This window comes from Flavobacterium sp., from assembly GCF_036759525.1.
GTDB lineage: Bacteria > Bacteroidota > Bacteroidia > Flavobacteriales > Flavobacteriaceae > Flavobacterium.
In genome coordinates this window covers 57,672-115,342 of the sequence record NZ_DAIOUN010000005.1, presented here as the reverse complement: position 1 = coordinate 115,342, position 57,671 = coordinate 57,672, and the positions used below count along the sequence as shown (strand labels likewise).

The 57,671-nt window shown below is 34.4% G+C and carries 49 protein-coding genes (2 of these 49 cut by a window edge); 30 read left to right on the top strand and 19 right to left on the bottom strand.

Translation table 11 applies throughout. From position 1 onward, the window contains the following. Positions 1-548, bottom strand: the start of a protein-coding gene (locus tag V7M80_RS05980; RefSeq protein WP_333694724.1) for an O-acetylhomoserine aminocarboxypropyltransferase/cysteine synthase family protein. It extends 745 nt beyond the left edge of the window; the window shows 548 of its 1,293 coding nt (coding positions 1-548); it begins with the start codon at positions 546-548; the stop codon falls past the left edge of the window. A gap of 595 nt (positions 549-1,143) precedes the next feature. Then, entirely contained in the window at positions 1,144-2,700 is a 1,557-nt protein-coding gene (locus tag V7M80_RS05975; RefSeq protein ID WP_333694722.1) for a T9SS-dependent choice-of-anchor J family protein, read from the bottom strand. Between the two features lie 275 nt (positions 2,701-2,975). Between V7M80_RS05975 and metK the strand changes: the two genes are divergently transcribed. Next, positions 2,976-4,226, top strand: coding sequence for a methionine adenosyltransferase (gene metK, locus V7M80_RS05970; protein ID WP_333694720.1), 1,251 nt, complete (start codon positions 2,976-2,978; stop codon positions 4,224-4,226). 73 nt (positions 4,227-4,299) lie between these two features. On the opposite strand, the gene V7M80_RS05965 is transcribed toward metK, so the two are convergent. After that, a complete protein-coding gene (locus V7M80_RS05965; protein WP_333694718.1) occupies positions 4,300-7,050 on the bottom strand; it encodes a carboxypeptidase-like regulatory domain-containing protein in 2,751 nt (916 codons plus the stop codon). Between the two features lie 26 nt (positions 7,051-7,076). After that, on the bottom strand, positions 7,077-7,982 hold the full coding sequence (locus tag V7M80_RS05960; protein ID WP_333694716.1) for a GLPGLI family protein: 906 nt from the start codon (positions 7,980-7,982) through the stop codon (positions 7,077-7,079). 130 nt (positions 7,983-8,112) lie between these two features. Here V7M80_RS05960 and V7M80_RS05955 point away from each other — a divergent pair, with 130 nt between their 5' ends. Next, positions 8,113-8,904 (top strand): hypothetical protein, encoded by a 792-nt coding sequence (locus tag V7M80_RS05955; RefSeq protein ID WP_333694714.1) that lies wholly within the window; start codon positions 8,113-8,115, stop codon positions 8,902-8,904. Further along, positions 8,904-9,518, top strand: coding sequence for a deoxynucleoside kinase (locus tag V7M80_RS05950; protein ID WP_333694712.1), 615 nt, complete (start codon positions 8,904-8,906; stop codon positions 9,516-9,518). The genes V7M80_RS05955 and V7M80_RS05950 overlap by 1 nt, the downstream gene beginning before the upstream one ends. Positions 9,519-9,559: 41 nt before the next feature. On the opposite strand, the gene V7M80_RS05945 is transcribed toward V7M80_RS05950, so the two are convergent. From V7M80_RS05945 to V7M80_RS05910, 8 genes are all read right to left on the bottom strand, one after another. Then, complete coding sequence (locus V7M80_RS05945; protein ID WP_333694710.1) at positions 9,560-12,040, bottom strand: beta-mannosidase; 2,481 nt, start codon at positions 12,038-12,040, stop codon at positions 9,560-9,562. Positions 12,041-12,094: 54 nt separating this feature from the next. Further along, a complete protein-coding gene (locus tag V7M80_RS05940) occupies positions 12,095-12,766 on the bottom strand; it encodes a copper homeostasis protein CutC (protein ID WP_333694708.1) in 672 nt (223 codons plus the stop codon). Then, positions 12,766-13,758, bottom strand: coding sequence for an isoaspartyl peptidase/L-asparaginase (locus tag V7M80_RS05935; RefSeq protein WP_333694707.1), 993 nt, complete (start codon positions 13,756-13,758; stop codon positions 12,766-12,768). The genes V7M80_RS05940 and V7M80_RS05935 overlap by 1 nt, the downstream gene beginning before the upstream one ends. A 1-nt stretch (position 13,759) precedes the next feature. Further along, complete coding sequence (locus V7M80_RS05930; protein ID WP_333694705.1) at positions 13,760-16,051, bottom strand: glycoside hydrolase family 20 protein; 2,292 nt, start codon at positions 16,049-16,051, stop codon at positions 13,760-13,762. An 84-nt stretch (positions 16,052-16,135) separates the two neighbouring features. Then, positions 16,136-18,607, bottom strand: a complete 2,472-nt coding sequence (locus tag V7M80_RS05925) for a sodium-translocating pyrophosphatase (protein WP_333694704.1) — start codon at positions 18,605-18,607, stop codon at positions 16,136-16,138. Positions 18,608-18,718: 111 nt separating this feature from the next. Beyond that, the gene (locus V7M80_RS05920; RefSeq protein ID WP_333694703.1) at positions 18,719-19,249 is read right to left on the bottom strand and encodes an inorganic diphosphatase; all 531 of its coding nucleotides are present in this window, start codon (positions 19,247-19,249) and stop codon (positions 18,719-18,721) included. 137 nt (positions 19,250-19,386) lie between these two features. Further along, a complete protein-coding gene (locus tag V7M80_RS05915; RefSeq protein ID WP_442902343.1) occupies positions 19,387-21,891 on the bottom strand; it encodes a DUF5686 family protein in 2,505 nt (834 codons plus the stop codon). 46 nt (positions 21,892-21,937) lie between these two features. Then, positions 21,938-22,915 carry a pyruvate dehydrogenase complex E1 component subunit beta gene (locus V7M80_RS05910; RefSeq protein ID WP_333694702.1) on the bottom strand — a complete coding sequence of 326 codons (978 nt, stop codon included), beginning with the start codon at positions 22,913-22,915 and terminating at the stop codon, positions 21,938-21,940. A 262-nt stretch (positions 22,916-23,177) separates the two neighbouring features. Between V7M80_RS05910 and V7M80_RS05905 the strand changes: the two genes are divergently transcribed. The 7 genes from V7M80_RS05905 (at position 23,178) to V7M80_RS05875 (ending at position 29,055) form a co-directional block, all read left to right on the top strand. Continuing rightward, positions 23,178-23,924, top strand: a complete 747-nt coding sequence (locus V7M80_RS05905; RefSeq protein WP_333694700.1) for an electron transfer flavoprotein subunit beta/FixA family protein — start codon at positions 23,178-23,180, stop codon at positions 23,922-23,924. Positions 23,925-23,997: 73 nt separating this feature from the next. Further along, complete coding sequence (locus V7M80_RS05900) at positions 23,998-24,966, top strand: electron transfer flavoprotein subunit alpha/FixB family protein (RefSeq protein WP_333694699.1); 969 nt, start codon at positions 23,998-24,000, stop codon at positions 24,964-24,966. Between the two features lie 127 nt (positions 24,967-25,093). Then, the gene (locus V7M80_RS05895; RefSeq protein WP_333694698.1) at positions 25,094-25,714 is read left to right on the top strand and encodes a bifunctional nuclease family protein; all 621 of its coding nucleotides are present in this window, start codon (positions 25,094-25,096) and stop codon (positions 25,712-25,714) included. Between the two features lie 27 nt (positions 25,715-25,741). Then, complete coding sequence (locus V7M80_RS05890; protein ID WP_333694697.1) at positions 25,742-27,400, top strand: NupC/NupG family nucleoside CNT transporter; 1,659 nt, start codon at positions 25,742-25,744, stop codon at positions 27,398-27,400. A 2-nt stretch (positions 27,401-27,402) separates the two neighbouring features. Further along, positions 27,403-27,750: a hypothetical protein gene (locus V7M80_RS05885; protein WP_333694696.1), complete on the top strand. Its 348-nt coding sequence runs from the start codon at positions 27,403-27,405 to the stop codon at positions 27,748-27,750. Between the two features lie 35 nt (positions 27,751-27,785). Further along, entirely contained in the window at positions 27,786-28,610 is an 825-nt protein-coding gene (locus V7M80_RS05880; protein WP_333694695.1) for a thymidylate synthase, read from the top strand. 10 nt (positions 28,611-28,620) lie between these two features. Continuing rightward, positions 28,621-29,055 (top strand): energy transducer TonB, encoded by a 435-nt coding sequence (locus tag V7M80_RS05875; protein ID WP_333694694.1) that lies wholly within the window; start codon positions 28,621-28,623, stop codon positions 29,053-29,055. 63 nt (positions 29,056-29,118) lie between these two features. Here V7M80_RS05875 and V7M80_RS05870 read toward each other — a convergent pair whose 3' ends face one another. Then, the gene (locus tag V7M80_RS05870) at positions 29,119-29,415 is read right to left on the bottom strand and encodes an isoamylase early set domain-containing protein (RefSeq protein WP_333694693.1); all 297 of its coding nucleotides are present in this window, start codon (positions 29,413-29,415) and stop codon (positions 29,119-29,121) included. Positions 29,416-29,659: 244 nt separating this feature from the next. On the opposite strand from V7M80_RS05870, the gene V7M80_RS05865 reads away from it, so the two are divergent. From V7M80_RS05865 to porT, 4 genes are all read left to right on the top strand, one after another. Further along, positions 29,660-30,004 (top strand): 2TM domain-containing protein, encoded by a 345-nt coding sequence (locus V7M80_RS05865; RefSeq protein ID WP_333694692.1) that lies wholly within the window; start codon positions 29,660-29,662, stop codon positions 30,002-30,004. 6 nt (positions 30,005-30,010) lie between these two features. After that, positions 30,011-30,493, top strand: a complete 483-nt coding sequence (locus tag V7M80_RS05860; protein ID WP_333694691.1) for a dihydrofolate reductase — start codon at positions 30,011-30,013, stop codon at positions 30,491-30,493. Positions 30,494-31,060: 567 nt separating this feature from the next. After that, positions 31,061-31,792: a bifunctional demethylmenaquinone methyltransferase/2-methoxy-6-polyprenyl-1,4-benzoquinol methylase UbiE gene (gene ubiE / locus V7M80_RS05855; RefSeq protein ID WP_333694690.1), complete on the top strand. Its 732-nt coding sequence runs from the start codon at positions 31,061-31,063 to the stop codon at positions 31,790-31,792. A 1-nt stretch (position 31,793) separates the two neighbouring features. Then, a complete protein-coding gene (gene porT / locus V7M80_RS05850; RefSeq protein ID WP_333694689.1) occupies positions 31,794-32,495 on the top strand; it encodes a type IX secretion/gliding motility protein PorT/SprT in 702 nt (233 codons plus the stop codon). Here the strand turns inward: porT and V7M80_RS05845 are convergent. Continuing rightward, positions 32,482-33,216, bottom strand: a complete 735-nt coding sequence (locus tag V7M80_RS05845; protein WP_333694688.1) for a TrmH family RNA methyltransferase — start codon at positions 33,214-33,216, stop codon at positions 32,482-32,484. The genes porT and V7M80_RS05845 overlap by 14 nt on opposite strands. 36 nt (positions 33,217-33,252) lie before the next feature. Here V7M80_RS05845 and tamL point away from each other — a divergent pair, with 36 nt between their 5' ends. The 4 genes from tamL (at position 33,253) to V7M80_RS05825 (ending at position 38,559) form a co-directional block, all read left to right on the top strand. Further along, positions 33,253-35,808: a translocation and assembly module lipoprotein TamL gene (tamL, locus tag V7M80_RS05840; RefSeq protein ID WP_333694687.1), complete on the top strand. Its 2,556-nt coding sequence runs from the start codon at positions 33,253-33,255 to the stop codon at positions 35,806-35,808. 102 nt (positions 35,809-35,910) lie between these two features. Continuing rightward, positions 35,911-36,978 (top strand): class II fructose-bisphosphate aldolase, encoded by a 1,068-nt coding sequence (gene fbaA, locus V7M80_RS05835; RefSeq protein ID WP_333694686.1) that lies wholly within the window; start codon positions 35,911-35,913, stop codon positions 36,976-36,978. Positions 36,979-37,057: 79 nt separating this feature from the next. Next, positions 37,058-37,912 (top strand): acetyl-CoA carboxylase, carboxyltransferase subunit beta, encoded by an 855-nt coding sequence (gene accD, locus V7M80_RS05830; RefSeq protein ID WP_333694685.1) that lies wholly within the window; start codon positions 37,058-37,060, stop codon positions 37,910-37,912. Positions 37,913-37,980: 68 nt separating this feature from the next. Beyond that, a complete protein-coding gene (locus V7M80_RS05825; protein ID WP_333694684.1) occupies positions 37,981-38,559 on the top strand; it encodes a cytochrome b/b6 domain-containing protein in 579 nt (192 codons plus the stop codon). Between the two features lie 3 nt (positions 38,560-38,562). Here V7M80_RS05825 and V7M80_RS05820 read toward each other — a convergent pair whose 3' ends face one another. Next, complete coding sequence (locus V7M80_RS05820) at positions 38,563-39,816, bottom strand: ABC transporter permease (RefSeq protein WP_333694683.1); 1,254 nt, start codon at positions 39,814-39,816, stop codon at positions 38,563-38,565. 194 nt (positions 39,817-40,010) lie between these two features. Here V7M80_RS05820 and purH point away from each other — a divergent pair, with 194 nt between their 5' ends. The 6 genes from purH to rodA all read left to right on the top strand — a co-directional run bounded on the left by purH (position 40,011) and on the right by rodA (position 47,102). Next, on the top strand, positions 40,011-41,537 hold the full coding sequence (gene purH, locus V7M80_RS05815; RefSeq protein WP_333694682.1) for a bifunctional phosphoribosylaminoimidazolecarboxamide formyltransferase/IMP cyclohydrolase: 1,527 nt from the start codon (positions 40,011-40,013) through the stop codon (positions 41,535-41,537). A 61-nt stretch (positions 41,538-41,598) separates the two neighbouring features. Further along, positions 41,599-42,627, top strand: a complete 1,029-nt coding sequence (locus V7M80_RS05810; protein WP_333694681.1) for a rod shape-determining protein — start codon at positions 41,599-41,601, stop codon at positions 42,625-42,627. Between the two features lie 48 nt (positions 42,628-42,675). Beyond that, positions 42,676-43,500, top strand: coding sequence for a rod shape-determining protein MreC (mreC, locus tag V7M80_RS05805; RefSeq protein WP_333694680.1), 825 nt, complete (start codon positions 42,676-42,678; stop codon positions 43,498-43,500). Next, the gene (locus V7M80_RS05800) at positions 43,493-43,999 is read left to right on the top strand and encodes a rod shape-determining protein MreD (RefSeq protein WP_333694679.1); all 507 of its coding nucleotides are present in this window, start codon (positions 43,493-43,495) and stop codon (positions 43,997-43,999) included. Before mreC ends, V7M80_RS05800 begins: the two co-directional genes overlap by 8 nt. Beyond that, the gene (mrdA, locus tag V7M80_RS05795) at positions 43,996-45,849 is read left to right on the top strand and encodes a penicillin-binding protein 2 (protein WP_333694678.1); all 1,854 of its coding nucleotides are present in this window, start codon (positions 43,996-43,998) and stop codon (positions 45,847-45,849) included. Before V7M80_RS05800 ends, mrdA begins: the two co-directional genes overlap by 4 nt. Next, positions 45,849-47,102, top strand: coding sequence for a rod shape-determining protein RodA (gene rodA / locus V7M80_RS05790; RefSeq protein ID WP_333694677.1), 1,254 nt, complete (start codon positions 45,849-45,851; stop codon positions 47,100-47,102). Before mrdA ends, rodA begins: the two co-directional genes overlap by 1 nt. Here the strand turns inward: rodA and V7M80_RS05785 are convergent, their stop codons facing one another. Both V7M80_RS05785 and V7M80_RS05780 read right to left on the bottom strand, forming a co-directional pair. Beyond that, positions 47,103-47,942 (bottom strand): endonuclease/exonuclease/phosphatase family protein, encoded by an 840-nt coding sequence (locus V7M80_RS05785; RefSeq protein WP_333694676.1) that lies wholly within the window; start codon positions 47,940-47,942, stop codon positions 47,103-47,105. Continuing rightward, on the bottom strand, positions 47,939-48,709 hold the full coding sequence (locus V7M80_RS05780; RefSeq protein WP_333694675.1) for a DNA/RNA non-specific endonuclease: 771 nt from the start codon (positions 48,707-48,709) through the stop codon (positions 47,939-47,941). Before V7M80_RS05780 ends, V7M80_RS05785 begins: the two co-directional genes overlap by 4 nt. Before the next feature lie 77 nt (positions 48,710-48,786). Here V7M80_RS05780 and V7M80_RS05775 point away from each other — a divergent pair, with 77 nt between their 5' ends. Then, positions 48,787-49,368, top strand: a complete 582-nt coding sequence (locus tag V7M80_RS05775; protein ID WP_333694674.1) for a hypothetical protein — start codon at positions 48,787-48,789, stop codon at positions 49,366-49,368. 55 nt (positions 49,369-49,423) lie between these two features. Here V7M80_RS05775 and V7M80_RS05770 read toward each other — a convergent pair whose 3' ends face one another. Together V7M80_RS05770 and V7M80_RS05765 are read right to left on the bottom strand one after the other, a co-directional pair. Further along, positions 49,424-50,530: an ABC transporter permease gene (locus V7M80_RS05770; protein WP_333694673.1), complete on the bottom strand. Its 1,107-nt coding sequence runs from the start codon at positions 50,528-50,530 to the stop codon at positions 49,424-49,426. 43 nt (positions 50,531-50,573) lie between these two features. Next, complete coding sequence (locus V7M80_RS05765; protein WP_333694672.1) at positions 50,574-52,757, bottom strand: carboxy terminal-processing peptidase; 2,184 nt, start codon at positions 52,755-52,757, stop codon at positions 50,574-50,576. Positions 52,758-52,960: 203 nt separating this feature from the next. Here V7M80_RS05765 and surE point away from each other — a divergent pair, with 203 nt between their 5' ends. The 5 genes in view from surE to V7M80_RS05740 are tightly spaced (at most 41 nt apart) and all read left to right on the top strand, a layout consistent with a single transcriptional unit that may run on beyond the window. After that, the gene (surE, locus tag V7M80_RS05760) at positions 52,961-53,725 is read left to right on the top strand and encodes a 5'/3'-nucleotidase SurE (RefSeq protein ID WP_333694671.1); all 765 of its coding nucleotides are present in this window, start codon (positions 52,961-52,963) and stop codon (positions 53,723-53,725) included. A gap of 4 nt (positions 53,726-53,729) precedes the next feature. After that, complete coding sequence (locus V7M80_RS05755; RefSeq protein WP_333694670.1) at positions 53,730-54,005, top strand: hypothetical protein; 276 nt, start codon at positions 53,730-53,732, stop codon at positions 54,003-54,005. A 1-nt stretch (position 54,006) separates the two neighbouring features. Then, the gene (gene lpxB / locus V7M80_RS05750) at positions 54,007-55,119 is read left to right on the top strand and encodes a lipid-A-disaccharide synthase (protein ID WP_333694669.1); all 1,113 of its coding nucleotides are present in this window, start codon (positions 54,007-54,009) and stop codon (positions 55,117-55,119) included. 41 nt (positions 55,120-55,160) lie between these two features. After that, positions 55,161-55,823 (top strand): C40 family peptidase, encoded by a 663-nt coding sequence (locus V7M80_RS05745; RefSeq protein ID WP_333694668.1) that lies wholly within the window; start codon positions 55,161-55,163, stop codon positions 55,821-55,823. A gap of 40 nt (positions 55,824-55,863) precedes the next feature. Next, positions 55,864-57,671, top strand: partial view of a ComEC/Rec2 family competence protein gene (locus V7M80_RS05740; RefSeq protein ID WP_333694667.1) — the 5' portion only. Its footprint extends 220 nt past the window's final position; only the first 1,808 of its 2,028 coding nucleotides appear in the window; the start codon lies at positions 55,864-55,866; its stop codon lies beyond the right edge, outside the window.

Below are 57,671 nucleotides of genomic sequence, written 5' to 3'. Positions count from 1 at the left end.
TTATCAACAATAAAAGGCACTTTGAAGGCTTTCGCTTCTTTTGAAATGGCTTTTAAATCGAGTACGTCTAATTTTGGATTTCCAAGACTCTCTACAAAATAAGCTCGTGTATTTTCCTGTGAAGCTTTGGTGAAATTTTCAGGATTGGAGGGGTCTACAAACGTGGTGGTAATGCCTAATCTTGGCAAGGTTACACTCAACAGATTATAGGTTCCGCCATACAAACTGTTGGAAGCCACGATGTGATCACCGGCTTTTAATAACGTTAACAAAGTAGTTGAAATTGCTGCTGTTCCTGAAGCGGTTACGACTGCTCCGATTCCCCCTTCGAGTTTGGCTAAGCGTTGTTCTAAAATGTCGTTGGTTGGATTATTTAATCTTGTGTAAATAAAACCAGCTTCGGCTAAACCAAAAAGATTGGCTGCATGTTGCGAATTATTAAATACATACGAAGAAGTTTGATAAATGGGGACGGCTCTTGTTCCAGCATTTTGGGTTACATCGTGTCCTGCGTGTAAGGCGTTGGTGGAGAATTTTTGTGTGCTCATAATTTTGGATTTTTAGATTGTTGGATTATTTGATTTTCAGATTATTCGATTTTTAGATTTTTAGATTTTTAGATAAAAAAAAGTCCTTTTGGATGGCTTACCAAAAGGACTTTAAAACAAGTGTATAACTAGATTAGGTCTTTCGCTTTTGGCAATGAGGGTTTGTGATGCAACAGATGTGCATCATCATACGGTTCATCATTGTATTTTTTTTAGTGTTCATTTTATTAAAGTTGCTGAGTTGTTATATACTGAGTTGGTGAGAGTTTTTATACAAAAAAACCTCTGCTTTTGGGCAGAGGTTCAATTGTATTTATTTTAAAAAATTTAAAATTATGCAATAGGTTTCCTCTGCGGAGATTTCCACATCTTACGACAACACATATTGCAAATTATAAATTTCATTGTTCTGATTTTATTTGGCAAATGTAGAAACATTTTCTAGTTTAAAAAAATAAATAGATAATTTTTCTAAAATATTTTAATTAATAACTCAATAATAGATTTTTAATCTAAAGCAAGTGTGTAAATCAGAAAAATAAATTAAAAAAAATCCGGAACCTAGTCCGGATTAATAAACATTCTAATTTAAACTTTATTTTTTTACAAATTTAGTTGTCCCAGAACCATTATCTGATTGAATTGTTACAAAATAAATACCAGAGTTCAATTCAGAAACTGAAATTTGAGTCTGTAGTTCATTATTCAAATTGATTTCCTTAATCAAGCTTCCTCTTATATCGGATATTGTAATTTTAGAAATAGATGAATTAGCTATAGCATCTATATTCAAAACATCAGTTGCAGGGTTAGGATATACTTTGAAGTTTGAAACCACAAAATCATTAACTGATAAAACTGAATTGATGTTAAAAGTATCTAGTCCTAAAGAAACAGCACCAGCGGCTCCGGGAGTGAAATGATGAAAACCAAAGTAGTATACACCGGTTGTTGTAGGTGAATAACTTACAGTGTATTGTGTCCAAGTTGTATTAGCAACAGCACTGTTAGTCCACAAGATATTAGTTTGAGAGGCTACAACAGGCTCACTACCAACCGTCATCTTTATACTTTGTGGATTAGTAGCTCCAAAATTTCTTAAATAAAAAGTAATTGTGTTAGATGAACCTGCTTCTAAATAAATAGGTCTTGAAAACAACCATCTGTCTGTTGGTGTTCCAACTGTAGTACTACTATTTGAGAAAACCATTTGAGTACCTGCTTGGGGATTACCTGCAGTTGCATTTGTTGACCAAGCCCCTGTCCACCCATCTGAAACATAAAACGTTGGATTGTCAAAACCATAGCTGTAGGAAGGAGCTGCTTGAACTGCCGTAAATAAAGAATAAGGACCAACCCAACCACCAGTTGTAGAACCATTTTTACTTCTTACGAAGTATTGGTATCTTGAATTAGGAGCTAATGAATTAACCGTAGCAGAAGTACCAGTTACTGTGGCTGTTACAGAGGGAGAATGACCAACTGCACCCCAAGAATAATCATATTGAGTAATACCTGAAGCAGCTGTCCAGTTAAATGTTCCTGATGTTAAACCAATATTAGAATTAGTCATTAATCTTGATGGTGCAGGACATGTCCCGCTAACCACATAAACATTATCTATTCCCAAAAGAAACATGTCATTTGAAAAATTTTGAAATGCGATATATACCGTTTGTCCGGCAAAAGATGACAAATCTAAACTTCTGTTTTGCCATGTTGTAGACTCTCCTGTTGTGGTTCCGTTACCTACAGTTAAAAGTGCAGTAGTAAAATTTGCAGGAGCATTTCCTGTTGTCGATACGTATACTCTGTAGGCGTCAGGATAAGTGGCATCATAAGCTCTAGCATGCCAATACAAAGTTGATGGCCCAGAAGGCAATGAAATTGCAGGACTGACCATCCAATCATTTGAAGCACCTGCAGGTGTATACCATGAAGTACTTAAAGCTACATTATTATCAAACTCCGATAACGACTGAACCCATGCAGCATTTACATAGTTTACATTCGTATTAGGAACTCGATTGTCTTGATTGTAAAGTGTCCACTGAGACAATGGTCCATTTACATTTTCAAAACCAGATTGAAAAATCTGAGCATTTGAAAACAAGGAAGCACAAAGAAATCCAAAAAGTAGTGTTTTTTTCATAATTTACTGTTTATTATTTCATGTAAAATTAATTTTTTTTCTTTTACAATCACTTTAAAATCAATAAAAAAAAATGACTTTAACTAATTTTTTTAAAAAAAGAGATTTTGAATTGACATTATTCGAATTTGCTTTCTTAAATTTGCATCCGAAAACTAAGAGGAAAAATTTGAACTGATTGCAACCTCATTAAAAAATGCTAAAGCAGTAATTACTACTCCTTTAGGCAGCATCTGCAATTATTTTTCCTCGCTAAAATTTAAAAATATTTTATTATGGCTTATTTATTTACGTCAGAATCAGTGAGTGAAGGACATCCTGACAAAGTTGCGGATCAAATTTCAGACGCATTAATTGATAACTTTTTAGCATTTGACCCTGAGTCAAAAGTAGCTTGTGAAACGTTAGTTACTACTGGTCAAGTAATTTTAGCTGGAGAAGTAAAATCAAATACGTATTTAGATGTACAAACTATCGCAAGAGATGTAATCAAGAAAATTGGTTATACAAAAAGCGAATATATGTTTGAAGCGAATTCTTGTGGGGTTTTATCTGCCATTCACGAGCAATCTTCAGATATTAATCAAGGTGTTGACAGAGCTAGCAAAGAAGAGCAAGGTGCAGGTGACCAGGGAATGATGTTTGGTTACGCTACAAATGAAACTGCTGAATTCATGCCATTAGCTTTGAAATTATCTCACCAAATTCTTCAAGAATTAGCTGATTTAAGAAGAGAGAATAATGAAATCACTTACTTACGTCCGGATGCGAAATCTCAGGTAACTTTAGAATATTCTGATGATAACAAACCGGTTCGTATTGATGCTATTGTAGTTTCAACACAACATGATGATTTTGCTGACGAACCAACGATGTTAGCCAAAATCAAAAAAGATATTATTGAGATTTTGATTCCAAGAGTGATTGCTAAAAATCCTCAATATGCTCACTTATTCAATGATGCCATTAAATACCATATTAACCCAACAGGAAAATTTGTAATTGGAGGACCTCATGGAGATACTGGTTTAACTGGAAGAAAAATCATCGTTGATACTTATGGAGGAAAAGGAGCTCACGGTGGGGGTGCATTCTCAGGAAAAGATCCATCTAAAGTAGACCGTTCTGCTGCTTATGCAACACGTCATATTGCTAAAAATTTAGTAGCTGCTGGAGTTGCTGATGAAATTTTAGTTCAAGTTTCTTACGCTATTGGAGTTGCTGAACCCACATCAATTAACGTTAACACTTACGGAACGGCAAAAGTAAATTTAACAGACGGAGAAATCAGTAAAGTAGTAGAAAGCATTTTTGATATGCGTCCCTACTTCATTGAACAACGTTTAAAATTAAGAAATCCAATCTACAGTGAAACGGCTGCTTACGGACACATGGGAAGAACTCCAGAAACTGTAACGAAAACATTTACGGCTCCAGGTGGTGAATCTAAAACAGTAACCGTTGAATTATTTACGTGGGAAAAATTAGATTTCGTAGACAAAGTAAAAGCTGCTTTTAAAATTTAATAAAGTTCTTAAACACAAAAAAGGCTTCAAGAAAATTCTTGAAGCCTTTTTTTATTGTGTAAATTATCCAATCTTACAAATTATATTTCAAAGAGAAAATCAAATATCTGGGCTGAACAATATATTGTGACGAACTGAAATTGGTTACCCCAAAGCTATCATCATTTAAAGTTTTGGTATTCAGTAAGTTTGTCACACTAACTCTATATTCAAATTTAGCATCTTTCTTTCTGTAATTCAAACTCGCATTCAAAAACTCGTAGGTGTTTTGTGACGTACCTGAAGAATTTCTAAAATCATTATAAGTATAATCAGAGTTTAATGAAAACCCGTTTAGGAAGAAATAACTCAATTGAACCGAGGGACTATGAGTTGTAAATGTAGTGTTTGGATTTTGATTGATATTCACGTTATAACCCGCTTCTAAATTGGGCCAATCTCTAAATTGGGTTCCAAAACTCACTCTGTAATTTTGATTATAAGACTCTACAGTTTGTACAAAATCTGCATTGGGATTGGTTTGATCGTTAGGATTTACACGTAGTGCGTTACTTTTATTCCATCCCAAGCTAGCAAAAACAGAAGCCTTGTAAAACTTTTTGAAAGACCTTTGATAAGAGGCAAATCCGTTAAAAGACTGATTAGTAAAATCGGCATTTACACGTTGACTAATTTGATTAATACCTTCAAAATAAACCCTATTCACAACAGGATCTGTAGTTCTGGTGAAGCTTAATCCCCCAAAAATAGTTGTGAAATTAAATAAATTATACTTTCTGTATCTAAGACTGTGTGACTCTTGAAGAGCATTTTCCAAAAATCGATTCCCCGCATTTAAAGTATTAAAATTATTAAATGTGTACCCTGAAACAAAAGAGTTGATGTCATTAAAAAAGTTACTCATTCTGTAAGTATAGGTCATAGACTCCGATTTTTTGATATCCCACTGAGCAAAAACGTCGGGTAATATTCTGTAAAAATCGTCGCGTACACGGGTAGACTGTTGATCGTTGAATGTATTGAACTTATGAAAATTAACTCCGGGATTGAAAGTAAACTTCCCTAAAATAAATTTGTAATGTACACCCACATAAGCATCATTAAAACTGTAGCGGACGTCATTATTAAATATTCGGTCGTTTGCCGGATCATCCGGAAGATTAAAAATGGAGCCATTATCCAAAATTTGAAAAATAGAAGAATTGTAACTTTGATAGGAATTGGTGTTTCCAATAGTTAAATTCCATATTTGTCTTGGAGATGCAGAAAAGTAATAATCCACTTTTGCATCTACTTTGTTGGTTTTCACAAAACGGTCTTGATTGATATTGAATCGATTTTGCCCTCCAACAAATCCTAAATCAGGGAATGTATTTTGCTCCAAATCCGGATTAAAGAACGGATCTTCATCTTGGTAATTATGTTGCATCTCTAAAACCCATGTATGCTTTTCACTTTTGGTCCAAAATGCATTTAAACTCTGGTTAAAAACTACAGGATCTTGGCGTTTGAATGAAATAATGTTATTGTTTTGAACAATAGGATCACCATTGGCAAAAGATACCGATTCTGTGGTTAATATATTGTCTTCAGTTTGAGAAGAACGCCTTAAAGAAGCGTCATAATCCAATTGAAAATTGGAATTTGGCTTAAATTTGGAACCTATTTTCGCAATAACCAAATTATTGCGAAGAGCTGAAACATCATTACGCGTTTCTTCCGTTAAAATTTCAGTAGAGTTGGGTTGGAAGATTCCAAAATTGGAGGTAGTATTGGTGAACGTTTTATTGGAAGACACGATTCCAAATCCACTAACATTCCACTTTTTTGAGATCTCTTGAGCCAAATTTAAAGCTCCAAATTTCGTATCTAAGGAAGCCGCTCTGTTATTTCTTGCAGTCGAAATCCCAAGATCATTGGTTGAGATTCCTATATTCGTTCCGCTTCTGTTTATGGTATTTCGAGCACCGCCGGTTAAACGAAAAAAGTCTCTATTAGAAAAAGGAACATCGCCAATATTATTCAAATTTGACAATACATTAATACTGGTTTTGGGACTGTAATAAAAGATTTTAGGATTAATTAAATAGCGTTCATCCGGTCCAACTCCCGCAGTTATATCACCAAACCAAAACTTATTTTTCCCTTTTTTGAGTTTGATATTTAATGCAATATTCTCTTCATTATTTTCAAGCCCCCGCATTTGACTAACTTCATTGAAATTTCTCAGAACCTGTACTTTATCTACCGCATCCGAAGGAATATTTTTTGAACCTAACTTGGTATCGCCTTCAAAAAACTTTTTCCCTTCAACCAAAAGTTGGGTAACTTTTCTTCCCTCTACTTCAATTTCGCCATCTGCATTTACCTCAACTCCGGGAAGTTTTTTAAGTATATCTTCAAGTTTTTGTTCGGTTCCTGTTTTGAAAGAATCGGCATTGTAAATTAGGGTATCGCCTTTTATTGAAACAGGCATTTCTTGTACTATTTCAACTCCTTCCAGTTGAATCCCGCCTTCTTTTAAGGTGATTAATTGTTGAATATTTTCTTCTTTTGTTTTTACATCGAGTTCAAGAGATTGAAATCCAATGTAACTTACTTTAATTTTATAGGTTGAATTTGTCTTTAAATTTAATTGAAATCTCCCTTTATCATTGGTAATCCCATACCCATCTAGAGCTTTGGTTTCCTGATTTATAGCCATAACGTTAGCCATCTCCAGGGGTTTTTTGAGTGTGTCTTGAACTATTCCTTCAAATTTGATGTTTTGTGATTGAACTCCAACCGATACTACTAAAAATAAAATTATATAATATTTTGACATTTTAATTTTTTTAAACATTACGAAAATTAACCCCCAAATCTAAAACTTCTACCGCCCTGACCTTGGTTCATTTCTCGCATTTCTTTGGTCTTTTCCATTACAATTTTATCGTATTCTTGCTGGGTTACAACTTTGCCGTTTTTAGGAGCTTTTATTTCCTTCTTTTCTTTCGTATTTAAAACCAATTTAGAACACAAAATAACCGTTTTACCATCAGAAACTTCCAATATCAATCCGGGTAAACCCCAATAATTTTCCGGACCTTGATTTATTGGAATATCGGGAGCATACCAAGCTGTAATTTCAATTTCTTTGGGCATTTCCCAACCGTCCATAAAATTGGTGGTTTTTGATTCTGTTTTTGGGGCTTCTGCTTGTTCCGTTTCTTTGGTGTCTTTTTTATCTCCCTCTGCTCTTCTTCTAAAATTTCTAAAATCCGATTGACTCACAGGTCTCACAGCTGTTGCTTTAAAACATAAATAATTCCCAATTTGCTTGGTTTCTGTACCTAGTTTCCAATCTAAAACCGGCAGTGAATCTTTTACTAAAAATTCTTTTCCAAAAAACTCCTTATCTACAGCATAATATTTTTCTTTTACATTTTTGTAATGGGTTCCACCTCCACCCATCATTGAACCCATCATTCGCATTCCGCCACCGCCCTGGCCGGGTGTTTCGAGTTTTTCTTCCTCTTTATAAATTGAACTATTTCTATCAAAAGTTAAAATGAATTTTTTCTCAAACATACGTTTCATTCGTTCTTCAAACATTTTTTGCATTTCCGGAGTTATTTCTCTGTTTCCTGCAAAATTAGATTGAAAATCTGCCGTACTGGTTTTAGACTCATAAACAGCCATTCCCTGAAAATCTTGGGCAAATGAATTCAAAACCAAACTTAACAAAGTAAAAAGGGTAAAAAGTAAAGTTTTCATAGAAGCGGAATTAAATATTACAAAACAAATATGACACGAATATTGATGAATTGTTACCAATCTTTTGTTAAAAAATCATTTCTTTTAAGACTTCTTTACAATCTAAAGGTTTAATCGTAAATTAGCCTCTATGAAAAAATACATTTTTGGTTTTGTTTTATTTCTTTTCCTAAGCGGACAGGCTCAACCTATTTCTATCTCGGGATTGATGTTGCAAAAAGAACCTTTGGATGCAACACTATATTTTGATACAGACGCTTTTGGTTACCATTATTTTCAAAAGAATAATGTTTTCATTAAACAAAAAGGAAAAGAAATATACCAATATAAGAATGTTGCTTTAGGAAAAATATCCTATGCCGATATTCAAAACCCACTCAAAATTGTACTTTTTTTTGAAGGTTTCAATACGGCAGTTACTTTGGATAATCAATTAAATGAAACTCAAGTCATTTCTTTTTCAAAAAATAACGCCTCAACTTTGGTTACTGCTACAGGTTTAGCCTCTCAAAATCGATTGTGGGTTTTTAATGTATTATCGATGCAATTGGGATTGATGGATTTAAAAAGAGGTGTACCGATCTATTTTTCTCAACCTTTTCAAAAAAACATCAGACATTATGAATCCAATTACAATTATTTTTATTGGATTGATAATGACAACCGTTTGTATTATTGTGATTTATTTGGAAAAATCACAGATTTGGGTGAAGTTCCAGAATTTTCTCAAATTCAAATTTTAGATACCAACAAAATCTTGTATTCTTTTAATAATCATCTCTATTTCTACTCTTTAAACTCAAAAAATAAAACAGAAATAGAAATTGAGGAAAAAAGCTTTGTGAAATTTAAAATAAGAGACCAATTTTTGTTTATTTTTACCGAGAACGAAATAAGTAAATATCAAATTAATTTACCGTAATGCACATAGCAGTAGCAGGCAATATTGGAGCCGGAAAAACCACTTTAACACGACTATTAGCCAAACATTTTAAATGGGAACCGCATTTTGAAGATGTGGTTGACAATCCGTATTTGGACGATTTTTATCATCAAATGGAGCGTTGGTCATTTAATTTACAGATTTACTTTTTGAATAGTCGATTCAGACAAATTCTACAAATTCGCGAAAGCGGAAAAAAAATTATTCAGGATCGAACCATTTATGAAGATTCTCATATTTTTGCTCCCAACCTTCATGCTATGGGTTTGATGACCAATCGTGATTTTAACAATTATAAATCGTTGTTTGAATTAATGGAAAGCATGGTTCAGGCACCGGATTTGTTGATTTACTTAAGAAGTTCGATTCCCAATTTAGTGAGCCAAATTCACAAAAGAGGGCGTGATTATGAAAATACGATTTCGATTGACTATCTAAGTCGATTGAACGAACGCTACGAAGCTTGGATTCAAAGTTACGACAAAGGAAAATTGCTAATTATTGATGTAGACAATATTAACTTCGTAGATAATCCCGAAGATTTAGGAATGATAATCAACCGAATAGATGCCGAAATAAACGGATTATTTTAGTACTAAAACATAGAAAATTGCCTCAATTTATTGAGGCTTTTTTATTGCATCGTATCAAACAACGATTTTACTTTTATATTTTGTACTGGTTTTGACAATTTGATGAATCGCTTTTCTTTTGGCAATAAATCAAAATAATTATCTTCAAAAAACACTTCAGTTTCTGAATAAATGAAAACATCTTTGGTTAAAACATCTGAAGAAATTTCAATAGTAAACTCATCAATGTTTTGAATTTGAATATTTGGTTTTGATAATTTCATATCTTTTGGTTTTACAAAAAAATAGTTGGATTCTACTTGATTAAATCGAATATGTAAAACACTATTTCTCAAATCAAATTTCTCAAATTCAGTTTTTGGAATTTCATAAACAACCGTACTCGAATTTTCTTCAATAGCAATTTCTTTAAAAGTTTTCCAAAGCAACTTTCCATCAAAAGAAAGTAATTCTAATTCCAATTTTCCTGAATAATTTTCGAAATCATCATTAACTAAATACACTTTATATTTATCATTTTCATTTGCAACCGAAAGCAACAAATTCTCAAAACTTCTTTTGGCTTGATACTGAAAGGCTTTCCAATTCCCAAAATAATCCAACGAACTCCAAGACGTAACGGGCCAACAATCATTCAACTGCCAATACAAAGTTCCCATACAATAGGGTTTCGCTCTTCGGTGGGCTTCAATGGCGGTTTTCATTCCTCGAGCTTGCAACAGTTGGGAAACATATAAATAATCTTCAAAATCTTTTGGAACCACATAATCGCGTTCCATGTATTCATTGATGGTTTCATAACCTGTTGGATGCTTTTGATGATTTTTGAAAGCTTCGGAAGTAAAATTTAAGTCTTCTTGAGTCATTACTTTTTGTAAGGTTTCCATATTGGGCATGCCTTGAAAACCGTATTCACTCACAAACCTTCCTACTTTTTTTTCATATATCTCAAAGGGTTCTTTTCCCCACCAAACGCCCCAATAATGCACATCGCCTTGGGTTAAACTTTCTTTTCTTCCCCAACCTTTTGAAGGCGATGACGACCAATAAATATTCTTTTCTTTTGACAATAAACTATCCAAAGTCTGCGGAATCATTTCATGAAATACTTTTTTGTAATCGTTCCAAATTTGAGTTGAATCGGCTTTGGAATAATTAAATTGCTTTTGCCAACCCCAATTGTTCCAACCTTCGTCGTTTTCATTATTACCGCACCAAATCGCAATACTCGGATGATTTTGTAAGCGATTTACATTATCAATGACTTCTTGTTTTACATTTTCTACAAATTTCTTATCGCCCGGATACATCGAACACGCAAACATAAAATCTTGCCAAACTAAAATTCCGTTGGCATCGCAAGCTTCATAAAAAGCATCATCAAAATAAACGCCACCGCCCCAAACACGAAGCATGTTCATATTTGCTTTTTTGGCATTTGCTACCAATGAATAATAAATAGAATCCGAAACGCGTGGTAAAAAACTATCGGGCGGAACAAAATTGGCACCTTTCATAAACACGGATTTTCCGTTTAATTTGAAGTAGAAACTGCTTCCAATTTGGTCTTTTTCCTGAATTAATTCGATTGTTCGTAAGCCAATGTTTAGCTTCTTTTTATCAAGTGATTTTCCCTTTTGATATAATTCAATTGAGAAATTATATAAATTAGGTTTACCCAATCCATTACACCACCAAAATTTAGGAGATTCAATTTTGTAAGGATTCTTGATTGAAGTAATTCCCTTTTTTAAGTTAACAAATAACTCATCTATTTTTCCAGTAATATCATTGTAAATTAGCAAAACATACTTTCCATTTTTTTCAACATTTACATCAATTATAAATTCTAATTCTGCTAAACTTTCATTAAGTTCGTCTTGGCTGTATTTTATATTTTCGATTTTAGCCGAATTCCAAAACTTCAATTGTACTGGTTTCCAAATTCCAGCCGTAACGAATCGTGGTCCCCAATCCCAACCGAATTGATATTGTGCTTTTCGAACAAAAACACGTTCTTTTTCAGGTAAAGTATACGATAATTTTTTCGCTTCTTCGTTTCCTTTTTTAACTGCCGAATGAAAAACCACTTTTAAATGATTGGTTCCCATTTTCAAATGTGATTTGGCAGAAATGATCCATTTTCTGAACATGTTATCCGCTTCTAAAACTACGTTTCCGTTCAAAAAAACCGTTGCATACGTATCCAAGCCTTCAAATTCCATTTCGATATTTTCATTTTTTAGTTCGGATTTGGTCAGTGAAAAATGCGTTTCGTATTCCCAATTTTCATTTTCAATCCACTGCAATTGCTTTTCATTGGCTCCGAAAAATGGATCAGGAATTAGTTGGTTTTGAAACAAATCGGTGTGAATGGTTCCGGGAATGGTTGCCTTGTGTTTTTTAGTTTCGTTTTGCTTGTTGAATGTCCAGTTTTCGGTTGACAAATTACGATAGGAAGTCTGTCCAAAAAAGAAAAAACAATTTAGACTGCATAGGAAAACGAAAATATCTTTAACCATATAAGGCATATAAGTTTTTAGAGTGAAAGCTTAATTAAAATTAATGAAGCTCATTTAAGATTGCAACTTTTTCTTTAATTGAACAATTTCCTCTGGACTAGCAATTTCACTTCCATCGGTAATGGCAGAAGAATGATACCAATTCGTATTAACCATTTCGTCTAATTCTGAAATATTGGTAGAACGCAATCCGCCACCTGGCATAATTTCTATTCGATTATTGGCTTGAATGACTAATTGTTTCAAAACTTCTTTTCCTTTCATGACATTTGAAAAAGTTCCAGAAGTTAGAATCGTTGAAAATCCGCACGAGATAACATCTTCTAATGCTTGTTTATAATCCAAGACCCCATCAAAAGCTCTATGAAAAGTACAAGGGAATGGTTTTGCTAATTCCACTAAAGCTAAATTTTGTTCGATATTAATTGTTTTATCTTCCTTCAAAATTCCAAAAACAAATCCGTTAACTCCAAGTTTTTTGATGGTTTCAATTTCCGATTTCATTTGTTCAAATTCTGAATCCGAATACACAAAATTTCCTCCTCTTGGACGAATCATTACATATAAATCGATAGTCAAATGTTCACGAACTTGTTGAATTATTTGAAGATTTGGAGTAATTCCGCCAACTGAAATATCAGCACATAATTCTACTCTATCCGCTCCAGCATTTTGAGCAATCAAAGCCGAATCTAAATTAAAACAAGCGATTTCTAGTTTTTTCATTATTTCAAATAATACTTCGCATCGATTAATTTATTTCCGGTTGCATCATGAACGGCATAATTGAAACCACCTTGCACACAATACGAACCGTATTCTCCTTTTTTGTTCAAAGCGATGAAACCAACTTGAATGTCTTTTAGATTTTTACCCCGATTTTGTGTCAATTTTACAATTCGCATAACGGCTTCTTCACAAGCTTTTTGAGGTGATTTTCCCTGACGCATGAGTTCAACTACCAAATGACAACCGGTAATTCGGATTACTTCTTCACCGTGGCCTGTTGCAGTTGCCGCACCAATTTCATTATCCACATACAAACCTGCACCAATAATCGGTGAATCGCCCACACGTCCATGCATTTTAAACGCCATGCCGCTTGTGGTGCATGCTCCCGATAAATTACCCTGTGCATCTAATGCTATCATTCCGATAGTGTCGTGGTTTTCAATATTCACTTTGGGTTGGTATTGACTGGATTTGAGCCATTCTTTCCATTCTTTTTCAGAAGCTTCAATTAATAGATTTTCTTTTGGAAATCCTTGCGATAAAGCAAATTGCAATGCTCCTTCACCAACCAACATCACATGTGGCGTTTTTTCCATCACGGCTCTGGCCACTGAAATCGGATGCTTGATGTGTTCCAAACACGCCACCGAACCAATATTTGAAAATTCATCCATGATGCACGCATCCAACGTTACCCGTCCTTCTCTATCCGGACGACCACCATACCCAACGCTTCTCTCAGACGGATCAGCTTCGGTAAGTTTTACACCAACTTCTACGGCATCGAGTGCACGGCCTTTATTTTTCAATATTTCCCAGGCGGCTTCATTGGCTTGTAAACCAAAATTCCATGTAGAAAGCACTATAGGTTTGTTTGACTTTCCGGAAAACAATTCCGGTTCCTCCGGTTTTGACTGAAAGGATTGCAAAGCTACTCCCGCTGTTGCGAGAGCTGTTGTTTTTAGAAAATTACGTCTATTTGCCATATCATTCTACACTAATTTCGTCTATAAATAACCAAGCCGCACTAGCGGAACCGGGTTTTCCATCTGGAATGGTACCGTAATTATTAACAATAACTTTGAGATACCTAGCTGTTGTTTTAGGAAAACTTTCCACCATAACTCCGTTTTGTTTTGAAATTTGTTCCAAGGAAATAGTTCGAACAAGAGTGAAAGAAACTCCATCATCAGAAACCAAAAATTGAATTTCTTTGGGCAAATAAATCCAACTACTTTCACCGTTAAACGTATTCAAACTCACTTTTTCAAAAGTGGTAGAAGAGCCAAAATCGATAGTAGCATCCACATCTTTACCTGAAAAACCCAACCAATTTTTTCCAAAACGAAGCAAATCACCTTTTACACCATCGACTAAGGTAGCAGCTCCACCTTTTCCGTAGGTTTTACTTGGTTCGTGTTTTAGCGAAATGGATTTACCGGAAGATTTAGTTATGTAAAACGTTTGAGAAATTGTTGCACTTTTGGCCTGACCTGCTTCAAAATAGGCTGATTTTACAGTACAACTTTTTTCAATTTGTATGGAGGAGTCATATTTTTTTGAATCCACTTTGGGTTCAGAACCATCAGTAGTAAAACGAATACCAGAAGCATCTCTACCCTTCAATGCATAATAAATTTGGTTGTTTTGAACCGCAATATCCGAAACCACTTGATAAATTGCTTTACTAAAATTGATGTTTTTTTGTTTCCAACCTTTCATGTGATGCACCACTCGATCTTCAAAAGCTTTATAGTTTTGAGGATTTGAAGTTCCCCAAACCACCTCTGCAATAGCTGTAAGTCGAGGAAAAAGCATGTATTCTACTTGAGTGGTTGTCTCAATATATTCTGTCCATAAATTAGCTTGGGCACCTAATATATAAGCCGATTCTGCCTCGTTTAACTCAGTTGGAATAGGATTATAACTGTACACTTTTTCCAAAGTAGTATATCCTCCAAAAGCTAAAGGTTCATTTGCAGGTTCGCCTTGGTAATGGTCAAAGTAGCAATGTGAGCCCGGTGTCATAACAGCAAAATGTTTTTCTTTGGCTGCTGCAATTCCGCCATCGGTTCCTCTCCAGCTCATTACGGCTGCGTTGGGAGCCAAACCGCCTTCGAGAATTTCGTCCCAACCGATGATTTTTCGTCCTTTGCTGTTGACAAATTTTTCAATGCGTTGGATGAAATAACTTTGCAATTCATGTTCGTCCTTTAACTTCTCGTCTTTCATTCGTTTTTGGCAATGCGAACAACTTTTCCAACGTGTTTTGGGACATTCATCACCTCCAATATGAATGTATTCTGATGGAAATAAGGCAATTACTTCACTTAAAATATTTTCTAAAAAGGTAAACGTTTCGTCTTTTGGACAAAAGACATCGTCTAATACACCCCATGTTTTTCCCACTTCAAAAGGTCCGCCCGTACAAGAATATTCCGGATAAGCGGCTAAGGCAGCCAAGGCATGACCCGGCATTTCAATTTCAGGAACAACCGTTATGTGTCGTTCTTTGGCATACTCCACAACTTCTTTAATTTCTTCTTGGGTGTAAAATCCACCATAACGTTTGGTATCAAAAGATTGGTCGCGGTAATGCCCTACCATTGAACCGTTTCGCCAAGCTCCAATTTCTGTGAGTTTTGGATATTTCTTGATTTCTATTCGCCAACCTTGATCGTCGGTTAAATGCCAGTGAAAAGTATTCATTTTGTACTGAGCTAAATAATCGATATACTTTTTGATAAATTCTATATCAAAAAAATGACGAGATACATCTAAATGCATGCCTCGCCATTTAAACTTGGGTTGATCATTGATTAGTAAACAAGGTATCTTAATTTCATCTTTTTCTTCCAACGGAAGCAATTGCAATAAAGTTTGAATACCATAAAAAACACCAACATTTTCATGTGCTGCAATTGTAATTTCATTCTTATTTATTAACATCAAGTATTCTTCATCATTACTTTTAAAAGAAGAGCGTTTACCTGATGAATCTTTAGTTACTGATAACTTTGGAGAGAGAGCATAATTTAAAGCAATACAATTTTTACTCTTAGCATTTTTATTGATGGCTAGTTTCAAGCCATTATTTTCATTAATATATTGTTGAAGAAATTGAGCTTCAAATGAACTTTCATCTGCTTTTATAACGGTTTCACTGTTTAAAATAAAAGTACCTTCACGAAATTCTAATGATTCAGGCTGTGGAATAATATTTTGACCAAAACCTAAATATGTAATCAAGCCAAAAAGCAAAAGAAAAAATCTAATCATAACCTAAAATTATTCGGCTAAATGTAGTAAAAATAAAAATGCCTTGCGTGGGCAAGGCATTTTTTATAATTGTAAGATTAAAAACTATTGCTTTTTAAATTCTTCAATTTTAGCAGTAACTTCTTCGTCTGTTCCTTCAAAAGTTTGCGTTTCTGTTTTTTCTTCACCATTTACTTTAGAAGTAATAGTTACAACAGCACTAACTTTACCGGAAGCATCTTTAGATTTTTCAACAGAAATGTTTTTGTAAACTTCTTCTTTTACTTCGTTCAAGAATTTACAACTCTTGTTAGTGCATCCTTTTGCAATACATTCTTCTTTAGTCATTGAAGCACACATTTCAGAAGAAGAACAACAAGCCGCTTTTTCTGTAACTGTAGTAGCATCGTGACCTCCTAAAATGGGAGCGATTACCAATCCAATCAAACACGTTAATTTGATTAAAATGTTCATTGACGGACCGGAAGTATCTTTAAATGGATCACCTACAGTATCTCCGGTTACGGCAGCTTTGTGAGCATCGGAACCTTTATAAGTCATTTCACCATTAATCATTACACCGGCTTCAAAAGATTTTTTAGCATTATCCCAAGCACCACCGGCATTGTTTTGGAACACAGCCCAAAGTACACCTGAAACAGTAACTCCAGCCATATAACCCCCTAACATTTCGGCAATCAATTTATTATCATATCCTAACAACATTGGTAAAACCGCAATTAAAATTGGGAAACCAATCGTCAAAATACCAGGTAACATCATTTCGCGTAAAGCCGCTTTAGTAGAAATTTCGACACATTTACCATATTCTGGTTTGTTTTTACCTTCCATGATACCTGGAATTTCTTTGAATTGACGACGTACTTCATACACCATATCCATCGCCGCTTTTCCAACTGAATTCATTGCCAAAGCAGAGAATACCACCGGAATCATACCTCCTACGAACAACATGGCCAAAACCGGAGCTTTAAAGATGTTGATACCGTCAATTCCAGTAAAGGTTACATAAGCCGCAAATAAGGCTAACGATGTTAACGCCGCAGAAGCAATAGCAAAACCTTTTCCGGTTGCAGCCGTTGTGTTTCCTACAGAATCCAAAATATCGGTACGTGTACGTACTTCTTTAGGTAATTCACTCATTTCAGCAATACCTCCGGCATTATCAGAAATTGGTCCGAAAGCATCGATTGCTAATTGCATCGCTGTAGTAGCCATCATAGCAGAAGCTGCTAAAGCCACACCGTAGAAACCAGCAAATGCATAAGAAGCCCAAATTGCTCCTGCAAATAATAATACGGTTGGGAAAGTAGAAATCATACCTGTAGCTAAACCAGCAATTACGTTTGTTCCCGCACCTGTCGAAGATTTTTGTACAATGGCTAAAACCGGTTTTGTACCTAAACCTGTATAGTATTCTGTTACAGATGAAATAATTCCACCCACAGCTAAACCAACAATGGTAGCATAGAATACTCGCATAGAAGAAATTTCTTTTAATCCTTCACCAAAGAACTCCATGTTCATGGTTTCAGGCAACATGTATTTTACAAGGAAGAAACAAGAAATCAATGTTAAACCGATAGAAACCCAGTTTCCAACATTCAATGCTCCTTGTACCTCTTTTTCTTTGGCGTTATTGTCTTTAATTTTTACCAACATAGTCCCGATGATTGAAAATAAAATTCCGAAACCGGCAATTGCCATTGGTAATAATATAGGACCAATTCCACCAAAAGCATCGTCAATAGCACCACCCATATCTTTGATAACATAGTTACCTAAAACCATCGCAGCTAAAACCGTAGCCACATACGAACCGAATAAATCGGCACCCATTCCGGCAACGTCACCTACGTTATCTCCTACGTTATCCGCAATAGTAGCTGGATTACGCGGATCATCTTCCGGAATTCCGGCTTCTACTTTACCTACTAAGTCAGCACCAACGTCGGCAGCTTTGGTATAAATTCCTCCGCCTACACGAGCAAATAAAGCAATAGATTCAGCACCTAATGAAAATCCGGCAAGTGTTTCTAGAACAATAGTCATTTGGTCTGTAGAAGTCCAAACTCCACCCATGAAATAGTGGTAGAAAAATATGAAGAAAGCCGTAAGACCTAAAACAGCCAATCCGGCTACACCTAATCCCATTACGGTTCCACCGCCAAAAGAAACTTTTAAAGCTTGTGGCAAACTGGTTCTGGCAGCTTGTGTTGTTCTCACATTGGTTTTGGTTGCAATTTTCATCCCAATATTTCCTGCAAAAGCAGAAAAAATAGCACCGAAAACAAAGGCTACAACAATCAAAATATCGGTTGTTGGAACAATAAATGAAATAGCAGCTAAAGCCACACTGGCTCCAACTACAAAAACGGCTAATAATCTGTATTCTGCTTTAAGGAAAGCCAAAGCACCTTCGTAGATATAATCTGAAATCTCTTTCATTTTACCATCACCGGCATCTTGCTTTAAAACCCAAGCTCTTTTGGCCCACATAAAAGCTAAGCCTAAAAATGCCATGATTAATGGCACATAAATCATAATTGAATCCATAAAAATGTATTTTATAATTTTTTTAACGATTGCAAAAGTAACAAAATAGGAATAAAAAAAAGCAACAAATCAAAATTGAATGTTGCTTTTTTTATTAGAATAGTAAAATTTTTAGGAAATACTAAATAATCCATCGGGTTTATCTGCTAAATTCGCAAAACGATCAACGCATTTTTCGATGATTTCTTTGGCTTCTGTAACATCACCCCAACCTTCTACATCTACTTTCTTTTGCTCTAAATCTTTATAAACTTGGAAAAAATGTTCGATTTCTTTAAGCAAGTGTGGATTTACATCCGATAAGTCGTTTAATTTATTCCAAACGGGGTCGGAAACCGGTACGCAAATTACTTTTTCATCCGGTCCTTTTTCGTCTGCCATATGAAAAACACCAATTGGTTTTACTTCCATAACACAACCCGGGAATGTGGGTTCGGTTACCAAAACCAATACATCAAGTGGGTCACCGTCTAAAGCTAATGTTTCCGGAATAAAACCGTAATCGGCCGGATACATCATCGATGAGAAAATCATTCTATCGTAACGGATTTTTTTGAGTTTAAAATCGTATTCGTATTTATTTCTACTTCCTTTGGGTATCTCTATTAATACATCAAAAGATTTTTGTTTTGCTGCACTCATAATTCATTTAATTTAAGGACTGCAAATTTACGAGCTATAGTAGAGAAGAAAGCATTAAAATTAATTTTTATCAAATTTCAATTTTACCTCATATAAAATTACATAAAGCAAAAAAAATGAGATAAAAATATACCAAATTAGAAATAAAACCCGAAAGAACCTTTGATTGTGAAATTGCTGGTATCCGGAAGATTTCTATAATTGGCTCTCCAAGCACAATCGATACGAAACACTTTAAATATATTTCCAATTCCTGCACTGTATTCCCAATAGGGTTTTTCTGGGGCAACATAATTTAATGTTGAAGCATTGATAGACCTATTGGCATCAGACACAGAACCTATGACCCCTTTAATACCTATAATTTCTCTTAGATTCATTTTTCTCAATCCGGGAATTCTTGAAAAAAGCCTACCATTAAAATGATGTTCCAATTGAAGAGTTGCATATTGATCTGAAACAAATTCATAAAAATTTAGGTTGTTAAAGGTATTTTCAATCAAAAAATAAGATTGATTCCCGGGCACCACGCTCAATAAACCAAGTGGTACTTCCCCAAATGTTTTTCCTAATTCGGTGATAAAAAACAATCTTCCAAAACCTCCAATCAGAACCGGTTGTTTGTAAAATAATTGAATTTTTTGGTATTCAAAATCACTATCAAAAACACCTTTCATGCCTTGACTGTAATTTACGTACAAACGCGTGAAATTATTGTCTACCAAATTGCGTTCTACCCCATATCCTATCGTTTTTCTCTTGGGTGTATAGTCAATAGAAAAAGTAAGTTCGGCCTGTTTTACGTCGCTTCGTATTTCAGTTTGTGAATTGGTAAAATAATCTAAGCTAAATTTATCTGATGCCGATTTCAATGTACGATAGGAGAATCCGGTTTCAAAAGTTAAGTTTTTTACCGGTTCTATATTCATAGAAACAGTACTTAAATTAATACTGGTAAGATTGGCATTGGTTCCAGTCATAAAAAGACCGGATGAGGCAAAGCTTCTCCCTAAAACGTTGTTTGACGTAGTTAAACTAGCTCCCAATTGCTCAATATCTCTTCTATTTCCACCTTCTAAAATAAATCTGTTTTTCTTATTGAGTAATACTTTACCCGAAACTCCATATTTTACTTGTTGATCCGAAAAACCGTAGGCGGTATAAAACTGTAATCGCCACGGATCATTTTGACCAAAATAGGTTCTTCCTCCTACGCGTACTCTAATGCCTTCAATCTCATTGTACCCAAAGGTTGAAAAAATGGGACCGAAATCAAAATTCCCTTTTTGGATGTATCCGCTACCAAGAATAGAGACCAAATTGTACATTTGTTTGAATTTCTTGACTGTTTGGAGTGTATCAAGCATTTTGTAAACCCCTAATTCATCTTTACTCAGGTTTTCAAATCGATTCTCTGCCCAAAACTCGTCTGATTTGGTATAAACCGAATTATCAATGAAATTTACCTCTTCTTTGTAGAACTCTTTTGGCTTTTCTTTATCAAATTGATGGTTTTTATAGAGCGTTGTTCTCTTCCCGTATACCCCTTTAGATTCTTCCTTTTTATTGAGAGCGAAATCAGACATCATATGATCTCTCTTTAACAAAAAGACAGAATCATTTACTACATCAAATTCTTGTTCAATGTAAATTTCTTTGACCCAGTTTATATTGGCACTTTTGGTTACGGCCATATTTATGGATTTAATGGCATAGGTTGTATCATTTACCCAAAAATCTCCTTTGAATGTGAGTTCACCTTTTCTTCTGGGATAATATACAATGTTATAACACCATTTGTTGTCAATAAACATGCTGTCGGTTAAGGCATAATTATACACATCAATACCCGTTCTGGAAAGAGGGCTTACGAAATCCTTGTCAAAGAACTTCAAGTAGTTATCATAAATATCATAATCGGCATATAAATCTTTAACAAAAGCAATAATTTGTTGATTGGAACTAAATCCCGAATTTTTATTAGCTTTTAGGATTTCTTTTTCTTTTCCAGTCAAATTATTACCATACACTTCAGATAGAGATTCATTGATAAAAATGGGCAGATAGGTCTTTCCTGTAATTCGAGAAGTATCAACTTGATCAAAAACAAACTCCATTCCCTTGAAGAGTTTACTTTTCATCATGGCACTATCTATGGTATTCAAATCAAACTCTACTTTCTCATATTTGTCATACTGGTATTGTTTGAACTGTCGCAATCCGTTCTTTCTTTTTCTGGCCCAAATTTTACGTAAAATATCAATGGCTGGGTTATTTTTCTTTGACATTTTACCTGAAATTACAACTACCTCTCGAAGGGTTTCTCCTTCAACCAACTTGATTTTTAAATTATACGTTACCGCTTTTTCAAGTTTGATTTCTTGAGGCGTATATCCTATAAATGAAACTACTACTGTACTATGACTTTTGGAAGATTCCAAATAAAAACGTCCATTCTCGTTGGTTATTAATCCTTCGGTAGAGTTTTTGAAATATACATTTGCAAATGGAATAGGTTGATCATTTTCATCTACAACAATCCCGCTCACTTTGGTTTGACCCATAGAAACGAATGCTAAGAAAAGAGAAAAAAGGACACAAAGTTGTTTTACGTTCATGGCTATTAGAAAAAAAAACTTCATCAAATATGAAAATTGATGAAGTTTCAAATATACTTTTTATTTTTAATTACTTGTACATTACTTTTTTTACGGCTTTTACCACATCTCCAGCATTGGGTAACCATTCTTTTAAAAGTGTTGGTGAATAGGGAGCAGGGGTATCTGCAGTAGTAATTCTTTGAACCGGTGCATCCAAATAATCAAATGCTCTTTCTTGTACCATGTAGGTTATCTCGGAAGCCACACTTGCAAAAGGCCACGCTTCTTCAAGAACTACTAAACGATTTGTTTTTTTTACCGATTTGATAATCGCGTCATAATCCATTGGACGAACCGTTCTCAAATCTATAATTTCACATGAAATTCCCTCTTTTGCCAATTCATCTGCTGCAATAAAAGCCTCCTTAATAATTTTTCCAAAGGAAACAATCGTCACATCTGAACCTTCTCTTTTGATGTCTGCAACTCCAAGTGGAATGGTATATTCGCCTTCCGGAACTTCCATTTTATCTCCATACATTTGCTCTGATTCCATGAAAATAACAGGGTCATTATCACGTATAGCCGATTTTAATAATCCTTTAGCATCATAAGGATTGGATGGAACCACCACTTTTAATCCGGGCGTATTGGCAAACCAATTTTCAAATGCTTGTGAATGTGTGGCTGCTAATTGTCCAGCAGAAGCGGTTGGCCCTCTAAAAACCATTGGCATAGGAAACTGTCCGGCCGACATTTGACGCATTTTTGCAGCATTATTGATAATTTGGTCAATTCCAACCAATGAAAAGTTAAAAGTCATGAACTCTACGATAGGGCGACAACCATTCATGGCAGATCCAACCGCAATTCCGGCAAAACCAAGCTCGGCAATTGGAGTATCTATTACTCTTTTGGGTCCAAACTCATCCAACATTCCTTTTGAAGCCTTGTAAGCTCCATTGTATTCTGCTACTTCCTCACCCATCAAATAAACACTCTCATCGCGACGCATTTCTTCACTCATCGCTTCAGCAATAGCCTCTCTAAATTGAATTGTTCTCATATAGAATTTTTCTTAAAATCATTTTTACGAATGGCAAAAATAAAAATTTAAAATCACTTTATGACACATTTTAAAGGTAAAATCAACTATATTTTTTGTTCCAAAACCCCATGTTATTTCTACTTGAAATCAAATTGCACTGAATTTTCCAATTTACACCCCTTACGAAAACGATATATTACTGAAAAAATATTATGCATGCATACTAAAATTAGAAAAATTATTCGTACTTTCGTAACCAAAATTAATTTAATCCTATCCTATGAAAATATTAGTTTGCATCAGTCATGTGCCTGATACTACTTCCAAAATCAACTTTACCAATGGTGATACCGAGTTTGATACCAATGGCGTTCAATATGTTATCAACCCAAATGACGAGTTTGGTTTAACACGTGCCATTTGGTTTCAAGAACAACAAGGAGCAAATATTACGGTTGTAAATGTGGGAGGTCCCGACACAGAACCAACCTTGAGAAAAGCATTAGCTATTGGAGCTAATGAAGCTATTCGCATAAATGCCAATCCAACTGATGGTTTTTTTGTTGCGAAACAAGTAGCCGAAGTAATCAAACAAGGCTCATACGACTTAGTAATTTGTGGTAAAGAATCCTTAGATTATAATGGAGGAATGGTTCCCGGAATGATTGCAGCTATTTTGGGATATAATTTTGTTAATTCATGTATTGATTTAAAAATTGAAGGTTCATCTGCTAAAGCCCAAAGAGAAATTGACGGAGGAAAGGAAACTATTTCTGCTTCATTACCTTTAATCATTGGAGGGCAAAAAGGTTTGGTAGAAGAAAAAGACTTACGCATTCCGAACATGAGAGGAATTATGACTGCCAGAACTAAAGCTTTGACTGTTTTAGAACCCGTTGGAGCAAACAACCATACTAAAGCCGTAAAATTTGAAAAACCGGCTCCAAAATCTGCCGTAAAATTAGTGAGTGCAGATAATCTGGATGAACTAGTAAGTTTATTACACAACGAAGCGAAGGTGATCTAGGAACCAGTGGTCCGTTCTTCGTGTTCAAACTATCATACTCTTAAACTATTATTAAACGTTTAAACAAAAAATTATGTCATTATTACTATATGCAGAATCGGCAGAAGGAAAATTTAAGAAAGTAGCTTTTGAATTAGCATCCTACGCCAAAAAAGTAGCCGAATCATTAGGAACATCCGTCACAGCAATTACAATAAATGCAGGTGATGTTACAGAATTATCCAAATACGGCGTTGACAAAGTACTAAAAGTAACCAACGATAAATTGGCTTCATTTAATGCAAAAGCGTATGCTGATGTTATCAAACAAGCAGCTCAAAAAGAAGGTGCGAAAGTAATTGTTCTATCTTCTACAACCGACAGTATTTATTTGGCTCCGCTTGTAGCTGTAGGTTTGGATGCAGGTTATGCTTCAAATGTAGTTGGATTGCCTTTAAGTACTTCTCCATTTCAAGTGAAAAGAAATGCTTTTTCAAATAAAGCATTCAATATAACCGAAATTTCAACAGATGTAAAAGTATTAGGATTGGCTAAAAACTCTTACGGATTAGTAGAAAGTAACTCATCTCTTACTTCAGAAGATTTTTCGCCTAATTTGAACGATGCCGATTTCTCTGTTAAAGTTGAAAGTATTGAAAAAGTAACCGGAAAAGTTACAATAGCCGATGCCGAAGTAGTTGTTTCGGGTGGTCGTGGATTGAAAGGTCCAGAAAACTGGGGTCTAGTAGAAGAATTGGCAACCGTTTTAGGAGCGGCAACCGCCTGTTCTAAACCGGTATCCGATTTGGGATGGAGACCTCACAGCGAACACGTGGGACAAACCGGAAAACCGGTTGCTACCAATTTGTATATTGCCATCGGAATATCGGGAGCCATTCAACATATAGCCGGAATAAACTCGTCTAAAGTGAAAGTGGTAATCAACTCAGATCCTGAAGCTCCGTTTTTTAAAGTAGCTGATTATGGCGTAGTTGGTGATGCCTTTGAAATTGTTCCAAAACTAACTCAAAAATTAAAAGAATTTAAAGCTCAAAATTCATAATTTTTTATAAATTGTGCCCGCATTGGGCTATCTAAATTAAGATAGTTGTATCTTTGTTTAGATAGCCCTTTTTTTATTGTAAACAAAAAGCTATACACCTAGTAAATAATACGTTGCAAGAATAATCATGAGCCTTGTCAAACTAGCCATAAAAGGAATATCTTACAGTCAAACTCAGAACGGAGCTTACGCTTTGATTTTAAATGAAGTAGACGGAGAACGAAAGCTTCCTATCGTAATTGGTGCTTTTGAAGCACAGTCTATTGCAATAGCTTTAGAAAAAGAAATTAAACCCCCTCGTCCCCTTACACACGATTTATTTAAAAACTTTGCAGATCGTTTTGATATCGTGGTTAAGCAAGTGATAATTCACAAATTGGTTGATGGCGTTTTTTATTCGAGTATTATTTGCGAAAGAGATAAAATTGAAGAAATTATAGATGCGAGAACCTCAGATGCAATAGCTTTGGCTCTTCGTTTTAATGCTCCTATTTTTACGTATAAAAATATTTTAGATAAAGCCGGAATTTACTTAAAAGGCACCACTGGAGAAACTGAATCTTCAGAAAATGACGGCGTTTTATCAGCCCCAGAGACCTTTGGTTTAGAAAACGAAGTAACCTCTGCCGGAAGTTTTAGTAATAAGAGTATTTCCGAATTGTATGAGCTTCTTAATGAGGCTGTGCAAAACGAAGACTATGAAAAAGCTGCAAAAATTAGAGATGAAATCTCAAAAAAAGAATCCTAAATTCTAATAATCCAATTTTTTATTCCAATGTATAAAAATTTAATTTTACTAACGTTAACCTTGTTGTTTTCTTTAAATTTAAAAGCTCAAGAGTTAGAAAAAAAATGGCAATTAAGTTCATCCCAATCGGATTATTTAGAATTAAAAGAAGGCGGTTATGAACTGAAAATCACAGCAGATAGTTTAACTCAAAAAGGCGATTATTTGGTACAAGATAATTATTTATTCTTGTTTGAAAATGGAGCCGATGCACCTACCAAACGATTTACTATTGCCACGCAATCTGATTCGGTTTTAATGTTAAAAACTAAGGACAAAGCCTACTCCTTTTTTGCATCAAACAAAATAAAACCCCAACAAGTTAAAACTCAACTTATTGAAAGCTCTGGGTTTAACATGACTAGTTTATGGAGAGGAATCTTGGGGATGATTTCCCTTTTAGTAATTGCTTATTTATTCAGTTCAAACCGAAAAGCCATCAATTGGAAAACCGTTGGAATTGGGATTACTGCACAATTGATTTTGGCAATTGGGGTATTGAAAATTGAATTTGTAAAAAATCTATTTGAATTTGTTGGAGGTTTATTTGTAAAAGTATTAGATTTTACTAGAGCCGGAAGTGAATTTTTATTAGGAGGCATGATGAATGTTGACAACTTCGGTTTCATTTTTCTATTTCAAGTTTTACCAACAATTATATTTTTCTCTGCTTTAACTTCGTTGTTATTTTACCTCGGAATCATACAAATTGTAGTGAAAGGCCTTGCCTTATTGCTCACAAAAATCTTAGGCATTTCTGGTGCCGAAAGCCTTTCGGTAGCCGGTAATATATTTTTGGGGCAAACCGAAGCTCCATTGATGATTAAAGCCTATTTAGAAAAAATGAACAAAAGTGAAATTCTCTTGGTTATGATTGGCGGAATGGCTACAGTTGCAGGAGGTGTATTGGCGGCATACATAGGCTTCTTAGGAGGAAATGATCCGGTTTTGCGTTTGGAATTTGCCAAACATTTACTAGCTGCCTCTGTTATGGCAGCACCCGGTGCAATAGTAGTTTCGAAAATGCTTTTTCCACAAACCGAAACTATTGATACCAATGTTGAAGTCTCTAAAGAAAAAATTGGCTCAAACATATTAGATGCCATTGCAACTGGAACAACGGAAGGATTAAAATTAGCAGCGAATGTAGCAGCAATGCTATTAGTTTTTATTGCTTTCATTGCCATGATTAATTACACTTTAGGTTGGATTGGAGATTGGTCGGGATTGAATGATTTTATAGCTGCTAAAACGCCTTATTCAAAGTTCTCATTAGAAACTATATTAGGCATTTTATTCGCTCCTTTAATGTGGTTAATTGGTGTGGCACAAGAAGATGTCATGCTAATGGGACAATTATTGGGAATTAAATTAGCCGCGTCAGAATTTGTTGGATATATTCAATTGGCAGAATTGAAAAATGCAGCCAATGCCATTCATTTTACGTATGACAAATCGGTTATCATGGCCACGTATATGTTGTGCGGATTTGCCAATTTTGCTTCCATCGGAATTCAAATTGGCGGAATTGGATCTTTGGCTCCTGGACAACGTAAAACGCTTTCTGAATTTGGTTTAAAAGCGGTAATTGGCGGTAGCTTGGCATCATTGCTTTCGGCAACAATTGCAGGAATGATTATTGGATAAATATGAGGCATCAATTTTGTTGTATTCATTGCAATCAAGATAATAAAGTAAAAATCTCTGTCGCCGACAGAGGAGAATATCAAATGAAGTACGGTGATTTTGTTGATACAACTTGTAAATTCTGTCACAAGAAAGAAAGAGTACACATTAATAAAATTCACGCTGTTGTATCTCAAAAAAATATCATATTTGGGTTTCTATTTGGTTTTATTATATCCCTTACTTTATTATTATTTCTTCCTGGATTTTTGATGATTTCTATGAGTGTTGCGTCAACTCCTTTATTAATTTATATTGGTGAACGCAAAGTAGCCAACACTTTTAATCATTATAAAATTAAAGTTAAATAAATCCAATAGTTTCCATTTTTAAAACAAATAAACACATGCAACAATACCACGACCTCGTAAGACACGTTTTAGAAAACGGAACTCAAAAAGGCGATCGAACCGGAACCGGAACCATCAGTGTTTTTGGCTATCAAATGCGTTTTGATTTAAGTGAAGGTTTTCCTATGGTAACCACCAAAAAACTGCATTTGAAATCGATTATTTATGAATTGTTATGGTTTTTAAAAGGCGATACAAACATCAATTATCTCAAAGAAAATGGTGTGAAAATATGGGATGAATGGGCCGATGAAAATGGCGATTTAGGACCGGTTTACGGTCACCAATGGCGAAATTGGAACAGTGAAGAGATTGACCAAATTTCCGAATTAATTGAAACCTTGAAGAAAAACCCGAATAGCCGTAGAATGTTGGTTTCTGCATGGAATCCTTCTGTTTTACCGGATACTTCCAAATCATTTGCAGAGAATGTTGCCAACGGAAAAGCGGCACTTCCACCTTGTCATGCCTTTTTTCAATTTTATGTGGCAGATGGAAAGTTAAGTTGTCAATTGTATCAACGCAGTGCAGACATCTTTTTGGGTGTACCGTTCAATATTGCTTCGTATGCTTTATTAACCCTGATGATTGCACAAGTTTGCAATTTACAGCCCGGTGATTTCATTCACACTTTTGGTGATGCACATATTTACAACAACCACATCGAACAATTGGAATTGCAACTTTCTCGTGAGCCAAGACCGTTACCCAGAATGATTTTAAATCCGAAAATTAAAAACATTTTCGATTTTACATTTAACGATTTTACTTTGGAAGGTTATGATCCCCATCCGCATATTAAAGGGATTGTAGCTGTTTAAAAATTAAAAAATGTTTAAAATTAAAATTCTCTTCTTTCTTCTTGGCTTTAATTTAGTTACCGCTCAAACGGATGAAACTGAAAATCAAGAAAATGTCCCTTTTCAAATCATTGAAGACTTACCAATTATTCCAGGTTGTGAAGAAATTGCATTAGAAGAGAGAAGAAATTGCTTTCAATTAAAAATTTTTGACCACATTAAAAAAAATTTTAACTATCCTGCAGAAGCTTTTAAGAAAAATATAAAAGGAAGAGTAATTGTTACTTTTGCTATTGAAAAGGATGGAAGTGTATCTATTGACAATGTCCGGGGTCCACACCCCTTACTCGAAAATGAAGCAAAGCGAATAATTTCCCTTTTACCAGCAATGAAACCCGGATTTTTTAGAGATAAACCTGTAAGAGTTACAATGTCTATCCCAATAACTTTCCATTTAGATAAATAAATTCACTTTTTTACATAAAAAAAACCACCTAAAAAGGTGGTTTAATATTAAATATAGGTTTTATTATACCGCTACTACACTATTTTCAGCAGCAGCAAAATCATTCCATTTGTACGCATCTGCTTGGTCGTCGTTTACGAATTCTCCATCAACTAAATAACGGAATTCATATGAATTTGAAGCCGGTAATTCAAAAGTAGCTTTGAACGTTCCGTTTTTTAATTTACTAAGTTCTCCTTCTTTGGGATTCCAATTGTTGAAATCACCCACAACAGCCGCTGTAGTTGCGTCTTTTGCTTCAATAGAAAAAGTAACTTTACACACCGGTTTTGATTTTATAAATTGTTTCTTAATTGCCATAACTATCTAATTTTGAGATTAATGAAGCAAAGTAACAAATAGAAATTCGAATATCAAAGAACACATAATACTTTTGCCAAATTGCCAAAAACTACCCTTTTGCAAGCCTAATTTGTTAATTTATAAGCCATTGCATTGCGATATTATTTTAGGAAAACGGTTTCGTATTAGAATATATTGAAAATAGATTTTTTTATTTTTAAAATATTCCTACCTTTAAGTAGCCAAAAAATTGTTTTTACTTATGGAAATCAGCAGAGAACAACACGAAAAATATGAATATGCTCGAAGACGAATCAAGCAAAAGAAACGTTTATATTATCATTTTGTAGTTTTTTTAATTGGAAGTTTATTTCTAATTTTATCTGATAAAATTTTTAATTATTCTCCATTTACCAATTGGTATATTTGGGCTACAACTTTGTGGTTTTTCTTATTTATCATGCACTTTATAAAAGTCTATATTACCGATCGTTTTATGAATAAGGAATGGGAAAGAGAACAGATAAACCGATTGATGGCTCTTCAGGATAAACGTTTAGAACAATTGAAACAAAAAATAGAATCAGAATCTAATACTTCGCTTTAAAAAACTATGAAAATACTTATTGCCGCAATAGCTGAAAACAATGCTTTGGGGAAAAACAACGACTTGTTATGGCATCTTCCTGATGATTTTAAAAGATTTAAAGCGTTAACATCCGGACATTATATTATTATGGGTAGAAAAACTTTTGAAAGTTTCCCTAAACCATTACCTAATAGAACTCATGTTATTATAACTCGTCAGAAAAACTATGAATTCAAAGATTGCATTGTAGTACCTAGCTTGGAGAAGGCTTTTGAAGTATGTCAAAATGAGGCCGTTGTATTTGTAATTGGTGGTGGAGAAATTTACAAACAAGCTTTACCCTTTTGTGATAAAATGGAACTAACTAAGGTTCATGCTTCCTTTGAAGCAGACACTTACTTTCCTGAATTTTCTGCAGATGAATGGAATCTGGATTTTGAAGAATTTCATCCTAAAGATGAAAAACACAACTTTGCTTTTAGCTATTTGACTTATTCGCGTAAATAAAAAACATCCCTTTGGGGGATGTTTTAATCAAAAAGCTTCAAGTTCCGGAACTAAGACTATTCCATTACTAGTATCTGATAACTTAAAATAAAAATTACCACTGCCAAAAAAACTCCAGAAATGAAGATTACGACATTGGCAAATTTCTGAGAATACATCTCAAAAAAGCCTTTAATACCAAATACCACGAAGGTACTAAAAGCGAAAAAAACTAAAATTTCCAAAAACAAATTTAACCCTAAGAACGTTTGTGACACTGAAAAATCAGATTCGCCAATTAAAGCTAATCCGTCGATACTGCTAACAAGAAAAAATGTAATGATAAGTGCCAATACCACCCATTTCATTTCGGTCTTAATTGCTCTTGATAACATGAAGACTAACATTTGATTCATGATGTAAAATTGCTCATTATTACATAACCACACAATACCCGATTTTAGGGATATTTTTTTATCACTAATTTTAGTGAGTTTGTGTTTTATCTTTTTTTAAAAAAAGTAAACAAAATTAGAAGACACGAGTTTGTTAATAGTTTAGAATAAGTTTATATTTGCAAAAAAAAGTATGGCTAAATCGGTTACCCCTTACAAAGATTCATCATTAGGCAAAAAAGAACAAGTTGCTCAAATGTTTGATACGATTTCTGAAAACTATGATGGCTTAAACCGAGTTATTTCATTTGGAACCGATATCAAATGGCGTAAAAAAGTTTTAAAATTAGTTCAAGACCAAAAACCCGACACCATACTAGATATTGCCACCGGAACAGGAGATTTGGCGATATTGATGACCCAAACTCAGGCAACTAAAATCATCGGACTTGATATTTCTGCCGGTATGCTTGAGGTGGGAAGAAGAAAAATCCAACAAAAGAATTTATCTTCAAAAATAGAAATGGTTTTAGGTGATTCTGAAAAAATCCCTTTCGACACAAATTCTTTTGATGCAATAACCGTTGCTTTTGGTGTAAGAAATTTTGAAACGCTTGAAAATGGTTTATCCGAAATACTTAGGGTACTCAAACCCAACGGAATTTTTGTTATTCTTGAAACTTCTGTCCCCGAAAAATTTCCGTTTAAACAAGGCTATAAGTTGTATACGCGTTTTATTCTGCCGCTAATTGGAAAATTATTTTCAAAAGATAATTCAGCTTATACTTACCTCTCAGAATCAGCTTCGGTATTTCCTTACGGAGAAGCGTTAAACAATATTTTGAGAAAAGTTGGGTTTATAGATGTTGTAGCACAACCTCAAACTATGGGAGTAGCTACTATTTATACAGCTTCAAAAAAATAAAATGAAAACAAAACTTGTATTTGCTTTACTCGTAATAACCTGTCATGCCCAAGCTCAATTTGGTAGTATTTTTGGTAGAGATCCTATAATTCATCTTGAAAATTTTGACAAACAAAGAGTGCATTGGGGTTATTTTTTAGGCTTCAATTCTTATGACTTTAAAATTGATCAAAATCGTTTAAATGAAGAAATTTTATGTGAAACTTCTGTTGGATTTAATGTAGGATTGGTAGGCGATTTAAGATTACACGAATACATAAATTTACGATTTGAACCCGGACTTTATTACACTCAACGAAATTTAACGTTCCCAAATTTCGAATCGGAATTTGATGCCTTGAGAGAAGTTAAATCAACTTACATTCATTTTCCGTTATTACTGAAATTTTCGTCCAAAAGAGTTGGGAATGTTAGACCCTACTTGGTTGGAGGCCTTTCAACGACGCTCAATTTATCGAGTAATTCGAAAGCAAGAGATGACAATTCTAACAATCGATTTCGCATGAATCAATGGACAAACAATTACGAACTTGGATTTGGAATTGATATTTATTTGGAATATTTCAAATTTTCTCCTTCAATTAGAGGAGTTTTCAGTTTAAATGACGAATTGATTCGAGATAACGACCCCAATAGTCCTTGGACTTCTTCTGTTGAATCTATGAAAACACGTGGTGTTTTTATAAACTTTACATTTCATTAATTCGGGCATACTCACTCATAAATATTGCTGTGGCTGTAGCTACATTCAAACTTTCGGTCATTTGAATAGTACCAAATCGGGGAATACTGATTTTCTGTTGTACTTGATGCTCAATTTCAGTTGAAATCCCGTTTGCCTCATTACCCATAACTAAAATGCAATTTTTAGGTAACGTTTTTTGGTAAATAGATTCTCCTTCCATAAAAGCCCCGTAAACCGGCAATTGAGACTCCTCAATAAACAAACGCAATGAGGTGTAGGTTACCGAAACTCTTGCAAGAGAACCCATTGTAGATTGAATAACTTTGGGATTAAAAACATCTACGGTTTCTTCAGAACAAATCAAATGTTCAATACCAAACCAATCACACAACCTAATAATTGTACCTAAATTCCCAGGATCTCTAATAGAATCTAAAGCCAAAATCAACCCCTCTTTTTTAATGTTTTTTGTTTGTGGCATTTCAAACACAGCCAAACAAGTATTGGGAGTTTGTAGACAACTCATTTTTTTTAATTCACTCTCTGTGACCCATTGAGCTGGAATTTCTTTTGAAATCTGTAAATCAGGATTGGTTGTAAAAAAATCGGTTAAAACAAAACCCGCATTTACAAACTCTTGTATCACTTTCATTCCTTCTGCAATGAAAAGTCTCTCGGTGATACGATTTTTTTTAAGGTGAAGAGCTGTAATTCGTTTAATTTGATTTTTACTAACCATAAAATAGTGTATTTTTGAAGTAAATTTAAAATACCATTGAAAAGTATTTTCACAAAAATATCATTTATATTTTTAATTCTCTTTGTTTTTTATGCTTGTAATTCTGTAAAAAGAGTTCCCGAAGGCAAATCATTGTTAGCAAGTTCAGAAATTCTTGTTGACGGAAAAAAAGAAACCAAAGAAGAGATAACCGCCTACTTGGTACAAAAGCCAAACACTCAATTTTTAAAAGTACCATTCAGTTTATTCATTTACAACTGGGCGAACCCTAATCCCGATTCTACTTTTGCGGCAAAATACATTAACAACCCGAAAAAATTGGAACGGAAATCCAAGTTTTTGTCTCGCAAACAAGTTTACCGACTTGGAGAATCATTTTGGTACAAAGGGATTCATAACCTATTAAAGAATACCGGTGAAGCTCCAACTATAGTAGACGAAAACAAATCTTCAAAATCGTTATTACGATTGAGATCTTACTACTTTAATGAAGGCTATTTTAATGTTAAGGGTTCTGTGAAACATGACAGTATAGGGTTTAAAAAAATCAAAACTATCTATAATCTAACCTTGGGAAACCCCTATATTTTGGACAGCATTTATACCCGAATCAGTTCTCCTGATATTGATTCCTTATACTCCCAAGCCTCTAAATTTTCACTTTTAAAAACAGGCAACAGATACCAATCTTCGCATTTTGAAGAAGAACGTAACCGTTTAACTTCTTACTTTAGAAACAATGGTATTTACAACTTTCAACAAAACTACATAAACTATGACATAGACACTTTGTTAACCGGAAATAAAGCTAATGTTAATGTTGTTATAGGTGATTACTCCTACAGATCAGGAGACACGTTGGGCACTAAACCCTTTAAAATTTACAAGGTTAGTGAAATCAATATTTTTACAGATAGTCCATCATCCAAAAACAGAACAAAAATTGCCGATTCTGTTACCTACAACAATTACAATCTTTACAGTACAGACAAATTAAAATACAAACCAAGGGCTCTTACTGATGCCGTATTTATTACAAAAGGCGGCATATATGCCGATTACAAAAACAATCTTACTTCGCGGGCTTTAAGTAATCTCAAAGTTTTTGCGTATCCTTCCATACAATATGAAGTAGACCCTAACGATAGTTTAAACCAATCATTAATTGCTAACATTTACTTGAGCCCTCGAAAGAAATATAGCTTTGGTGCCTCATTTGATGTAACCCATTCCAACATACAAGATTTTGGTGTAACCGGGAACTTATCAGTATCTATTCGTAATTTATTTAATGGTGCTGAGACACTGGAAATTGCAGGACGAGGAAACATTGGTTCATCCAGAGATATGGCCAATCCTAGAGATAATTTTTTTAACATTTCGGAATACGGTGCGGATATGCGATTGAATTTCCCCAGAGTATTTTTCCCCTTTAAAACCGACCGAATTATTCCTAAAGAAATGATTCCTTCCACTCAAATAAGTATGGGTTTTGCCAAACAGCAAAATATCGGACTAGACAAAGAAAATTTGACCGGAGCTTTAACCTACAATTGGACTCCCAAACGATACAATTCGGCTCGACTTGATTTATTTAACATTCAATATGTCAAAAACATCAATGTGAGCAACTATTTCAACGTATATCGTTCCTCTTACAGGGCTCTAAATGAAATTGCACAGAATTATCCTTTAGACCCCCTTTATCTTAATGAAAGTGGTAATCTGTTAATTGATTTTGGTACCAATGGTTTTTTGAATGAAGTTTTGGGAGAAAATCCAACTATTACCCCCACTCCCTCGGACCTACAAACCATTCGAAGCATCAATGAAAGAAAAAATCGCCTCTCTGAAAACAATTTAATTTTAGCTTCTAATTACAGTTTCTCAAAAACCACAAAAACCAATCTTTTGGATAATAATTTTTATGTATTGAGAGCTAAAATTGAATCAGCAGGAAATGTACTTTCCCTACTGGCCAAAGCATCCAATCAACCGGTAAATCTCAATGGGAACCGTACAATTTTTGACATCGAATTCTCTCAGTATATCAAAACAGAATTTGAATTTATAAAACATTTTGATCTCAAGAACAACACTGTTTTTGCGACACGCTCTTTTGTGGGAATTGCTATTCCGTATGGAAATTCGAACAACATACCATTTTCAAGAAGTTATTTTGCAGGTGGTACCAACGACAACAGAGCCTGGAGACCCTATAGTTTAGGTCCAGGGAGTAGTGGTGCTCAAAATGATTTCAACGAAGCAAATTTAAAAATAGCCCTAAATGCAGAACTTCGATTTAAAGTTTTTGGGAAATTCAGAGGAGCTATCTTTACAGATGTTGGAAATATTTGGAACGTTTTAGATAATGTCAAAGACGAATCATCCCGATTTACAGGTCTGCAATCATTAAGAGACTTGGCAGTTGGAACCGGTTTAGGTGTTCGTTATGATTTTGGATTTGTTGTGGCCCGTTTCGACCTTGGTTTCAAAGCTTACAACCCTGCCAATGATATAAAAAACAGATGGTTTAGAGAAACGAATTTTAGTAATTCCGTATTAAATGTTGGTATAAATTATCCCTTCTAACCTGTATGTTAAGATAATTTTTTTTAAACGATTTGTTACTAATAATTTTACTAAACCTATTTTAATTATTATTTTTGTTCACTCAATATAACTATATACAAGATGTCACACAATATTAAACCAGGAGTTGCCACCGGAGATCAAGTTCAAGAAATTTTTAATTATGCGAAACAAAAAGGATTTGCACTTCCCGCTGTTAATGTTATTGGTTCAAGCACTATAAATGGTGTGTTAGAAACGGCTGCCAAGCTTAATGCTCCCGTAATTATCCAATTTTCAAATGGTGGTGCCGCATACAATGCCGGTAAAGGTCTTTCAAACGAAGGTCAAAAAGCAGCTATTGCAGGAGCTATTGCCGGAGCCAAACATGTTCACACCTTGGCTGAAACTTACGGAGCAACAGTAATTTTACACACAGACCATTGTGCAAAAAACTTATTACCCTGGATAGATGGTTTACTTACGGCATCTGAAGAACATTTTGCTCAAACCGGCAAACCTTTATTTTCTTCTCACATGATCGATTTATCTGAAGAACCTCTTGAAGAAAACATCCATATTTGTAAAGAATATCTAACCCGAATGAGTAAGATGGGAATGACTTTAGAAATTGAATTGGGTGTAACCGGAGGCGAAGAAGACGGAGTAGACAATACAGATGTAGACAGTTCAAAACTATATACACAACCCGAAGAAGTGAGTTATGCCTACGAAGAACTCATGAAAGTAAGTCCAAAATTTACCATTGCCGCAGCTTTTGGAAACGTACACGGTGTATACAAACCCGGGAATGTTAAACTAACACCTATAATTCTTAAAAATTCACAAGAATACATTCAAAGTAAATTTAATACGGGTTCAAACCCCATCGACTTTGTTTTTCACGGCGGTTCAGGTTCAACTTTAGAAGAAATTAGAGAAGCTATTTCTTATGGCGTTATTAAAATGAACATTGATACCGATTTACAGTTTGCTTTTACCGAAGGTATAAGAGATTATATGACGGGTAAAATTGACTATTTAAAAACCCAAATTGGAAGTCCGGACGGGCCCGATTCTCCAAATAAAAAACATTACGACCCCAGAAAATGGATACGTGAGGGTGAAATTACTTTTAACAAACGTTTAGAGCAAGCTTTTGCAGACCTCAACAACGTAAATACTTTATAAAGATTGGACTAAAGTTTCAGGCTAATGTTTATAACCTGAAACTTGAAACCAGAAACACTATAACCTTAAACTAATAAAAATGGCTTGGTTTAAAAGAACAGAAAAAGGAATTCAAACTGCAACAGAGGATAAAAAAGACGTTCCGAAAGGACTTTGGTACAAATCTCCAACCGGTAAAATAATTGACCAGGATGAATTAGCCAAAAACCTATGGGTAAGCCCAGAGGACGACTTTCATGTACGTATAGGAAGTAAAGAATACTTCGAAATATTATTTGACAACAACGAATTCAAAGAACTTGACGCCAAAATGACCGCCAAAGACCCTTTGAAATTTGAGGACACCAAAAAATATTCCGATCGTTTAAAAGATGCCATTGAAAAAACCGGTTTAAAAGATGCCGTTCGTACTGCCGTAGGAAAATCTAAAGGCAAGGACTTGGTAGTTTGTTGTATGGACTTTGCTTTTATTGGAGGCTCTATGGGTGCGGTAGTTGGTGAAAAAATAGCACGAGGTATTGATTATTCCATCAAAAATAAAGTGCCGTTTATGATGATTTCAAAATCGGGAGGTGCACGAATGATGGAAGCGGCATATTCTTTAATGCAATTGGCCAAAACCTCAGCAAAACTTGCTCAATTAGCCGATGCTAAAATTCCGTATATATCACTTTGTACCGATCCAACAACCGGAGGGACAACAGCTTCATATGCGATGTTAGGTGATGTAAACATTGCTGAGCCCGGAGCTTTAATTGGTTTCGCAGGACCTAGAGTTGTTAAAGATACCACCGGAAAAGATTTACCCGAAGGTTTTCAAACCTCCGAATTTGTTTTAGAACATGGTTTCTTGGATTTTATAACTCATCGAAAAGAGTTAAAAGAAAAAGTAAATTTATTTTTAGATTTAATTCAAAACCAAGACATTAGATAAAAAAAATCCCGTTAATTCGGGATTTTTTATTAGCTCTATTATTAAATCACAACAACTCTAAAACCGTTATGAGAAATCAATCTTATTCCAAAATTTATAGAACAATGCATTGGAGTCTTGCTCTTACTCTTATTTTGATTCTCTTAACCGTTTTTTTGAGAATGACTTGGATGAACAAAGACCATATGGCAGCAATCATTGAAAACTTTTTAACAGAAAAAGGCACCTCCAATCTATCAAAAGAGGAGTTGATTGTACTTGCAAAACAAATCAGAAAACCCATGTGGGATTGGCATATTTATCTGGGCTATATTTGCACCGGACTATTTGCAGTAAGACTTCTATTGCCCACTTTCAATCAAATGCCTTTTCCAAATCCGTTCCAAAAGAATTTAAGTAGGAAAGAAAAGATTCAATTTGGCATTTACACTGCATTTTATCTAGGAATCACTATTTCATTAATAACCGGATTACTACTAAAATTTGGCCCAAAGCACACCAAAGATTTAATAGAAACCATCCATAAATTATCCTTATACTACGTTATACCTTACCTGATTATTCATGTAGGTAGCGTAATTTGGGCCGAGTTTACCAACGACAGCGGTATAGTCTCAAGAATTATTAGCGGAAAAAAAACAAAATAGCAATTACAAACCACTTCTGATAGCTTCTACGGGATCGAGTCTGGATGCTGAAAAAGCCGGGATAATCCCCGAAATTAGTCCAATAAATCCAGCCAATCCGGTACCAAGAACTAGGTTTCCAAAACTTAAAACAAATTCAAAATCCATAAGTTTAGAAAGTAACATTGCCGTTATCCAAACAAAAACAAGTCCAATTAATCCACCAATAACCGAAAGTATAACCGATTCAAATAAAAACTGAAAGAGAATAAATCTGTTTTTTGCTCCTAGTGATTTTTGAATTCCAATTAAGTTAGTGCGTTCTTTTACAGATACAAACATAATATTGGCAATTCCGAAACCACCTACAAGTAAAGAAAATCCGGAAATAATCCACCCCACCACATTCATTTGACCCACAATATTATCTATAAAATCCGTAAATCCGGATAGGACATTAATAAAAAAATTATCTTCCTCTGAAGCTTTGATGCCACGATAATTACGCAATTTTTGAGTGATTTCACCTTTAAATTGCTCCATATCAATCCCTTTTTGAGGTTTAATCAGAATTGCCGGGGTAAGCATGCTACTGTTTTCTCCATACAACCTTCGAATAAAATTCATAGGTATAAAAACCGCATTATCTCTACTATCTCCAAAAGTTGAAAATCCTTGTTTTTTTGTAACCCCAATCACGGTAAAACGTTGACCATACAATCGAACTTTTTTCCCTATTGCTTTTTCAAATGAATCAAAAAGTCCGTTTGCAACTTCATAACCCAAAATTATAACAGCAGTACCCGAATTGGATTCAGACTCATTAAAAAACCGGCCTTGGTCTATTTTTACACCATCAATTCCGTCAAATTCATTGGTTGTAGGTGTAACCCGAACAGCACTTACCGTTTTGTCTTCAAATTTTATATTTTCATTACGGGTAAAAAGATTAAAGGCCATTTTATCTACTCCATTAACCGACCTTTTAAGGTATTCAAATTCTTCATAGGTTACATTTGGAAATTGTTCGCGTTTCCAACGAGGTACTTCGGTAGGACCAAAAGAAAAACGCAATAAATAAATGGTGTTTTTATCCAAATCACCCAAATCGGCTTTAATTTTTTGATCTAAAGAATCTACCGCTGCTAAAACAGCAATAATCGAAAAAATTCCAATAGTTACTCCCAATAGCGATAAAAAAGTACGCAATTTATTGTTTCGCAATGCATTCATTGCAAAACTAAAACTTTCTTTAAGCAACCTCAAGTAAAGCAGCATATCTTGATTTCTAAGACTAATTGCACTATAGGTAACCTTATTGTAAAAATTGTTACACTTAATGCACAAAAGATTCATTCATCTTACTAAGAAATGAAGTTTATCCTTCTATTTTCTTCAAAAAGTAATGTCGTAATCCTTTGTCATTTAAATTGACAAATAGTACTTTTGCACCTTCAAAAATCAACAACACAATGACAACTACAAAAACCATTCAATCGGCTTTAATTTCGGTATTTGACAAAACCGGACTTGAGAGCATTGTAAAACAACTGCATAAGCAAAATGTAACCCTTTATTCAACCGGTGGCACCGAAGAATTTATTAAAAACCTAGGAATTCCGGTAGTTCCGGTAGAAGATGTAACGTCTTACCCATCAATTCTTGGAGGACGAGTAAAAACATTACATCCTAAAATATTTGGAGGTATTTTAAACCGTCAGGATCATACCGGAGATATAGAAGAAATGAAAGCCTTTGAAATTCCGCAAATCGATTTGGTTATAGTAGACTTGTATCCTTTTGAAAAAACCGTGGCATCGGGAGCTTCAGAAGAAGACATCATTGAAAAGATTGATATTGGTGGCATCTCACTAATTCGGGCAGCTGCCAAAAATTTCAAAGACACAGTAATTGTTGCCTCTGTAAACGAATATGGATTTCTTTTGAATTTACTAACTACCCAAAACGGAGAAACAACACTCGAACAAAGACGATTATTGGCTACAAAAGCTTTTCATGTTTCTTCTCATTATGATACGGCCATTTTTAACTACTTTAACACTGATGAAACGGTTTATAAAGAAAGTATCGACAACGGTCAAGTACTTCGATATGGAGAAAATCCGCATCAAAAAGGTTTTTTCTTTGGCGATTTTGACAAAATGTTTACCAAATTACATGGTAAAGAATTATCATACAACAATTTATTAGATGTTGATGCTGCTGTGAATTTGATTTTGGAATTTAAGGAAAACGAACCCACTTTTGCTATTTTAAAACACAATAATGCGTGCGGTTTAGCTACAAGAAGTTCCATGAAAGAAGCGTATCTAGATGCTTTGGCAGGCGACCCAACTTCTGCTTTTGGGGGAGTTTTGATTGCAAATGGAACTATTGATAAAGAAACCGCTTTAGAAATAAATCAACTTTTTTGTGAAGTGGTGATTGCTCCTAGTTTTGAAGAAGATGCCGTAACCATCTTGCAAGAAAAGAAAAACCGAATTATTTTAGTTCAACACGATGTTGAATTACCAACAAAACAAATCAGAACCTGTTTGAACGGTTTGCTCATTCAAGATAAAAACAACACAACAGACAATAAAGAAGGTTTAAAAAACGTTACCCTTTTATCACCTACTAATCAAGAAATTGAAGATTTGATTTTTGCCTCAAAAATTTGTAAAAACACCAAATCCAACACAATTGTTTTAGCCAAAAACGGGCAATTAATTGCATCCGGTACCGGACAAACCTCGCGTGTTGATGCTTTAAAACAAGCCATAGAAAAAGCCAATTCTTTTCAATTTGATTTATCGGGTGCGGTAATGGCCAGTGACGCTTTTTTCCCTTTTCCGGATTGTGTGGCAATAGCTCACCATGCAGGAATAACCGCTGTAATCCAGCCTGGTGGCTCCATAAAAGACGAATTAAGCATAGACTATTGCAATGAAAATAAAATTGCAATGGTATTTACCGGAACACGTCATTTTAAACATTAATTTTTTTACCTTTGTACGTTAAATAAAATTTATATCAACCTAACTAACCCTAAACAAACGTATGGGATTTTTTGATTTCATGACCGAGGACATCGCAATTGACCTTGGTACCGCAAATACCTTGATTATTCATAATGACAAAGTTGTTATTGATTCTCCTTCTATCGTGGCTCGAGACCGAATTTCGGGGAAGATTATTGCCGTTGGTAAAGAGGCTAATTTGATGCAAGGTAAGACACATGAAAACATAAAAACCATTCGTCCATTAAAAGACGGAGTTATTGCTGATTTTGATGCTTCAGAAAAAATGATCAGCATGTTTATTAAAAGCATTCCGGCTTTGAAAAAGCGATTGTTTACACCCGCTCTTCGTATGGTAGTTTGTATACCTTCGGGAATTACAGAGGTAGAAATGCGGGCCGTAAAAGAATCTTGTGAACGGGTAAATGGTAAGGAGGTCTATTTGATTCACGAACCTATGGCCGCTGCAATTGGAATTGGGGTAGATATCATGCAACCCAAAGGAAACATGATTGTTGATATTGGAGGTGGTACTACCGAAATTGCGGTTATCGCTCTGGGCGGAATTGTCTGTGATAAATCGGTAAAAATTGCAGGTGACGTTTTTACCAATGATATTGTGTATTACATGCGTACGCAACACAACTTATTTGTGGGTGAAAGTACAGCCGAAAAAATAAAAATTGAAATAGGTGCCGCAATAGAGGAATTAGACACACCACCAGATGAAATGTCTGTTCAAGGTAGAGACTTACTTACCGGAAAACCCAAACAAGTTGATGTTTCTTACCGCGAAATTGCCAAAGCCTTGGACAAATCTATTCAACGTATAGAAGATGCTGTGATGGAAACCTTGTCTCAAACCCCACCCGAACTAGCAGCCGACATTTACAATACCGGAATTTATTTAGCCGGTGGAGGATCTATGCTTCGCGGTTTAGATAAAAGAATTTCATTAAAAACCGATTTACCGGTTTATATTGCCGAAGACCCTTTGAGAGCCGTGGTGAGAGGAACTGGTATTGCATTGAAAAACATCACTAAATTCAGGAGCATATTAATTAAATAATCATTTTACTGATATTTAATTTTCTAACTCAAAACCTGACACTGAATTATGCAGCAAATATTCAATTATATTTTAAAAAACAGTACTAAGCTACTGTTTTTGCTGCTTTTAACCATTTCGTTATCACTTACCATTCAGTTTCACTCCTTTCACAGAAGCAAAATCATCAATTCTGCCAACTTTGTTACGGGTGGAGTTTATGAACGGATTAACTCGGTTAATGAATATTTGAATTTAAAAACCGAAAATGAAGGTTTAGCTAATGAAAACGCCCGTTTAAAAAGCCTACTTTACAATTTAAAAGATACCACCAAGACGATTGACAATGAGCTTTTGAGCAGTTTTGGAAATTACAATGTAATTCAATCCAAAATAATCAACAACAGCTACAATGTTCATGAAAACTTTTTAACTATCAATTCCGGTACCGCAAAAGGAGTAAAACCGGATATGGGAGTTGTAAACAGTAAAGGAATCATTGGAATAGTTGAAAACACTTCCAAAAACTATGCAACTGTAATTAGTGTGCTACACGTGAAGTCGCAAATTAATGCCAAAATCAAAAAAACCAATCATTTTGGCACTTTAACCTGGAATGGAAAAAATACCGGTTATGTGCAATTGATAGACGTACCGCGTTTGGCCTCGGTAAAAAAAGGGGATACAATTGTAACGGGAGCTCAATCTATCATTTTTCCGGAAAACATAAACATTGGTACCATTCACAAAATATACACCGATAATAAAACAAATTACTTCACCATTGATGTTAAATTGTTTAATGACATGACTAGTCTCGGACACGTGTATATAATTGAAAACAAAGATCGAACTGAAATCTTAAAATTAGAAGCTCAAACATCAGATGAATAGTGCACTACTTTACAATATTGCCCGTTTTATTTTGCTGATTTTGGCTCAAGTTGCTATTTTCAATAAATTCAACTTTTTAGGATACATAAACCCCTACCCCTACGTTCTTTTTATTCTTTTATATCCGGTAAACAGTAATAAAAATGGATTACTGTTAGCTAGTTTTTTATTAGGCATCACCATGGACATGTTTAGTAACTCCGGAGGTGTACATGCTGCTGCATGTGTTACATTGGCTTACTTACGTCCTTCATTTTTTAAATTTTCTTTTGGTTTGAGTTACGAATATCAAACTGTAAAAATAAACGACAGGCTTACCCCGGAACGCTTTTCGTTTTTACTCATAGCTGTTTCTACACACCATTTAATATTATTCTTGCTGGAAATATTTAGATTTAGTTTTTTTTGGAATATCTTGTTACGAACTATTTTGAGTACTATATTTACGCTATTGCTGTGTATTTTACTAATTTACTTATTTAAGCCCAACAAAAATTGAGAAAGACCATACTTCCCGGATTAATCATTTTTGGAACCATTGCCATATTGGTTAGGCTATTCTATTTGCAAATTATTGATGAATCGTACAAATTAAAATCAGAAAATAATGCTATAAAAGTAGTTTACGAGTACCCGGAGCGTGGCTATATTTACGACCGTAACGGAAAACTATTGGTTGCCAATCAACCGTCCTATGACATTATGGTGGTTCCCAGAGAAATTAAAAATTTGGACACGTTAGAATTTTGTAAACTTTTAAGTATTACAAAAGAAGAGTTCAACTCCAAACTCAAAAAAGCTACCATTTACAGTCCAAGATTACCTTCTGTATTTTTAGCACAACTCAACAAAAAAGAATATGCCGCATTTCAAGAAAAAATAAGAAAATTTGAAGGTTTTTACATCCAAAAAAGATCTTTGAGAGATTATCAAGTGAATGTTGCGGCCAATGTTTTTGGATTCATCACGCAAGTAAATCAAAACATTATTGAAAAAAACCCGTACTATAGACCCGGTGATTTAATTGGTAAACAAGGAGTTGAAGAATATTATGAAGATATCCTTAGAGGACAAAAAGGCGTAAAACGCATTCAACGAGATAAATTCAACCGAGACATTGGGCCTTACAAAGAAGGTATTTATGATACGATATCAAAGCAAGGAGACGACATAACCTTATCTTTAGATATTGAACTTCAAAAATATGGTGAACTTTTAATGCAAAACAAAAGAGGCGGTATAGTAGCTATAGAGCCTAAAACGGGTGAAATTTTAGCTTTAATTTCAGCACCTACTTATGATCCGGCTCTTTTAGTGGGAAGACAACGGTCTAAAAACTATACAATGCTTCACAACGACAGCATTGCCAAACCTCTATATGACAGAGGATTACTAGCTGAATACCCTCCAGGTTCCCCTTTCAAGATATTAACCGCATTGATTGGTCTTCAAGAGGAAGCTATAGACGAACAAACCACATTCTTTTGCAGAAGGGGTTTTAGCTATGGAAATCGATTTATGAAATGCCATGATTCCGGTGGATTTAGCTTAAACAATGGTATGTATAGTTCTTGCAACACTTATTTTGCCAATACCTATAGAAAAATCATTGAAAAATATCCTAAACCAGCCTACGGTGTAGATGCTTGGAGTAATCATTTAAAAAGTTTTGGGCTTGGTAATTTTATGGGATACGATTTACCTCAAGGAAGAAGAGGTAATGTACCTACGTCCAAACTATATGACAAATATTATTCGGCTGGCGGATGGCGAAGTACAACTATTATTTCAAACTCTATTGGACAAGGTGAAGTATTAATGACACCTATTCAATTGTGCAATGTAATGTGTGCGGTAGCCAACCAAGGCTATTATTACACCCCTCACATCATTAAAAAAATTAAAAATCGAAATATAGACCCTAAGTTTACAACAAAACATCAAACCACTATTGATCAACAATATTTTCCCCCGGTTATAAATGGATTATTTGATGTGTATAATAAAGGTACAGCTTCCAGACTTCAGGTTCAAGGCCTTGAGATTTGTGGAAAAACCGGAACTGCTGAAAATTTTACCAAAATAAACGGTAAAAGAGTACAGCTAACAGACCATTCCATTTTTGTAGCGTTTGCTCCTAAAGATGACCCAAAAATTGCCATTGCAGTATTTGTTGAAAACGGATATTGGGGTGCACGTATTGCAGGTCCAATAACAAGCTTAATGATTGAAAAATACATTAAAGGGAAGATAACCCGAACCGATTTGGAAAAAAGAATGTTAGAATCTAGTTTGGAGAAAGAATATGCAAAAGTTATAAGTGGGCAACCCTTCTCAATTAATTTATAATGAAAAACCAGAGTGTTACCAGTAATTTAGATTGGATTTCGGTATTATTATATCTCCTATTGGTTGTAATGGGTTGGTTGAATATTTTTTCTACTTCTATTCCAATTGAATTTGACACTTTTGAATTTGATCAGTATTACGGTAAACAACTTATTTTCATTCTTCTAACTATTCCGGTTATTGTAGTGGTGCTTTCGATAGACGCAAAAATTTATGAAAAGTTCTCTTTAGTGTTCTATGCTGTTGGAATTCTATTACTATTGGGGTTATTTGTCTTTGGAAAAACAGTCAAGGGTCAAACCAACTGGTATGGTATAGGTTCCTTTGGTTTTCAACCTTCGGAGTTTGTAAAAACAGCTACTTCATTATTATTGGCAAAATATTTAAGTGATTCACAGGTCTTTCTTAAAAACCTCAATCATCAATTATTTGCTTTTGGAATAATCTTTTTACCGGTGTTATTAATTCTCATGCAGCCCGATGCAGGTAGTGCTATGATTTTCTTTTCTCTTGTTTTGGTTTTAAACAGAGAAGGATTGCCTGAATGGTATTTATGGACCGGTTTTTTTGCAATAGTATTATTTTTTTCTTCATTACTCATACAACCTTTGTATGTGATTTTAGGAATTGTGGTACTCATGATTTTCCATTATTTAAGAGCTCGGAGGGTAGACCGAATTGCCATTGGCTATCTTATCGTTTTCATAGCAGCTACTTCTTTTGTATTATCCGTAGACTTTGTTTTTGAATCGGTTTTAGAGCCGCATCAAAAGGATAGAATAAATGTGTTGTTTGATGATACGATTGACAAAAAAAATGAAGGCTACAACCTAAATCAATCTATGATTGCCATAGGATCTGGAGGTTTAATTGGCAAAGGATTTATGGAAGGCACCCAAACCAAAGGGGGGTTTGTGCCGGAACAGCATACCGATTATATCTTTACTACAGTTGGAGAGGAATGGGGATTTATAGGATCTGCGGTTGTTATTCTAATTTTTGTATCACTCCTATTGCGTATCATTTATTTGGCTGAAAATCAGAAAACAAAATTTAGTAGAATTTACGGTTATTGTGTTGCCTCTATTTTATTCACACACTTTTTTGTAAACATAACCATGCTCATTAAGCTCTTTCCCACAATAGGTGTTCCTTTACCCTTCTTTTCTTATGGAGGTTCAAGCTTGTGGGCGTTTACTATATTGCTTTTCATTTTCTTAAAATTAGATGCAAACAAAGTAAATGAATGGTAATTACTTCCATTTCAATTCAACCATAACGGGAAAATGATCAGAAGGATAGATTCCTGAAAAGTGATTGTTTAAAACCGCATATTTGGAGACATTGAATCCGCTTTTTGAAATAAAAATATAATCAATTTCTTTAAACTTTTTTAAAGTAAAATCAAAAGCATTAAAGGTGCCTCCGGAATTAAACAATACTTTTGAAAGTCTCTTGGTATCCGAGTAGCGTGCTTTTAAAAAAGCAATAGGAGATGAATCCGGCTCTAAATTAAAATCACCCATGAGTACAACCGGATAATGCATTGTATTGTATTTTTGAATTGTTTCATGAATTAAAGCTACACTATTTTCTCTGGCAACCGTTCCCACATGATCAAAATGGGTATTGAAAACCCAAAATTTCCTTTGCGTTTTTAAATCCAAAAAAAGAGCATAAGTACATATCCTATTTAAAGCAGCATCCCAACCTTTGGAAACAACCTTTGGAGTTTCAGACAACCAAAAAGTTCCGTTTTGCAATACTTCAAACCGATTTGTATTGTAAAAAATAGAACTATGCTCTCCCGTATTTTTGCCATCTCTACCTTCACCTAAAACAGAATAGGCAGGTAAAGCATTTTTAAGATTCTCTACTTGATGAGGCAAACCCTCTTGAATTCCAAAAATATCCGGTTGATAAAAATCCAATAAGGCAAACATATTGTTTTTTCTATTTGCCCAATTGGTATCACCATCTTGAGGAATATCGAGCCTAATATTATAGGTCATTGCTGTAAAAGATTGTCCAAAAATAAGACCCGAAAAAAACAAAAAACAAACACATCCCAATTTCTTTACTTTACCCATCATAATAACGCTTTTAAAACAGTTGAATTTTGTTCCAATTTTTCTTCTAATTCATCCTCTAAAGTAGGAAAAAAATCAATCCCGGTAACCCGTTCAATTTCATCAACAGAAACTACAAAATCAAAAATCGAATTTGAAGCTTCTTTATGTGGAATCAAAAAACCTACCATCACAGGATTTTTATCAGTTGGAATAAAAACAATTTTATAAAAATAATTGGGTACAGCAACATTTTCAAAACCAATATTTAATAAATCTGAAGTCAAAACACCACCAGTTACAACATATAACGTGGTATACTTTTGACTCCAATACCTAACTTTTTGCTCCAATCGATTCCAAATACCAGAATTAAATTGGGGCAACTGGGGAGAAACATTTGAGGTTAAAAAAGTAGATTCAAAAGCTTCTTTTGAAAACTTCATATCGCCTGCCGGACAAAGATGTCCTTTATCATAACCCGAATTTTTATAGTTTCTCCAATGTGCCGATCGGGTTTTCACTTTAGGGTCTTCATTAAAATAGGGTCTTTCATAATTTCCTACTCCCATTGGAAACGAAGTCAATTTATAGGCTACCCATTCTGCTTGTTCGTGTTCCTCTGAATACGATAAAGCATAATAAGGATGTTGAATTATAACTCCGGTTGTAGAAGTAGGATAAAAATCAAAATCACTTTCTAAAGTGTTTTTTTGCTGAACCTTTGATTCAAATACACATGAATTTAAAACCAAGATTCCGACAAAAAGACATCCCATTCTGAAAATCATAGCAATAAGTTAAAGATTAGTACTGTTAAAATTGATTTTGTATCTTTGTAAAAGTAACTAAATTAAATGTATTGCCCATGAAAACCAAATTGATTCTAGTATTTGCCCTATTACTTCAATTTTATATTAGTAATGCCCAAGAAATTCCAACTGTAAAAGACAGTATTCCAAACGCTACCTTAGACCAAGAACAATTGGAAAAGTCAAAAATTGAAGCCGAAAAAGAAGCAAAAAAAGCCGAAAAGGAAGCTGAGAAAGCTCGCAAAGAAAAAGAAAAATTAGAGCGTGAAAAGTTAGACTTGGAAAAGAAAAAATTAAAGTCACAACAAAATGCTGAAAAAGCTGCTTTACGAGCTCAAAAAGCGGAAGAGAAAAGACTTAAAGCCCAAGAAAAAGCATTTAAAGCCGAGGAAAAGAGAAGAACAAAGGCTCTAAAGCAAGATTCTAAAGTGAGTAAAACCAAAGATAAAATAGCGAAAGCAAAAATTAAACTGGAACGAAATAGAGTTAAGTTTGAAGAAAAAAAATTAAAAGGCAAAATGAGTCCGGTTGATATAAGTAAAAATGAAATTAAACTCAACAAAGAAGAACTTAAAATAAAAGAACTCGAAATCCAACTCGAAAAAGAAGAAAGAGAACTTAAACGATTGAAAATTTAACCCAATGCCCCAAATAGTAAAAACCATTTGGGGCATTTTTTTTGTAATTCAATTTCTAAGTTTTTACATCTAGGGCATCCCGCAGGGCATTTCCACACATCATAAAAGCCAAAGTGATTAGCATTATAGCTATCCCGGGAACCAAAGCCAAATAAGGTTTTCCCAACACAATATAATTGTAGTGATCTTTTATCATACCGCCCCAACTGGGAATGGGTGGTTGTGCTCCTAATCCCAAAAAACTAAGACCGCTTTCAACTAAAATTGCAGAAGCAAAATTGGCCGCTGAAATTACAATAATAGGAGCCATGATGTTAGGTAAAATATGATTAGCAATAATCCGAAAATCTGAAAACCCCAAAGCTTTAGCGGCGGTAACATACTGCATTTCTTTAACACTAATTATTTGACCTCTCACAACTCGGGCTACTTCAACCCACATAGTTAAACCTACAGCCACAAATACCTGCCAAAATCCTTTACCTAATGCCAAAGTAATAGCAATAACCAATAATAAGGTAGGAATAGACCAAATCACATTGACCAACCACATCACAAATGCATCCCATTTTCCTCCGAAATACCCTCCAACAGAACCAAAAAACAATCCCAATACAATTGAAATAAAAACAGCTACAAACCCTATGGATATTGAAACACGAGAACCAACTAACATTCGGCTCAACATATCTCTGCCGTATTTATCGGTTCCCAAATAAAATGTGCGTTTTTGTATTAATTCATCTTCAACTGATTGAAACGATTTAAAACCCGGAAACTGATTCAATAATAACTCTTTGGTTTGAGCCATACTTGAATCTTCTGAATATTCCTGATAAACTAATTTTTGATTTTGAATTTTATAAGAAAGTATAGGTATTTCGGTACCATTTAAAGTTTGTCCGGTAAAACAATCTCGCCATGACTTAGGAGTTATCTCCTCTTGGGGTAAAAAAAGCATCAAAGTTGAAAATCCGGGTGGTTTAGAATGAATTGAAAGATGCATTTGATTGGCATTTTCAGAGTTATCAGGTGCCAAAACATAGGCAAATACAGCTATTAGAAACATCAGTAATATGTAACCAAAACTAAAAACACCCCAAATATTCTTGCGGAATTTTTGAAGTGCTATAGCTGTTAAGGATTGATTTGAACCTGACATGAATAAAACATTCTGCTTTGAGTTCAAAGATACACTTTGTACATTATGATTTTACAACTTTTTCTTTTTTCTTTAAATTAATCTGTCCTTTTGGAACCGGTTTAGATTGCAAATCATCCAAAACATTGAGAGCTTCTTCTACATAAATATCTTTGGATAAATTTTCAAACCAACGCTCTCTTTTTTCACGAAATGATTCGTCTTTTTTCATCACTACCTCATCTTCAGGTATAGGTTTAAACACGAGATTATTTTGATAGTCAGAAATAGGTTTAAAGGATTTGGTCTCAGACTCAAGTTTTTCTTGCTCCTCTTTAAATTTATTTAAATTTAGAGAATACACATAAGTATCTCTTCTGTTTTTAGTCCATACTGCATTTTGATCTATCAACTGAAAATGTTCGTTTTGAGCCATTCTTGACTTACTGTTTTCGAGTGCTTTTTCAAAATTTACCTGTTTATCCCAAACAGAATAATTAGCCGGATCTATTTTACTCCAAGGCATTGCATTTTCTATGTCTCTTTCTCCAATGTTAATGTAAGAATACCTGTCGGGCATAATAACATCACTTGTAACACCCTCCAATTGAGTTGACCCTCCGTTAATTCGGTAAAACTTTTGAGTAGTTGTTTTAAGTGCTCCCAAATCGCCTACTGTATTTCCTCTAACAAATTGGTTTAAATCGATAACATTTTGAACGGTTCCTTTACCAAAAGTTTGTTTACTTCCTATTACAATACCTCTTTTGTAATCTTGAATTGCAGCAGCCAAAATTTCTGAAGCCGATGCAGAAAAGTTATTAACCATCACAACCAATGGCCCATCCCATTGAACTTTACCATCCCTATCATATAGAACCTCTTTTTGGGTTCCTGCCGATTTAATTTGTACCACCGGACCTTGTTCAATAAACAAACCTGTAATATCAACAACTGTTTTTAAGGATCCACCACCGTTGTCTCTTACATCCATTATGATTCCTTGAACACCTTGCTTTTTGAGACGTTCTACTTCAATAGCAACATCTTTTCCGGCATCTCTACTGTCTTTATTTTCAAAATCGATATAAAACTTAGGTAAATAAATGATACCGTATTTCATTCCGTTTCGTTCTACCACACTTGATTTGGCATACGTTTCTTCGGTTTCAACCATATCTCGAATCAAAGAAATTACTTTTTGAGTTCCATCTACTTTTTTTACGGTTAATCGAACTTCTGTTCCTTTAGGTCCTTTAATCTTTTTAACAATATTATCCAATCGCATCCCTACCACATCTTCAGGTTCCTTATCGCCTTGGGCTACTTTTAAGATTACATCTCCGGGTTCTAATTCTTTACCTCTCCAAGCCGGCCCACCCGAAATTAACTCGGTAATTTCGGTAAAATCATTTTTCTTTTGCAAACGAGCCCCTATACCTTCAAACTTCCCACTAATACTTACATCAAAACGTTCTTTATCATCAGGAGCCATATAATTGGTATGCGGATCAAAACGAGAGGCAATAGCATTAACGAAAATGCCAAACCAATCATTTCGCTCCAAATCTTTGATGAAAGTGAAATAATCATCTAAAGATTTAAGAGAACTCTCTCGAGTTTCCTTTTCTAAATCTTCATAGCTTTTTACTTTGTGTTCCGGATTTTCTTTTTTCTGATCTTCTTCAAACTTTAATTTATCATATAATGAAGATAATGTAGACAACTTAATTTGTTTTCTCCAACGCTCTTTCAGCTCTGCTGAATTTTGGGCATACGGGAGTTTATCATATTCGGTATTAATAGTTTCATCTACCTTATAATCAAAGGGTTTGTCTAAAATTTCTTTATAGTATTTCTGACTTTGAGTCATTCTTTCCAAATACAACTCATAAGCCAAATTGAAAAAAGTTAAATCTTTATTTTTAATCTGATCGTCAATCTTGGTTTCATATTTGGCCAATTTATCCAGATCTGATTGTAAAAAAAATCGTTTAGAAGGATCTAATGCATCTAAAAAATCTTTGTAAATACCCTTAGACAAATTATCATCTATAGCTGCCGGATCGTAATGACCCCGCTCAATAACAAAAGTGAGAAGCTCCAACAACAATTTATCTCGCTCGGGATTGGAATTTTCTTTTTTATAATTTTCGGTTGCTTTGAATGCCAATAACGCCACCGACAGAACAACTGTCAGTATAACTAACTTGAAATTTCTTCTCATAAATTTTAAAATTGTATTCATTTTTTCTATTTACATGACATAAAAATCATGCCAGCATCAAAGTTTGTGTGATTTTTTGTAAAATAATCGGAAAATTATCAGATTACCAAACAAAGTTATGAATTTGTAACGTAGTCAATTCTTAAAAATAGTTAATTTTGTTACTCTTTGTGGGAATCTCCAATATGTAGATTAAATTTGTTTTCCCAGAAACACACATTTGTATGAAAAAAAAACCGCTCATTTTAGTAACCAATGATGATGGTATTTCGGCTCCCGGTTTGCGTAACTTAATTGCTGTAATGAAAGAATTGGGCGATGTGGTTGTGGTAGCTCCTGATAGCCCTCAAAGTGCAATGGGTCATGCCATAACCATTAACAATACGCTATTTATAAATCGGGTACATTTTGACCCCGATTTAAATGAAGAATACAGTTGCTCCGGAACTCCTGTAGATTGTGTCAAACTGGCTGTAAATGAAATTTGCAAACAAAAACCCGACTTATGCGTTTCGGGAATCAATCACGGTTCTAACTCCTCTATCAATGTAATCTATTCCGGTACCATGAGTGCCGCAGTTGAAGCCGGCATAGAAGGAATTCCAGCCATTGGTTTTTCGCTTTTAGATTACGATTGGAATGCCAATTTTGAACCCGCAAAAGAAATTATCAAAACTATAGCCCAAGAGGTTTTAAGCCAAGGTTTGCCTGATGGGGTAATTTTGAATGTAAATTTTCCTAAAATTGAAAAATTCAAGGGAGTCCGAATCTGTAGACAAGCTAAAGCTTTTTGGAAAGAAGAATTCGACAAAAGAAAAACACCTCAAGGCAAAGATTATTATTGGCTAACCGGCGAATTTATAAATATGGATAATGGTGAAGACACAGACGAATGGGCACTCAAAAACGGTTTTGTATCCGTTGTACCGGTTCAATTTGATTTGACAGCCCATCATGCCATTCAAAAATTGAACACTTACAAATTTTAGCATCATGAAAGAAGTTAAATTTATAATACTGGGATTGATTATTGGAATAACATGTGCTTTCATTGGCTCGTATTTGTTTATTCAATTTTTTACAGCATACGAATTTTGGCCGGGAATACAAGCTTTAAAAGCTCAAAAGTCTCTGGGCAAATTGATAGCTCTAGGAGCTGTACCCAATCTCATTGTATTTTTTATTTTATTAAAACTCAACAAGGAACTTATGGCACGAGGTGTCGTATTGGCCACGCTTCTTATTACCTTAATTACTTTATTTGTTTAAAATGAAATATTACATCATAGCCGGTGAAGCATCGGGTGACCTACATGGTTCCAACCTGATTAAAGCTCTAAAATCAAAAGACCCCAATGCCGAGATAAGATGCTGGGGCGGCGATTTGATGCAAAAAGCCGGTGGAAATTTAGTAAAACACTACAAAGAACTTGCTTTTATGGGGTTTGCAGAAGTTTTGTTTAACTTAAATACCATCCTCAAAAATATTTCTTTTTGTAAAAATGATATTGTAAAATTTAACCCAGATGTACTTATTTTTATTGACTATCCCGGGTTTAATATGCGAATTGCAAAGTGGGCCAAAAAACGTCAGATACCCACTCACTACTATATTTCACCTCAAATTTGGGCTTGGAAAGAAAACCGAATCAAAGCCATAAAAAGAGATTTTGACCAACTGTATGTCATACTTCCATTTGAAAAGGATTTTTACGAAAAAAAACATCAATTCCCCGTTGAGTTTGTTGGGCATCCACTCATTGACGCCATAAATTCCCGAGAGAAAGTTGATGAAATCCAATTTAGAAAAGAACACAACTTAGATGAGAGACCCATTATTGCACTTTTACCCGGAAGCCGAAAACAAGAAATAAATAAGCTTCTGACTGAAATGCTAAGCATAGTTCCTGATTTTCCGAATTATCAATTTGTTATTGCCGGAGCACCAGGTCAAGATTTTGAATTTTATCAACAATTTTTAACCCAGAAAACCGTTCATTTTATATCCAACAAAACGTATGACCTTCTTAGCATTTCACATGCTGCTTTGGTCACATCCGGAACCGCTACTCTGGAAACCGCTTTATTCAAAGTACCGGAAGTAGTATGCTACAAAGGAAATTGGATATCCTATCAAATTGCCAAAAGAATTATTACGCTAAAATACATTTCTCTGGTAAATTTGATTATGGATGAAGAAGTGGTTTGCGAATTGATTCAAGACCAATGCAATAGAAACAATATAAAAAATGAACTTTCAAAAATTTTAGACGAAAATTACCGAAATAAACTCCAGAATAAATACCTCCTTTTAGAGGAAAAATTAGGCGGGGTTGGAGCAAGTGATAAAGTAGCTCATTTGATTTTGAAAAGTATTTCTTGATTCTAAAATCAGGTTTTAATAACTTTGTAAAAAATTATTTTTTGAATAAAACTTTATACATAATCGTTCTTTTATTGAGTTTGGTGGGTTGTAAACCCACTGCTTCGGTTATTGTTACCAGTAAAGAAGAGGCCAAAAGTAAAGGTCTTTACACTGAACCTCAAAATACGGCTACATTACCCAAAAATAATTTAAAATCAACTTCAAAAGGAATTGCAGAAACTAAAAAACAAGAAAGTACAAAATCCAAAAAAACAAAAATCTCAGAACCCGAAGACGATTACGAACCGGATAATGATGGTACTTCTTATTTTGTAAAACAACTCATTCACACGGCTCTTCAATATGACGGTGTTCGATACAGAGGTGGCGGTACTACCCCTGCAGGTATGGATTGTTCAGGTTTGGTATTTACGGTTTTCAAAGAGTTTGACATTACTCTGCCTCGCAGTTCCAATGATATGGCCAAAGTGGGTAACAAACTAAAAACCTCTGAAATCAAAAAAGGAGATTTGGTTTTCTTTAGAACAAACGGTCGAAAAGTTATCAATCATGTGGGATTGGTAACCGAAGTTAAAGATGACGAAATATTGTTTATTCATTCTTCTGTTCAACGTGGGGTAATTATTTCTTCGACTAAAGAACCTTACTACCAAAGAACATTTGCTCAAGCCAATCGAATTCTTAGCAATGAATTAATGTAATTTGTAATTTTTTTCTTGTTTTTTTATTATCTTCGTCTGTATGAAGGTAATACGTTTTCCCCTTTTAATTTTTACCCTTTTTGTTGTTTTAGGGATTTGTCTTGCAGATCAATTTAGACCCTCTCTAAACACAACGTTTCTTGTGCTTTGGGGAAGTTGTATCCTTTTTGTATTGGGTTATTTTATAGCTCAAACAAAATTTAATCTTCGGTTTCTTTTTGGTTTAGCTACTTACCAACTGGCTTTTACTTTTGGGTTATTACTCTTTGCAGTGCATTACCCTCCCAATTTTAAAAGTCATTACTCCAATGATTTACATTATGATCAAGAGAAATCTTGGGTTGAAGGTATTATCACTGAAAAACTAAAACCTAATGCATATTCGAACAAATACTTTTTGAAAGTGAACTCTGTAAATGGTAAAATTTGCAGTGGTAAATTATTAGTAATTCTATCAAAAAAAGAAAGTACTAGCACCCTGCAAATAGGAGATAAAATCGTAGTTTCCTCCAAAATAAAACCCATAATTAAACCCCACAATCCTTATCAATTTGATTATTCCAGATATCTAGAAAAGAAAGATGTTTTTGATCAACTGTATTTGGAAAACAACAATTTTAAAATCATTGGGATACATAAAAACACGGCTTATTATCTAGAAAAAAGTAGAAATTCGATTGAGGAATATTTTAAAAATTCGGGATTAACAGAAGATCAATTATCAATTTGCAAAGCTTTATTAATTGGTCAAAAGCAAAACATCAATCCCGAAATAACAGATGCCTATTCAAAGTCGGGGGCTATACACATATTGGCTATTTCGGGATTGCATGTAGGGATATTATTGTTTTTGTTTAAAACCGTGTTAGATCCTTTAAAAAAAATCAAAAGAGGTCGTTTTATAACGGCAATTATTTTAGTAGTGTTACTTTGGTTGTTTGCACTTCTATCGGGATTATCTGCTTCTGTTGTTCGAGCTGTAACCATGTTTTCATTTGTCACAATAGGCATGTATCTCAAAAGGCATACAAATATTTACAACACTTTAGGTTCTTCAATTTTTATTCTGTTGTTATTTGAACCCAACTATGTTTTTGATGTAGGATTTCAGTTAAGTTATTGTGCTGTTTTGGCTATTGTAACAATTCAACCCTTATTATCATCTTGGTATCAACCTAAAAATAAAATTGCAAGCTACTTCTATTCGATTTTTACCGTTTCAATAGCTGCCCAACTTGGAGTATTACCTCTAAGTTTATATTATTTTCATCAATTTCCCGGCTTGTTTTTTATAACCAATTTAGCCGTCATACCATTAGTTACCTTAATTCTTATTTTAGGAATAATTTCCATTTTAGCATTCTACATTGGAATTCCATCATCGCTTGTAGTTCAAGCATTTGGAAAGACCATTAGCTTGATGAATGAGATTGTTCAAAAAATAGCCGCATTAGACACCTTTATATTTGAAGACATACCTTCAAATTTAGCCATTACAATTGCTTCGCTGATTCTTATTTTAATGGGAGTTATCTACTTTAAAAACCCGAAAAAATCAAATATCAAATTCATACTTATGGGATTGATTGGTTTTCAATTTGCTCTTTATGGCAGTATAGCATATCACAAAAGTCAAAGTGAATTTATAGTTTTTCAATATCCCCAAAAGACCATCATGGGAATTAAGGAAAATAACGAGTTGGTACTGATTAGTCCTGATACTATGGCTCTTACTAACTACATTATTAAAAACTATATCCGATCCAATTTTGCAACCGTTAAAAAAACCTTACCATTAAAAAACGTATACAGTATCAATAGGAATCAAATTTTATTGGTAGACCAAAA

Excerpts from the sequence above, each read along its gene's own strand:
- V7M80_RS05765 (WP_333694672.1), bottom strand. The coding sequence starts at position 52,757 with ATGAATACAATTTTAAAATTTATGAGAAGAAATTTCAAGTTAGTTATA.
- V7M80_RS05775 (WP_333694674.1), top strand. The coding sequence starts at position 48,787 with ATGAAAACCAAATTGATTCTAGTATTTGCCCTATTACTTCAATTTTAT.
- purH (WP_333694682.1), top strand. The coding sequence starts at position 40,011 with ATGACAACTACAAAAACCATTCAATCGGCTTTAATTTCGGTATTTGAC.
- V7M80_RS05785 (WP_333694676.1), bottom strand. The coding sequence starts at position 47,942 with ATGATGGGTAAAGTAAAGAAATTGGGATGTGTTTGTTTTTTGTTTTTT.
- V7M80_RS05770 (WP_333694673.1), bottom strand. The coding sequence starts at position 50,530 with ATGTCAGGTTCAAATCAATCCTTAACAGCTATAGCACTTCAAAAATTC.
- V7M80_RS05950 (WP_333694712.1), top strand. The coding sequence starts at position 8,904 with ATGCACATAGCAGTAGCAGGCAATATTGGAGCCGGAAAAACCACTTTA.
- lpxB (WP_333694669.1), top strand. The coding sequence starts at position 54,007 with ATGAAATATTACATCATAGCCGGTGAAGCATCGGGTGACCTACATGGT.
- V7M80_RS05885 (WP_333694696.1), top strand. The coding sequence starts at position 27,403 with ATGAGGCATCAATTTTGTTGTATTCATTGCAATCAAGATAATAAAGTA.
- V7M80_RS05955 (WP_333694714.1), top strand. The coding sequence starts at position 8,113 with ATGAAAAAATACATTTTTGGTTTTGTTTTATTTCTTTTCCTAAGCGGA.
- V7M80_RS05960 (WP_333694716.1), bottom strand. The coding sequence starts at position 7,982 with ATGAAAACTTTACTTTTTACCCTTTTTACTTTGTTAAGTTTGGTTTTG.
- V7M80_RS05905 (WP_333694700.1), top strand. The coding sequence starts at position 23,178 with ATGAAAATATTAGTTTGCATCAGTCATGTGCCTGATACTACTTCCAAA.
- V7M80_RS05880 (WP_333694695.1), top strand. The coding sequence starts at position 27,786 with ATGCAACAATACCACGACCTCGTAAGACACGTTTTAGAAAACGGAACT.
- V7M80_RS05935 (WP_333694707.1), bottom strand. The coding sequence starts at position 13,758 with ATGGCAAATAGACGTAATTTTCTAAAAACAACAGCTCTCGCAACAGCG.
- V7M80_RS05910 (WP_333694702.1), bottom strand. The coding sequence starts at position 22,915 with ATGAGAACAATTCAATTTAGAGAGGCTATTGCTGAAGCGATGAGTGAA.
- V7M80_RS05810 (WP_333694681.1), top strand. The coding sequence starts at position 41,599 with ATGGGATTTTTTGATTTCATGACCGAGGACATCGCAATTGACCTTGGT.
- V7M80_RS05900 (WP_333694699.1), top strand. The coding sequence starts at position 23,998 with ATGTCATTATTACTATATGCAGAATCGGCAGAAGGAAAATTTAAGAAA.
- V7M80_RS05875 (WP_333694694.1), top strand. The coding sequence starts at position 28,621 with ATGTTTAAAATTAAAATTCTCTTCTTTCTTCTTGGCTTTAATTTAGTT.
- V7M80_RS05865 (WP_333694692.1), top strand. The coding sequence starts at position 29,660 with ATGGAAATCAGCAGAGAACAACACGAAAAATATGAATATGCTCGAAGA.
- V7M80_RS05820 (WP_333694683.1), bottom strand. The coding sequence starts at position 39,816 with ATGCTGCTTTACTTGAGGTTGCTTAAAGAAAGTTTTAGTTTTGCAATG.
- V7M80_RS05975 (WP_333694722.1), bottom strand. The coding sequence starts at position 2,700 with ATGAAAAAAACACTACTTTTTGGATTTCTTTGTGCTTCCTTGTTTTCA.
- V7M80_RS05915 (WP_442902343.1), bottom strand. The coding sequence starts at position 21,891 with ATGAAGTTTTTTTTTCTAATAGCCATGAACGTAAAACAACTTTGTGTC.
- ubiE (WP_333694690.1), top strand. The coding sequence starts at position 31,061 with ATGGCTAAATCGGTTACCCCTTACAAAGATTCATCATTAGGCAAAAAA.
- surE (WP_333694671.1), top strand. The coding sequence starts at position 52,961 with ATGAAAAAAAAACCGCTCATTTTAGTAACCAATGATGATGGTATTTCG.
- V7M80_RS05925 (WP_333694704.1), bottom strand. The coding sequence starts at position 18,607 with ATGGATTCAATTATGATTTATGTGCCATTAATCATGGCATTTTTAGGC.
- V7M80_RS05930 (WP_333694705.1), bottom strand. The coding sequence starts at position 16,051 with ATGATTAGATTTTTTCTTTTGCTTTTTGGCTTGATTACATATTTAGGT.
- V7M80_RS05825 (WP_333694684.1), top strand. The coding sequence starts at position 37,981 with ATGAGAAATCAATCTTATTCCAAAATTTATAGAACAATGCATTGGAGT.
- V7M80_RS05945 (WP_333694710.1), bottom strand. The coding sequence starts at position 12,040 with ATGGTTAAAGATATTTTCGTTTTCCTATGCAGTCTAAATTGTTTTTTC.
- V7M80_RS05800 (WP_333694679.1), top strand. The coding sequence starts at position 43,493 with ATGAATAGTGCACTACTTTACAATATTGCCCGTTTTATTTTGCTGATT.
- V7M80_RS05895 (WP_333694698.1), top strand. The coding sequence starts at position 25,094 with ATGAGCCTTGTCAAACTAGCCATAAAAGGAATATCTTACAGTCAAACT.
- V7M80_RS05845 (WP_333694688.1), bottom strand. The coding sequence starts at position 33,216 with ATGGTTAGTAAAAATCAAATTAAACGAATTACAGCTCTTCACCTTAAA.
- V7M80_RS05870 (WP_333694693.1), bottom strand. The coding sequence starts at position 29,415 with ATGGCAATTAAGAAACAATTTATAAAATCAAAACCGGTGTGTAAAGTT.
- V7M80_RS05860 (WP_333694691.1), top strand. The coding sequence starts at position 30,011 with ATGAAAATACTTATTGCCGCAATAGCTGAAAACAATGCTTTGGGGAAA.
- V7M80_RS05940 (WP_333694708.1), bottom strand. The coding sequence starts at position 12,766 with ATGAAAAAACTAGAAATCGCTTGTTTTAATTTAGATTCGGCTTTGATT.
- V7M80_RS05780 (WP_333694675.1), bottom strand. The coding sequence starts at position 48,709 with ATGATTTTCAGAATGGGATGTCTTTTTGTCGGAATCTTGGTTTTAAAT.
- V7M80_RS05755 (WP_333694670.1), top strand. The coding sequence starts at position 53,730 with ATGAAAGAAGTTAAATTTATAATACTGGGATTGATTATTGGAATAACA.
- rodA (WP_333694677.1), top strand. The coding sequence starts at position 45,849 with ATGAAAAACCAGAGTGTTACCAGTAATTTAGATTGGATTTCGGTATTA.
- V7M80_RS05965 (WP_333694718.1), bottom strand. The coding sequence starts at position 7,050 with ATGTCAAAATATTATATAATTTTATTTTTAGTAGTATCGGTTGGAGTT.
- metK (WP_333694720.1), top strand. The coding sequence starts at position 2,976 with ATGGCTTATTTATTTACGTCAGAATCAGTGAGTGAAGGACATCCTGAC.
- V7M80_RS05890 (WP_333694697.1), top strand. The coding sequence starts at position 25,742 with ATGTATAAAAATTTAATTTTACTAACGTTAACCTTGTTGTTTTCTTTA.
- porT (WP_333694689.1), top strand. The coding sequence starts at position 31,794 with ATGAAAACAAAACTTGTATTTGCTTTACTCGTAATAACCTGTCATGCC.
- accD (WP_333694685.1), top strand. The coding sequence starts at position 37,058 with ATGGCTTGGTTTAAAAGAACAGAAAAAGGAATTCAAACTGCAACAGAG.
- fbaA (WP_333694686.1), top strand. The coding sequence starts at position 35,911 with ATGTCACACAATATTAAACCAGGAGTTGCCACCGGAGATCAAGTTCAA.
- V7M80_RS05920 (WP_333694703.1), bottom strand. The coding sequence starts at position 19,249 with ATGAGTGCAGCAAAACAAAAATCTTTTGATGTATTAATAGAGATACCC.
- mreC (WP_333694680.1), top strand. The coding sequence starts at position 42,676 with ATGCAGCAAATATTCAATTATATTTTAAAAAACAGTACTAAGCTACTG.